The organism is Shewanella inventionis (assembly GCF_014641855.1).
GTDB classification, from domain to species: Bacteria; Pseudomonadota; Gammaproteobacteria; order Enterobacterales; family Shewanellaceae; genus Shewanella; species Shewanella inventionis.
Window position 1 is genome coordinate 1 of record NZ_BMII01000032.1, and the last position, 56,817, is coordinate 56,817.

At 42.5% G+C, this 56,817-nt stretch carries 48 protein-coding genes; 26 read left to right on the plus strand and 22 right to left on the minus strand.

Translation table 11 applies throughout. The features are described 5' to 3' along the window. Positions 1 to 169 precede the first annotated feature (169 nt). A complete protein-coding gene (locus tag IEW93_RS16950) occupies positions 170 to 682 on the plus strand; it encodes a hypothetical protein (RefSeq protein WP_188740464.1) in 513 nt (170 codons plus the stop codon). A gap of 1,119 nt (positions 683 to 1,801) precedes the next feature. Here the strand turns inward: IEW93_RS16950 and IEW93_RS16955 are convergent. Continuing rightward, positions 1,802 to 2,449: a HEPN domain-containing protein gene (locus IEW93_RS16955; RefSeq protein ID WP_188740465.1), complete on the minus strand. Its 648-nt coding sequence runs from the start codon at positions 2,447 to 2,449 to the stop codon at positions 1,802 to 1,804. Positions 2,450 to 2,949: 500 nt separating this feature from the next. Here IEW93_RS16955 and IEW93_RS16960 point away from each other — a divergent pair, with 500 nt between their 5' ends. The 3 genes from IEW93_RS16960 (at position 2,950) to IEW93_RS16970 (ending at position 7,493) form a co-directional block, all read left to right on the plus strand. Then, positions 2,950 to 3,921, plus strand: a complete 972-nt coding sequence (locus IEW93_RS16960) for a DUF4268 domain-containing protein (protein WP_188740466.1) — start codon at positions 2,950 to 2,952, stop codon at positions 3,919 to 3,921. Positions 3,922 to 4,000: 79 nt separating this feature from the next. Next, positions 4,001 to 4,582 carry a class I SAM-dependent methyltransferase gene (locus tag IEW93_RS16965; RefSeq protein WP_188740467.1) on the plus strand — a complete coding sequence of 194 codons (582 nt, stop codon included), beginning with the start codon at positions 4,001 to 4,003 and terminating at the stop codon, positions 4,580 to 4,582. Positions 4,583 to 4,598: 16 nt separating this feature from the next. Further along, positions 4,599 to 7,493, plus strand: a complete 2,895-nt coding sequence (locus IEW93_RS16970) for a DEAD/DEAH box helicase family protein (protein WP_188740468.1) — start codon at positions 4,599 to 4,601, stop codon at positions 7,491 to 7,493. Between the two features lie 73 nt (positions 7,494 to 7,566). On the opposite strand, the gene IEW93_RS16975 is transcribed toward IEW93_RS16970, so the two are convergent. The 3 genes from IEW93_RS16975 to IEW93_RS16985 form a co-directional block, all read right to left on the minus strand. Next, positions 7,567 to 8,406: a CLCA_X family protein gene (locus IEW93_RS16975; RefSeq protein WP_188740469.1), complete on the minus strand. Its 840-nt coding sequence runs from the start codon at positions 8,404 to 8,406 to the stop codon at positions 7,567 to 7,569. Between the two features lie 488 nt (positions 8,407 to 8,894). Further along, a complete protein-coding gene (locus IEW93_RS16980; protein ID WP_188740470.1) occupies positions 8,895 to 11,273 on the minus strand; it encodes a PAS domain-containing protein in 2,379 nt (792 codons plus the stop codon). A gap of 3 nt (positions 11,274 to 11,276) precedes the next feature. After that, positions 11,277 to 11,684 carry a response regulator gene (locus IEW93_RS16985; RefSeq protein ID WP_188740471.1) on the minus strand — a complete coding sequence of 136 codons (408 nt, stop codon included), beginning with the start codon at positions 11,682 to 11,684 and terminating at the stop codon, positions 11,277 to 11,279. Positions 11,685 to 11,939: 255 nt separating this feature from the next. Between IEW93_RS16985 and IEW93_RS16990 the strand changes: the two genes are divergently transcribed. Together IEW93_RS16990 and IEW93_RS16995 are read left to right on the plus strand one after the other, a co-directional pair. After that, a complete protein-coding gene (locus IEW93_RS16990; protein ID WP_188740472.1) occupies positions 11,940 to 12,629 on the plus strand; it encodes an Hpt domain-containing protein in 690 nt (229 codons plus the stop codon). Between the two features lie 87 nt (positions 12,630 to 12,716). Next, positions 12,717 to 13,535 (plus strand): RecX family transcriptional regulator, encoded by an 819-nt coding sequence (locus IEW93_RS16995; RefSeq protein ID WP_188740473.1) that lies wholly within the window; start codon positions 12,717 to 12,719, stop codon positions 13,533 to 13,535. Here IEW93_RS16995 and IEW93_RS17000 read toward each other — a convergent pair. Beyond that, a complete protein-coding gene (locus IEW93_RS17000) occupies positions 13,532 to 14,374 on the minus strand; it encodes a mechanosensitive ion channel family protein (protein WP_188740474.1) in 843 nt (280 codons plus the stop codon). The two genes, IEW93_RS16995 and IEW93_RS17000, sit on opposite strands and share 4 nt — an antisense overlap. 364 nt (positions 14,375 to 14,738) lie before the next feature. Between IEW93_RS17000 and hyaA the strand changes: the two genes are divergently transcribed. The 12 genes from hyaA to IEW93_RS17060 all read left to right on the plus strand — a co-directional run bounded on the left by hyaA (position 14,739) and on the right by IEW93_RS17060 (position 27,078). Then, complete coding sequence (hyaA, locus tag IEW93_RS17005; protein WP_188740475.1) at positions 14,739 to 15,875, plus strand: nickel-dependent hydrogenase small subunit; 1,137 nt, start codon at positions 14,739 to 14,741, stop codon at positions 15,873 to 15,875. Positions 15,876 to 15,877: 2 nt separating this feature from the next. After that, the gene (hyaB, locus tag IEW93_RS17010; protein ID WP_188740476.1) at positions 15,878 to 17,581 is read left to right on the plus strand and encodes a nickel-dependent hydrogenase large subunit; all 1,704 of its coding nucleotides are present in this window, start codon (positions 15,878 to 15,880) and stop codon (positions 17,579 to 17,581) included. Between the two features lie 30 nt (positions 17,582 to 17,611). Then, on the plus strand, positions 17,612 to 18,277 hold the full coding sequence (gene cybH, locus IEW93_RS17015) for a Ni/Fe-hydrogenase, b-type cytochrome subunit (protein WP_188740477.1): 666 nt from the start codon (positions 17,612 to 17,614) through the stop codon (positions 18,275 to 18,277). Positions 18,278 to 18,282: 5 nt separating this feature from the next. Then, a complete protein-coding gene (locus tag IEW93_RS17020; protein ID WP_188740478.1) occupies positions 18,283 to 18,837 on the plus strand; it encodes a HyaD/HybD family hydrogenase maturation endopeptidase in 555 nt (184 codons plus the stop codon). Then, complete coding sequence (locus tag IEW93_RS17025; protein ID WP_188740479.1) at positions 18,824 to 20,719, plus strand: Kae1-like domain-containing protein; 1,896 nt, start codon at positions 18,824 to 18,826, stop codon at positions 20,717 to 20,719. The genes IEW93_RS17020 and IEW93_RS17025 overlap by 14 nt, the downstream gene beginning before the upstream one ends. 40 nt (positions 20,720 to 20,759) lie before the next feature. Then, positions 20,760 to 23,237 (plus strand): carbamoyltransferase HypF, encoded by a 2,478-nt coding sequence (gene hypF, locus IEW93_RS17030; RefSeq protein WP_188740480.1) that lies wholly within the window; start codon positions 20,760 to 20,762, stop codon positions 23,235 to 23,237. 140 nt (positions 23,238 to 23,377) lie between these two features. Continuing rightward, on the plus strand, positions 23,378 to 24,112 hold the full coding sequence (gene hypB / locus IEW93_RS17035) for a hydrogenase nickel incorporation protein HypB (protein WP_188740481.1): 735 nt from the start codon (positions 23,378 to 23,380) through the stop codon (positions 24,110 to 24,112). 2 nt (positions 24,113 to 24,114) lie between these two features. After that, the gene (locus IEW93_RS17040; RefSeq protein WP_188740482.1) at positions 24,115 to 24,354 is read left to right on the plus strand and encodes a HypC/HybG/HupF family hydrogenase formation chaperone; all 240 of its coding nucleotides are present in this window, start codon (positions 24,115 to 24,117) and stop codon (positions 24,352 to 24,354) included. Next, the gene (gene hypD / locus IEW93_RS17045) at positions 24,354 to 25,481 is read left to right on the plus strand and encodes a hydrogenase formation protein HypD (protein ID WP_188740483.1); all 1,128 of its coding nucleotides are present in this window, start codon (positions 24,354 to 24,356) and stop codon (positions 25,479 to 25,481) included. Before IEW93_RS17040 ends, hypD begins: the two co-directional genes overlap by 1 nt. Next, on the plus strand, positions 25,471 to 26,478 hold the full coding sequence (gene hypE / locus IEW93_RS17050) for a hydrogenase expression/formation protein HypE (RefSeq protein ID WP_188740484.1): 1,008 nt from the start codon (positions 25,471 to 25,473) through the stop codon (positions 26,476 to 26,478). Before hypD ends, hypE begins: the two co-directional genes overlap by 11 nt. After that, positions 26,478 to 26,822, plus strand: coding sequence for a hydrogenase maturation nickel metallochaperone HypA/HybF (locus tag IEW93_RS17055; RefSeq protein WP_188740485.1), 345 nt, complete (start codon positions 26,478 to 26,480; stop codon positions 26,820 to 26,822). Before hypE ends, IEW93_RS17055 begins: the two co-directional genes overlap by 1 nt. Before the next feature lie 91 nt (positions 26,823 to 26,913). Continuing rightward, the gene (locus tag IEW93_RS17060) at positions 26,914 to 27,078 is read left to right on the plus strand and encodes a hypothetical protein (protein ID WP_188740486.1); all 165 of its coding nucleotides are present in this window, start codon (positions 26,914 to 26,916) and stop codon (positions 27,076 to 27,078) included. A gap of 112 nt (positions 27,079 to 27,190) precedes the next feature. Here IEW93_RS17060 and IEW93_RS17065 read toward each other — a convergent pair whose 3' ends face one another. After that, complete coding sequence (locus tag IEW93_RS17065; protein WP_188740487.1) at positions 27,191 to 28,948, minus strand: acyl-CoA dehydrogenase C-terminal domain-containing protein; 1,758 nt, start codon at positions 28,946 to 28,948, stop codon at positions 27,191 to 27,193. A 547-nt stretch (positions 28,949 to 29,495) separates the two neighbouring features. Between IEW93_RS17065 and IEW93_RS17070 the strand changes: the two genes are divergently transcribed. After that, positions 29,496 to 30,440, plus strand: a complete 945-nt coding sequence (locus IEW93_RS17070) for a hypothetical protein (RefSeq protein ID WP_188740488.1) — start codon at positions 29,496 to 29,498, stop codon at positions 30,438 to 30,440. Between the two features lie 73 nt (positions 30,441 to 30,513). Here the strand turns inward: IEW93_RS17070 and IEW93_RS17075 are convergent, their stop codons facing one another. From IEW93_RS17075 to aroA, 9 genes are all read right to left on the minus strand, one after another. After that, positions 30,514 to 31,065 (minus strand): DUF2058 domain-containing protein, encoded by a 552-nt coding sequence (locus IEW93_RS17075; protein ID WP_188740489.1) that lies wholly within the window; start codon positions 31,063 to 31,065, stop codon positions 30,514 to 30,516. A gap of 25 nt (positions 31,066 to 31,090) precedes the next feature. Continuing rightward, a complete protein-coding gene (locus tag IEW93_RS17080) occupies positions 31,091 to 31,918 on the minus strand; it encodes an SDR family oxidoreductase (protein ID WP_188740490.1) in 828 nt (275 codons plus the stop codon). Positions 31,919 to 31,966: 48 nt separating this feature from the next. Beyond that, positions 31,967 to 32,665 carry an orotidine-5'-phosphate decarboxylase gene (gene pyrF, locus IEW93_RS17085; protein WP_188740491.1) on the minus strand — a complete coding sequence of 233 codons (699 nt, stop codon included), beginning with the start codon at positions 32,663 to 32,665 and terminating at the stop codon, positions 31,967 to 31,969. 54 nt (positions 32,666 to 32,719) lie between these two features. Further along, a complete protein-coding gene (gene lapB / locus IEW93_RS17090) occupies positions 32,720 to 33,880 on the minus strand; it encodes a lipopolysaccharide assembly protein LapB (RefSeq protein ID WP_188740492.1) in 1,161 nt (386 codons plus the stop codon). A gap of 1 nt (position 33,881) precedes the next feature. Next, on the minus strand, positions 33,882 to 34,178 hold the full coding sequence (locus IEW93_RS17095; RefSeq protein ID WP_188740493.1) for a LapA family protein: 297 nt from the start codon (positions 34,176 to 34,178) through the stop codon (positions 33,882 to 33,884). A 121-nt stretch (positions 34,179 to 34,299) separates the two neighbouring features. Then, positions 34,300 to 34,587, minus strand: a complete 288-nt coding sequence (ihfB, locus tag IEW93_RS17100) for an integration host factor subunit beta (RefSeq protein ID WP_188740494.1) — start codon at positions 34,585 to 34,587, stop codon at positions 34,300 to 34,302. Positions 34,588 to 34,663: 76 nt separating this feature from the next. Further along, positions 34,664 to 36,331: a 30S ribosomal protein S1 gene (gene rpsA, locus IEW93_RS17105; protein ID WP_188740495.1), complete on the minus strand. Its 1,668-nt coding sequence runs from the start codon at positions 36,329 to 36,331 to the stop codon at positions 34,664 to 34,666. Positions 36,332 to 36,445: 114 nt separating this feature from the next. Next, complete coding sequence (gene cmk / locus IEW93_RS17110) at positions 36,446 to 37,135, minus strand: (d)CMP kinase (protein WP_188740496.1); 690 nt, start codon at positions 37,133 to 37,135, stop codon at positions 36,446 to 36,448. 178 nt (positions 37,136 to 37,313) lie between these two features. Continuing rightward, complete coding sequence (aroA, locus tag IEW93_RS17115; RefSeq protein ID WP_188740497.1) at positions 37,314 to 38,594, minus strand: 3-phosphoshikimate 1-carboxyvinyltransferase; 1,281 nt, start codon at positions 38,592 to 38,594, stop codon at positions 37,314 to 37,316. 415 nt (positions 38,595 to 39,009) lie between these two features. Between aroA and IEW93_RS17120 the strand changes: the two genes are divergently transcribed. After that, positions 39,010 to 40,203, plus strand: coding sequence for an amino acid aminotransferase (locus IEW93_RS17120; RefSeq protein WP_188740498.1), 1,194 nt, complete (start codon positions 39,010 to 39,012; stop codon positions 40,201 to 40,203). A gap of 85 nt (positions 40,204 to 40,288) precedes the next feature. Here IEW93_RS17120 and IEW93_RS17125 read toward each other — a convergent pair whose 3' ends face one another. The 5 genes from IEW93_RS17125 to gyrA form a co-directional block, all read right to left on the minus strand. Further along, entirely contained in the window at positions 40,289 to 42,073 is a 1,785-nt protein-coding gene (locus IEW93_RS17125) for an FAD-dependent oxidoreductase (protein ID WP_188740499.1), read from the minus strand. A gap of 2 nt (positions 42,074 to 42,075) precedes the next feature. Further along, positions 42,076 to 42,291 carry a 4Fe-4S dicluster domain-containing protein gene (locus tag IEW93_RS17130; protein ID WP_188740500.1) on the minus strand — a complete coding sequence of 72 codons (216 nt, stop codon included), beginning with the start codon at positions 42,289 to 42,291 and terminating at the stop codon, positions 42,076 to 42,078. Positions 42,292 to 42,304: 13 nt separating this feature from the next. Beyond that, positions 42,305 to 43,705 (minus strand): ferredoxin reductase family protein, encoded by a 1,401-nt coding sequence (locus IEW93_RS17135; protein ID WP_188740501.1) that lies wholly within the window; start codon positions 43,703 to 43,705, stop codon positions 42,305 to 42,307. Between the two features lie 186 nt (positions 43,706 to 43,891). Next, positions 43,892 to 44,983: a 3-phosphoserine/phosphohydroxythreonine transaminase gene (gene serC, locus IEW93_RS17140; protein ID WP_188740502.1), complete on the minus strand. Its 1,092-nt coding sequence runs from the start codon at positions 44,981 to 44,983 to the stop codon at positions 43,892 to 43,894. Between the two features lie 223 nt (positions 44,984 to 45,206). Then, positions 45,207 to 47,927, minus strand: coding sequence for a DNA gyrase subunit A (gene gyrA / locus IEW93_RS17145; RefSeq protein WP_188740503.1), 2,721 nt, complete (start codon positions 47,925 to 47,927; stop codon positions 45,207 to 45,209). 387 nt (positions 47,928 to 48,314) lie between these two features. Here gyrA and ubiG point away from each other — a divergent pair, with 387 nt between their 5' ends. The 5 genes from ubiG (at position 48,315) to yfaE (ending at position 54,191) form a co-directional block, all read left to right on the plus strand. Next, positions 48,315 to 49,037: a bifunctional 2-polyprenyl-6-hydroxyphenol methylase/3-demethylubiquinol 3-O-methyltransferase UbiG gene (gene ubiG, locus IEW93_RS17150; protein WP_188740504.1), complete on the plus strand. Its 723-nt coding sequence runs from the start codon at positions 48,315 to 48,317 to the stop codon at positions 49,035 to 49,037. Positions 49,038 to 49,125: 88 nt separating this feature from the next. Next, positions 49,126 to 49,788 (plus strand): HAD family hydrolase, encoded by a 663-nt coding sequence (locus tag IEW93_RS17155; protein ID WP_188740505.1) that lies wholly within the window; start codon positions 49,126 to 49,128, stop codon positions 49,786 to 49,788. 562 nt (positions 49,789 to 50,350) lie between these two features. Next, the gene (nrdA, locus tag IEW93_RS17160) at positions 50,351 to 52,639 is read left to right on the plus strand and encodes a class 1a ribonucleoside-diphosphate reductase subunit alpha (RefSeq protein ID WP_188740506.1); all 2,289 of its coding nucleotides are present in this window, start codon (positions 50,351 to 50,353) and stop codon (positions 52,637 to 52,639) included. Positions 52,640 to 52,705: 66 nt separating this feature from the next. After that, complete coding sequence (gene nrdB / locus IEW93_RS17165; protein WP_188740507.1) at positions 52,706 to 53,836, plus strand: class Ia ribonucleoside-diphosphate reductase subunit beta; 1,131 nt, start codon at positions 52,706 to 52,708, stop codon at positions 53,834 to 53,836. Next, positions 53,826 to 54,191 carry a class I ribonucleotide reductase maintenance protein YfaE gene (gene yfaE, locus IEW93_RS17170; protein ID WP_188740508.1) on the plus strand — a complete coding sequence of 122 codons (366 nt, stop codon included), beginning with the start codon at positions 53,826 to 53,828 and terminating at the stop codon, positions 54,189 to 54,191. Before nrdB ends, yfaE begins: the two co-directional genes overlap by 11 nt. A gap of 62 nt (positions 54,192 to 54,253) precedes the next feature. On the opposite strand, the gene IEW93_RS17175 is transcribed toward yfaE, so the two are convergent. Further along, positions 54,254 to 54,550: a 2OG-Fe(II) oxygenase gene (locus tag IEW93_RS17175; protein ID WP_283104464.1), complete on the minus strand. Its 297-nt coding sequence runs from the start codon at positions 54,548 to 54,550 to the stop codon at positions 54,254 to 54,256. A 166-nt stretch (positions 54,551 to 54,716) separates the two neighbouring features. Further along, complete coding sequence (locus IEW93_RS17180; RefSeq protein WP_188740509.1) at positions 54,717 to 55,190, minus strand: YciI family protein; 474 nt, start codon at positions 55,188 to 55,190, stop codon at positions 54,717 to 54,719. 257 nt (positions 55,191 to 55,447) lie between these two features. Between IEW93_RS17180 and IEW93_RS17185 the strand changes: the two genes are divergently transcribed. Beyond that, entirely contained in the window at positions 55,448 to 56,314 is an 867-nt protein-coding gene (locus IEW93_RS17185) for a PA4780 family RIO1-like protein kinase (protein WP_188740510.1), read from the plus strand. Positions 56,315 to 56,817 lie beyond the last annotated feature (503 nt).

The following is a 56,817-nucleotide window of genomic DNA, read 5'->3' on the forward strand; positions in this document are numbered from 1 at the left end:
TGAGTTCTATTCGCTCCCTCAAGAAAGTGTGCTACGGCCAATAATCGCAAACGCATTCGGGCATCTGCTGTTTGCTTGGATAGCCTGATTAATTCGAAACTGGTGTGTTGTTTCATTGCTAAAAAAGATGAGTAACGGATATAGCAATTAGATCACATTTTTTCGCGGAATGGTATTACCTAAACAGCCCGACACCTGGCGCGCACTCAGTGCATTGGCAACAAGACTGCTTGATCCCATAGTTGACCAATTTGGACCGATAACATTAACCTACGGATTTTGCTCACCAGAACTGGCAAGGCTAATTGCTAAAAACCCCAACCCACACATCGCCCCGCAGCTTGACCAACATTGTGCCCACGAACTGAACAACAAACAGGCACTTATTTGCACACGACTTGGCGCCGCATGTGACTTTATTCTGCCCGCCATTGCCCAACAACCGCAATTGAAAACACATGCCATTACTATGCAACACGTAGCACTGTGGATATGCGAAAACCTAAAGTTTGATCGCCTGTACTACTACGGCAAACACCGCCCACTCCACCTAAGTTTTGGTCCACAACAAAACCAGTTTTTACAAACCATGAAAACCAACCCAGACACCGGCCACCGAGTCCCCTCAAAAAAAGGCCGCGGCCCAAGCGCAATCAGCGTCATAAAACAAGTAGATTATTAACAGAAAAATCAACACCTGGATCCCCAATACAAGCACTTGAGGATGACGGCATAGGGCAAAAGCAATCACACCCTCTCTGAAATTCCTGCAATGCGGCCGACTTCACCCAGCAACGCCCCAACTCTGTCATTCCTGCAATGCTTTTGAGCAGGAATCTAGGTGTTCGCTCTTGGCTGTTAAACAAAAACCCACAAACCCAATCAACACCTGGATCCCCAATACAAGCATTTGAGGATGACGGCATAGGGCGAAGAAAATGCATAAGTGATGACGGTATGTGCCAACCCGCGCTGTCATTCCTGCAACGCCGTCAACTACATCCAACCCAACGCTGTCTTTCCTGAAATGCCCTCAATTCCGTCATTCCTGCAATGCCCTTAATTCCGTTATTCCTGCAATGCTTTTGAGCAGGAATCCAGGTGTTCGTTCTTGGCTGTTAAACAAAAACCCACAAACCAAAGCAACACCTGGCTCCCCAATACAAGCACTTGGGGATGACGGCATAAGGCAACACCTGGATCCCCAATACAAGCACTTGAGGATGACGGCATAGGGCGAAGAAAATGCATAAGTGATGAAGGCATGAGCCAACCTGCTCAGTCATTCCTGCAACGCCGTCAACTACATCCAACCCAACGCTGTCTTTCCTGAAATGCCTTCAATTCCGTCATTCCTGCAATGCCCTTAATTCCGTCATTCCTGCAATGCTTTTGAGCAGGAATCCAGGTGTTCGCTCTTGGCTGTTAAACAAAAGCTCAAATACCCAATCAACACCTGGATCCCCAATACAATCACTTGGGGATGACCGCATAAATCAAATGCAACGCCACCTGCTCCGTCATTCCTGCAATGCTGTTGAGCAGGAATCCAGGTGTTCGCTCTTGGCTGTTAAACAAAAGCTCAAATACCCAATCAACACCTGGATCCCCAATACAATCACTTGGGGATGACCGAATAAATCAAAAGCAACGCCACCTGCTCCGTCATTCCTGCAATGCCCTTAATTCCGTCATTCGTGCAACGACCTCAATTCTGTCATTCCTGCAATGCTTTTGAGCAGGAATCCAGGTGTTCGCTCTTCTGCCGTTAAACAACAGCAAAGCTCACTTTACTAAAGCGTTAAATCGGCACCACGGGGTAATTGGCATCACCCCACAACTCTTTTGGGTGATCCATCATTATCGTGATAATTATCGGTACCAACTGAGATAAAAACATCACGCCGTCTCTAATTTGGTCGCGATTAGCCGAACTTTGCCAGGTTGCACCGCCGTGCACGAGTTGATTTCTTAAGGTGTATAAGCGCTGTAAAATAATTGAGGCTAGTGCATCAGTCGACTTGTTAGCCAGTGCATGATTTGCCGCCACTTTAGCTTTAGTAAACCGGGTTTGCCATTCCACCTCAGTGATTTTACCGTTATGAAAATCCCAAAAAGGTTGAAACACAAATTTATTGGCTAACAACACCCTAATGCTGGATGAAAACTCACTCCAAAGCAGATTATAAATCTGGTTGTGAGTATCAAGATTGACTAATTTATTGATAAACTTAGAAAACGCTTCAGACTCTGTATGCCTTAATACTTCTGTGTCTTGTGCATAAGCGGCATTAAACGCGATCCAAAGAAATATAAACTGGCTGTCTTTGTCTTCACATTTTTCAGACTTATCTAACCAACTTAACGCCCGGTGCACCCTTAACGCCAAACCTTCACAAAACTCACCACGAACCTGCCGCTGTTGTTGTTTTAATGTGTGATACTTCATTCCAATATCCTTATCCGAAATCATATACTGCATAAATAGCAAAAAACCAAATAGGCTTATAAGCAACATTACAGCATCTTAACAATTAAGCTATCAATTTTTATCTTGTATCACCCTGTTAATTATACAAAATAACCGTTATCGTTAAGACATCACAAAATGAGTAAATCGCGTTATTCATTAAAACAAGCCTTAGTTTTATCGGCTACATAATGCTGTTAAACCAAACACGTTTAATATTGCGAAACAACCGCTTACACTGGCCATCGAGTTAACCACAAAAGGCTATGTCCGACTTTAATCAGCGTCATAGAACAAGTTGTTTATTCACAAATTAATACAGAAGTATGTATTAGGTATTTCTTGATTATTGCTAACTATGAAAAACAAGGCTAATCACATCAAAAATATTGTTAAAAAACATATACATTTTCGACTTTTATGAGTATAAACATCCTTGTTGTTTTACTAGTTAACAGCATTTTAATAAAGGAATATTTATGATGTTTGGTTCATTAAAAAAAGTCCCCCTTCGCAATGTATGGTCACATGAAGCGCTAGACTTTACACCTTGGCTTGCAGCAAATATCGATTCATTAGGCCAAGCATTAGGTCTAGAATTGGAGCTTATAAAGGAAGAAGCATGTGTTGGAGATTTTTCGCTGGATTTGCTAGCAAAAGATCTAAGTACATCAAAAGTTGCGATTATTGAAAACCAACTGACACAAACAAACCATGACCATTTAGGAAAATTGTTAACATATGCAGCAGGTTTTGATGCTTCATTTGTTATCTGGGTTGCTGAATATATCCGAGAAGAACATCGCCAAGCCCTAGAATGGTTGAATAATAGAACCGATACAGAAACACAGTTCTTTGCTGTGGTGGTTGAGGTTTTAAAAATTGATGACTCAAAACCTGCTTATAATTTCAAACCGATTGTTTTCCCAAATGAATGGCATAAAAGTAGAACAAAGCGCTCAGCCTCAAATCAAGCTAGTCCTAAAGGTGAAAAATATCGTAATTATTTTCAATCTTTAATTGATGAATTGCGTGAAAAATATCATTTTACTTCAGCTCGAGCTGGTCAACCGCAAAATTGGTATGCATTTTCTTCCGGTATCAGCGGTTCATCATTTGGTGCTAATTTTTGCCAAGGCAGTAAAGTAAGGACTGAATTGTATATTGATAGAGGTGATGCAGATCAGAATATGCAGTTGCTTCAATATTTGGAAAAAAACAAAACAACTATTGAAAATGAATTCGGTTGTGCTCTTTCATGGGAAAGTATCGAAGGAAAAAGAGCAACAAGAGTAGCGATTTATAAAGATGGTTCAATTGAAAAGAGTTCAGCTGCTGAACTAGAACTAATCACCCAATGGCATATAAAAAATCTATTAAAATTCAAGTCTGTCTTTACTAAACATTTAAAGACATTTGATCATCTGAATATTAATACGTTGATAGACTAATTACCTTTTTGCGATATCATAACAATATGAGTTTTCGAGCGCATTGAAAGACTTAAAACAACAAATCATAGGCTTAGTTATGTCTACCATCGAATTCTACGATACAAATTCACAGTTTTTTTTTGACTCTACTGTTAATGCTGACGTGAGCGAACTTTACCACCCTTTTATCCAACACCTACCGTTGGGAGCGCGTATATTAGATGCTGGTTGCGGGTCTGGGCGCGACAGTAAAGCATTTATTGAAATGGGATTTAAAGTCACCGCCATTGATGCCAGTCGCGAACTCGCTAAAGCTGCAGCTGAGTTAATTGGTCAACCCGTTTTGGTATGTCGTTTTGATGAAATAGACAAAACTGAGCAATTTGATGGTATCTGGGCTTGTGCCTCTTTACTTCATGTAGAGGCAAACACCCTGCCCGCTACTTTTTTACATTTAGCCAGTACCTTAGTAGCAAACGGCGTATTTTATTGTTCTTTCAAGTATGGCGATCAAGAGCGAGTCCATAATGGTCGTTTCTTTGCTGATGCTAATGAAACACTGTTACTGCAATGGATTGAACATACAGGTTTATCGATAAAACAAACATGGATAACAACAGATGTTCGCCCTGGTCGTGAAAATGAAAAATGGCTAAATGCCATTCTTATTAAAGCTTAATAAACAGAGATAATATATGAAGTTAGCAGAAGGACCTGTATTAACCAGCGGTGGTATGGATGACCCGCTTTTACCTAAGTTATTAAAAGCGATTAATCGCGCGACCTCAATTGAAATATCTGTTTCATTTATCCAGCAATCAGGGCTAAATCTACTATTTGACAGCCTATGCGATGCGTTAGAACGTAATGCCTCTATTGCTATTATCACCTCAGATTATCTGCATATCACAGATCCCGTTGCACTACGTCATTTAATGATTTTGCAATCTCGTGGAGCGCAAACCAAGATATTTACTTGCCAAGCCCAACAAAGTTTTCACATGAAAACCTATATTTTTGTGAAACAAGAGTTGGATTCAACACAAACTGGCAGTGCATATATTGGTTCTAATAACATTAGTAAGACTGCATTAACCTATGCCTTTGAATGGTGCTTACGCCATGATTTGGTCGAAAATCAGCACCCAAATGAATTCGATTACATTCGTGAGCAGTTTTCAGCGATATTTAATCATCCTCAGGCTATTGATTTAAATATTCAATTCATCAACGATTATGCAGAGCAACGAAAAAAGGTAAAACCGCCTTTAGTGATTGTTAATGAAGTTGAACCTGAAGATATCGCCCCTAACTTTGCCCAACAAGAAGCCTTAAATGCATTAACACAAACACGTGTAGAGCAACTATCTAAGGGCCTAGTTGTTTTAGCAACAGGTATGGGCAAAACATGGTTAGCCGCATTTGATGTACAACAATTTAATGCCAAAAAAGTGCTCTTTGTAGCACATCGAGAAGAGATTTTATTGCAAGCTGAACGCACCTTTAAGTCGTTACTACCTATGCTTGTCAGTGGCCATTTTAATGCCAGCTCAAAGGTTCTGGATGCAGATGTTGTGTTTGCCTCAATACAAACTTTAGGCAAACAAAAATACTTAAACGAGGTCAAACCTGACTATTTTGATTATGTGATTGTCGATGAGTTTCACCATGCTGGAGCCTCTAGCTATCAGGCTTTATTGAACCATTTTACGCCCAAATTTTTACTTGGCTTGACCGCCACACCAGAGCGGACCGATCAAGCTGATATTTTATCCCTGTGCGATAACAATTTGGTGTACGAAAAGAACATCGTTGACGGTATTGAGTTAGGCATTTTGGTGCCATTTCGTTACCAAGGCATTAATGACGAAACCGTAGATTATCGTGATTTACCATGGCGAAATGGTAAGTTTGATCCTAAAGCGCTTGAATTCAAATTTGCCACACAAAAACGGGCAAAACACATTTTTGGTCATTGGCAATCATATAAACAACAACGCACCTTGGCATTTTGTGTGTCTAAAGCACATGCAGACTTCATGGCTACATGGTTTAAGACTCAAGGCATAAACGCAGTGTCTGTTCACAGTGACTCTCAAGTAAAACGTGGTGAGGCACTGAGTCTATTAGCCATGGGCAAAATTGAAGTTATTTTTTCGGTCGATTTATTCAATGAAGGTACGGATTTACCCTCAATTGACACGATTTTGATCTTGCGCCCTACTGAGTCAAAAATCTTATTTTTACAGCAGTTAGGCCGAGGTCTACGCACGTCACCCGACACTAATAAAACCTATGTATCAGTCATCGACTTCATTGGAAATCATATTAGCTTTTTAAATCGTCCAATGGCATTACTGCAAACAAGCGATGCCAAAAAGACATTAAAAGAGCTCGACGCGCCAAAGCTTCATCCAGACTGTGTTATTAACATCGATCCACAATTAATCGACTTTTGGCGACAACTGAAACTCGATTACACCAAAGCAGATGAACAATATCGATTACTCAGAGATAATTTAGGGCATAGACCAACAGCAACTGAGTTTTTTAGAAGTGATTATGCTTGGAATAAAATAACCAAGCAGTTTGGTAGCTGGTTTGAACTTGTGTTAAGCCAAGAACAAGATGAAAGCGAAAATAAGCAAATAGCTAACCTAGCACCTTATCTGTCATTTCTCAGTCAAGGCATAGAAAAAGCATCAATGAGCAAGTGTTTTAAAGCCATCTTACTAGAAGCATTTATAGAATTAGATGGTTTAAATCAGCCACCCACAATTGAAGCTGTCTGTGTTAAAAGTTGGCACATATTTAAGCGTTATCCCAAGCTATGGGTTCAAGATGTTAAAGCCGACTTGCAAACCATCGATGCAAACTCACCTAAATGGAAAACCTATTGGCTGAACAATCCAATTACGTTTTTATGCAAACAAGATAAGGCCGACCCACAGCCGTGGTTTGTTGTAAAAAATGGCCAATTACAAGCCAATATTGAAATAAATAGCTCAGATATCTCTCTGTTATCAATGGCAATCAGAGAACTAACTGAATTACTGTTAGCGCGTTACAGCGAGCGTCAAAAGTCCAAAAATCTTGCTATTAACAATGAACAAGACAATGTGGTTTCATTCACTAAAACAGCTAATACCAAAGACTCTGTTCAACTTAATTTTTACCCAGATTTAAAAATTGCCTGTGGCCATTTTAAAACGGGTACTGATGATAATCATGAGTTACTCAAACTAAGCAACACATACAGTAAACTTGATCCCACGATTTACTTTATAGCCCCAGCAAGCGGTAACTCGATGAATGGTGGCAAGAATCCCATTCACGATGGTGATTTATTATTACTTGAACGTGTTACCGCCATTAATGCAGGTTCAATAACAGGTAAAATCATGGCAATCGAAATACAGGATGACGCTGGCGACAATCAGTATTTACTGCGAAAAGTGAGTAAATTACCAAATGGTCAATATCAGCTTAATGCACATAATCTTGATTATGCGCCCATGATTGCCAATGAAAGCATGGTTACGTTTGCACGATTAAAGCAGGTATTAAGTGCTGACGATATTGTTAGATAACAAAAGATGATTAAAGAGGTTATTAAACATGTGTACGCCATGCGATAGGCAGTTATTTAATATAAAAAAATGCCTATCCATTCTCTTGCTTATCAAATGCCACTCCGAGCGGTTCAAAATATTCCATTAAGGCTGTGTAAATTTCACGACAATGCTCGGCGTCAGGATGTGCGCCTAGCTTTGATAGTGGTGAGTTTATAGTACTGTTTACCAGGTAAGGATTGCTGATTTGTGCGTATTGATGTGAATACATTTCAATGCAGGATTCAAAAGCGCGCGCCATCATTTCGGTGGGTTTAGCAAAATAATGACAGCGTTGTGATTTGTCTAATGCGATTGAGCGGCGTACATAATCGTGGGGTTCTTGGCCGTTGGCGCTTAACAAGGTAACTTTAAACACATTAGCCAATTGCTGATTAAGCGGGTGATTTACTATGGCTTTGTCTGCCAGCCAGTTGTCGCTGGCACAGGCTAAAGCACTTTGGTATGGGTCTAGCAGGTTGTGGCTCGTGAACATTTTACTGGCGATGTAGTGGTCGAATGCATGCCAAAACTCGTGGGCTAATGCCCCTGCTCCGGCATTTTTGGCTAACGCCAACTCTCGATGCATTGGTGCATAATGTGCTTGTACGCCTTTTTGCCCGCCTGAGCCAAAGGCAAATTTTAGGCTACCACGTAAGCCTATTAATGCAGGTGGAACCCGTAAAATATTGGCAAGATCGGCCAGTGAGTCAAAAATTAAGTTTGCGGCTAATGCCGACTCGGTTTTATTAACCCATTTACCCACACGAATGTGGCGTAAGGCAAAGGTGTGTTTGATGTCTAAAAAGCTCACCGAGCAGCCATTACGATAGTCTGGGCCGATACGCTCAAAGTAGCGCTGGTGATTTAATAACGAATGATGTGACGCCAAACAGTACCTCTGATCTACAAACTGAACTGACACTCTTTTAACGAGGTAGTTTACAACTTTAGTGCTTTTGAACGTAGCGAAATAAATGGATATGCCAATGAATTAGCCGTAAACACAGCCTGACCACCAGCATATTTATGCAGCCTTATGCTCTTTTATGCAAAGAAGAAAGGTATTACCCTCGGTAATTTTTTAACCCCTACGCGCAAAAGTGAATAAATAGTCAAAAAAAGCATTTTGTTTATTAAGTATTCAATGAGGTTGCCATTGATTTACCGCAAAAGGTGTTAATTACAGAAGATGCACACAATAAAGTGTTTGTTGTATAACAATCCGCAGTTTCTTAAACAACGCCATCACATTACAGGCTGTAATGTGCTTGAATTGTTGAGCAAAGCAGCCACAACACCCAATAAGTAATCACTCATCTATGCACTGGCCAATAAAAATCCCAGTGACAGGTTTGCGTTACTGGGATTATGTAGACTTTATTTCATTATGGGTAAGCGTACATAAAACCGGGCGCCTGAGCCGGGTTCAGATTGATACCCTATGCTGCCGTTCATCGCTTGTATGAGCTCTTTACACAGTGCTAACCCTAACCCTGTGCCGCCTTTTGCTTTTGAGCTACTGGCGTCAGCTTGAGAAAAACGTTCAAATATTTTGCCTTTAAAATCGTCAGGTATGCCACTGCCTTGATCTTGTACTGCAATTTCAATTTGTTCGTCCATCAGCGTAGCAGACAAGGTTACGCTTTCGCCTTGCGGTGAAAACTTAACCGCATTAGACAAAAAGTTGGTCAAAATTTGCAGCAATCTGTGTTCGTCGACAAACAATAACAGCTCATCCATTGGCTGATTAACTTGTAAGGTTAAGCTTATGTGGTGTAAATCGGCATAGGGTTGATGATCTTTTAAGGCGCGTTGAAGTAGCGGCATAATGTGAGATGGCTTCATTTCAAATGACATTTTGCCTGCTGCAAGTTTTTCAATATCGAGTAAATCGTTAATTAACCGACTCAGTTGTTGACAGTTACTGCTGGCGATGTCGATGAGTTTTTGGGCTTTTTCAGGCAATGCGGCTAACTTGCCAGACTGCAATAGGGTTAACGATCCAAAAATTGAGGTTAACGGGGTACGTAACTCATGACTGACGGTAGAAATAAAATCATCTTTTATTTTTTGTAATTTCATCCTGTCGGTAATGTCTTGTACCGAGCCAATCATAATTAACTCTGGGTTTTTGTCTTCAGACACGAGTTGGCCTAGTTCATGTACCCAACGTACCTCGCCGTTAGGGCGTATAATGCGATGGACGACATTGTGAATACCGGTGACTCTTGCTTGATCTTCGCTTTTTTCAACTTTTGCCACATCGTCGGGATGTATTGCGCGTTTAAATAAGCTGACACTTGGGCTAAAGTCTTGCTCATTTAAACCAAAAATTTGGTAAATGATTGGCGACCACCATAATGTGCCCTGTTTGAGCGACGCTTGCCAATAGCCGATTTGCGCCTGTTCGCTGGCTAGGTCGAGGCTTTGCTGTGCAATGCCAAGCTGTATATTTAGCTCTTCTAGTTTGAGGTAATGCTCTTTGGTTTGAGTAATATCTTGTATGTAACCATGCCACAAGGTGCTACCGTCTGGCATTCTTTCTGGTGTGGCACTGCCTGATAACCACTTTAGCGCATTGTCGTTACTGTGTACTCTGTACTCCAACTCCCAAACACTAAGGTTCTGGCTAGACAGCTCAATACTGTGAGCGATTGCTTCTAGGTCTTCTAAATAAATTCTGTTAAATGCTGTTGATGCGTCTAGGCGCACTTCTTCTGGCGTGACACCATAGATGGCCTCAATACCTGAGCTTGCAAATGGAAATGCTGAGCGACCATCTGGCCAAGACTGAAATTGATACACCACCCCAGGCAGCTCTTGTGTCAGTTTGTAGAGTTGATCTCGGCTTTGCTTTAAGGCTAACTCGTTCACTTTTTGTGTTGTGATATCGGCGTGGGTACCGCAAATCATTAGCGGCTTACCATCTTTGCTGTAGCTGACAACTTTGCCGCGAGCCCTCACCCACACATAATGGCCGTGTTTGTGTTTCATGCGGCATTCGATGTCATAAAAAGTAGTTGAGCCGCTAAAATGATCCTGTAATGATTGCTCAGACAGGGTTAAATCGTCGGGATGCACCTTGGTTAACCAGGTGTCTAGAGATATCGGGGTTAGCTCTTCAAGTTGGTAACCAATAATTTCGGCCCAACGTTCATTTAATACGGTTTCACCTGTTTGTACATTCCATTGCCATGTGCCTATTTGAGTGCCTTCGAGCACTAGCCGGTACATTTTGTCGCTTTCAAGTAGCTCCGAATGAGCCTGTTCTTGTAACCTGTCTACGATTTCTTGCTCAATACTCTTGGCAAACTGCTCTGCGATTTGGCGTTCTTTGTCGGTAAATTGGCGTGGTTTGCTGTCGATAAAGCAAAGCGTACCAATGTTTGCCCCATTAATTGACAAGGGCACACCGGCATAAAAGCGAATAAAGGGGGCATCAAGAACCAGCGGATTATCTGTAAATCTGTTGTCGACTACGGCGTCGGGTATTTCAAAAATCTCGTCACCTAAAATGGTATGGCCACAAAAAGAAATATCTCGGTGAGTTTCGCATGCATCAAGACCTTGCCTTGATTTAAACCATTGTCTATCGCTGTCGATTAATGACACTAGAACAATCTCAGTGCCTAAACAAAGCTGGGCTAAATGGGTTAAACGGTCAAAGCGCGGCTCTGGCTCGGTATCTAACAGGCCTGTGTTGAACAATGCGCTCAGTCGTTGTTGCTCTGTTTTGGGTTTAACAGGCTTTTGCATTAGTTACTCCGAAGAATGATTGTCTGCTGCGGTAATAAACGTTTGGTAGATGGTCGCTAATTGATTACCAAGGCTCATAGGATCAAATGGCTTTTCAATAACAGCGACGGCGCCCGCATCGAGATATTCTTGCTGTTCTGATTGTTGTATACGTGCGGTCATAAACACAACTGGGATCTGTTGATAAGATGACTTTTTACGTAATTCAATCAGCGTTTGTAAACCGTCCATACCTGGCATCATGGCGTCGAGCAAGATCAAGTTAGGCGTATATTGTTCTACCTGGTTAATTGCATCTTGCCCGCTTGCACAAGACACCAGGGTATAACCTGAAATATCCACTAACGCCATATCAACAATAACTCGTATCGATTCATCGTCTTCTATGTGTAAAATTTTCTCTAACGGCATGTTAACTCCAATTAGTTGAGGCCCTGAGCGACATCTAAAAATGACAACATTACACTCACAAAAGCATAACAGACCTTAATATTGTATTATTATTGCTAATGTAGCAAACTAAGCTATTGAAAAAATGGATTGAATAAAAAGATTGAATCATTCATTTAATATGAATAATTTGGCTTATGTACCTATGTTGCACAACAGACGGTGTGGACAAAGCAATTACCCACCGTTGTTATTAATGCACAAAGAGGCGCTGTTATGAATGCAGATAAAAAGCACGTTAACCCGCCCAAGGTTGACAGCGCTTGTGCACAAAGCTCAGATGATAATGGTTCAACAAATACCAGCATGACGCTAGACTCTTTGCTAAAGCCCTTTGCTGGTAATGTGCAATTTTATCGGCGTTTGCTCACGATTTTTCAAGCTAATCTTACCGAGCAGCTACTCACCATTGATACGTTGATGTCACTAGGCGACAGTAAGGCGCTTTTGGTTACTGTGCATACGCTTAAAGGCACCTCAGGTACGGCGGGGTTTGCTAGTCTTCATCACGCCTTGTATGACTTTGAGCTTGCATTAAAGCAGCTTAGTGACTATGACAGCCTTAATGCTCCGCACATTGTCAATTTAGCCAAACACGTCGCCGCTGTCGCGCATACTGAACTTAATGACATTAACGCATTATTGGCCACCAGTAATGAACAAACCGCTACTCACACATCATCGGCATCAACGTTAGGCATTCAGCCCTTACTCAAAACGCTGAAACAACAGTTAATTGATAATAATCTTGATGCCATTGAGCTTTGCCAACAATTACAAGCCAATACCGCTAATAATAGTGCCATTAAGCCTGAGTTATCCGCCCTTATTGACGCTGTTGAGCAATTAGACTTTAGCCAGGCATTACATATTTTAGCGACGATAGATCTCGCGGATTATGATTAGCCGTGTTGTTTTATGGTGAGGCTTTAAAATAAGCCAGTCCAGTTTCTGCTAGATTATTTTTTATTTACTATTAAAGATCAGTCCATTATGCCACGTACTACACTTCGTCAAGCTCAAACTATTGAACATGTATTGAGTCATGCTTATTGGCACCTTGGCCAGCAAGATTATACCGTGAATGAAATGCAGCAAAAATTGGCGCGCAAAACAGATAATCCACAATGGATTGCCACCGTGATTGCGAGATTGATTGACGCTGGATATTTAAAAAATGATGCTGATTTTACAAAGCGCTATTGTGAGTTAGCCTTTAGCCATGACATTGGCCCAGGCGCGATTAAACGTAAGCTGCAACAACGCGGTATTGCGATGGCAGATATTGAAAGCGCCATCGAGCACGTTATGCATGCACTACAGGTTGATCCGTTAACAATGGCGAGCACAAGACTACAAAATAAATTTGAACAGTTTACCGGCACCAGTAAAGAAAAAGTTTATGCTCACATGACCACCAAAGGCTTTACTCACGCTGAGATAGACCACGCGATATCTCAGCACCCTGAGCGCGATTCACTTCGTTCTACCTTAGCCATTAAAGCAGACAAAGCGGATTTGCGTCAGGAGATCATTAAGCTGTTCAATAAAGGCAAAGGTAAAACCCTCATTTTGCAAGAACTCAAGCAACGCTTAATTGATGTAACCGACTTTGAAGACACGGTTTATCAACTAAGCCTGGCTGATGACATCGATTTTTATCAAAGCTGTAAAAACCAGTTAGCAAAAAAGCGTTATGATTTAACCGATTATAAGGATAAGTCTAAAGCCTATGCGTATTTGTCTCGCAAAGGCTTTAGCAGTGATGAAATTAAACACGCAATGTCGCTTGATGACGATGAACGAGATTAAGCCTGCTTAAAGCGTTGTTCAAACGCCTCCATAAAATCTTGTCTTATTTTGTGTTCTAATGCGATCGCCCGCTCTGTAGGGCAAAAAATCATAATGTTGACGTTTTGTTCACCCGTTGCGCCGCTGCTGATATGAATGTGCGGCTCGCTACCCGGCAAATCAACACCTGCATGTTTTTCAATCACGCTGTTATAGCGTTTAGCGACCTCGATAAAATCTTCGCAATAAGATTCAATTTTGTTTGTGAGCTCAGGCAATAATGGATACAAATTCACAAATTGCGCTACGGTAATGGTCATGTGGTGGTACACATACCGTTTCATAAAGTTATGGTTTTTTACGGCATAAGTAAAAAACATGCTGTTAGGTAATGTGGCTGTTTTACCGGTGAAATGGTACTGACCATTGACCAGATCGATTTCTTGGATCACGGTTGCCATTAAGTTGTGTTCAATTACCTGGCCGTAAATATTGCCCACTTCTATCCAGTCTCCAATCACAAACGAGCGCGAACTCGCCCGCTGTATCGAGCCGGTAAAACATAAAATAATTTCTTTAGAGGCAACAACAAAGGCAATAGCTATTGCGGTTACCGACAAGGCAAATTTACTGACTTCGGTTTGCCAAAGCATAAATAACATTGTGATTGTTAATAGAAAAATGCCATTTTTGCTGCGTGAAATCCATTTACGCTGCCTGTCGGTTAAAAAAGACACATTGCCACGAATAATAGCGACTAGCCATTGCTTGAACAGTGATATCAATACAATTAACAGTGCGGTTAATAATAATTTGTTTTCGAGAAGAAAATCGGTGACTAACGTTAATGTTTCTACCAAACCTGCTACCTATTTTTATTTGTTTTTTTAGTGATTAGACACTAGCCGACACTTTATGGCGATTGGGGGCAGAAAACAAGGTTATACCGGTAATAGGTTTCAATTCCACTATGTGTTCACCCACCACCCATAACTCGATGTGGGTAGACAGGATCTCGCGATGGAAACTGAGACATTTTGTCTATTGTCATTTTTGTTAACTTGATCAACATCATGTATTTGACCAAATTACCGCACTTAGAGTAAGGGGAAGTATGATAATTTGATTTACATCAAAGTGGATAATTAACCGAGTTTTAATATTGATACTGATGGAATGCAACTATTTATTAGCACCACGCTAAATTAAGCAGAAGGTATCAACATGGACACACATGCAGCCCTTTATAAGCAAGGCCAAGAGCGTCTTGATTATTTACGCCAATTTGCCCAGCGTCAGCCCAAGTCATTACAACAAAAAATGGCCGACATAGGCATATCTCGTCGAGACTTCATTAAATGGACCGCATCGGTCACCGCAATGTTTGCTCTACCCTTACCCTTTAGTAATTTGGTCGCCGAAGCGGCTGAGTTAGCTGATAGGGTGCCGTTAATTTGGCTGCACATGGCCGAATGTACAGGGTGTTCTGAGTCGCTCATTCGGACTGATTCGCCCAATTTAGACAGTCTTATTTTCGACCATATCTCGCTTGAATATCACGAAACCTTAATGGCGGCTTCGGGATGGCAAGCAGAAGAAAACCTAGAGCATGCCTTAGAAACCTACAAAGGCCGTTATTTACTGGCGGTTGAAGGTGCAGTGCCTACGGCCAATAACGGCGCGTTTTTAACCGTGGGTTGTAAAGGTCACACTGGGCTGCACATAGTTAAAGAGGCTGCGGCCAATGCTGCGGCGATTGTGTCTGTCGGTACCTGTGCAGCCTTTGGTGGTGTACAAGCGGCGGCGCCAAACCCAACCGGTGCTAAAGGCGTGCACGAAGTGGTGAATAAAACCGTTATCAATTTAGGCGGTTGTCCACCGAGTGAAAAGAACATTGTTGGCACGTTAATGTACTTCATTATGTTCGGCAAATTACCTGCGCTTGACATGTTTAACCGACCCAAATGGGCTTATGGCGCACGGGTACATGATAACTGTGAACGCCGCGGCCGTTTTGATGCAGGTGAGTTTGTTGAAGAGTTTGGCGATGAAGGCGCTAAAGAAGGTTACTGCTTATACAAAGTGGGTTGTAAAGGCCCTTATACCTACAACAACTGCCCAACAGAACGCTTTAACCACCACACCAGTTGGCCTGTGTTAGCCGGTCATGGCTGTATGGGCTGCTCTGAACCGAATTTTTGGGATGACATGGCGGATTTTGAAAAACCGTTAGGACGTCAACTTTTACATGGCATTGATGCCACCGCTGACACAATTGGAGCGGTAATTTTAGGTGCGACCGTTGTTGGTATTGGCGCCCATGCTGTTGCTAGCGTATTTGCTAAGCCTTTGGAGGAATAATCATGAGTAAACGTGTCGTAATCGACCCTATCACCCGTATCGAAGGCCATTTACGCGTAGAGGTAGAAGTTGATGACAATAATGTCATTACTAAAGCCTGGTCATCATCTACCTTGTGGCGTGGCATTGAAGTGATTTTAAAGGGCCGTACTCCAATGGATGTGGGCTTAATTGTGCAGCGTATTTGTGGTGTTTGTACTTATTCCCACTATCGCTGCGGTACTGAAGCGGTTGAAGATGCATTAGGGGTAAAAATTCCGCTCAATGCAAAGTATTTACGTAGTTTGATGCAGTCGTCGTTATACATGCACGACCATATTGTGCATTTTTATCACTTACACGGTTTAGATTGGGTTGATGTGGTCTCGGCATTAAGCGCCGACCCAGCTTTAGCAGCCAAAGTGGCCATGCAATATTCTGATGCGCCCATCGCTGCAGGTGAAGGTGAATTAAAAGCAGTACAAGCACGAGTAAAAGGGTTGGTTGAAACTGGCAAGCTTGGCCCCTTTGCTAATGCGTACTGGGGCAATGGTACTTATCGCTTTAGCCCTGAACAAAACCTTATTGCGTTATCGCACTACTTAAAAGCGTTAGAAGTTCAGCGTGTGGCAGCCGAAATGCTTGCCATTTTTGGCGGTAAATCACCTCACCCACAATCGATTGTGGTGGGTGGTGTTACCTCTGTACGCGACATGCTAAGCCCTGCACGTTTACAAGAGTGGAAACAAAAACACGCTATTGTACAAGACTTTATTGAGCGTGCTTATCAAGCTGATATTGTTATGGCAGCAGAGGCTTTTGGCACTGAGGCCAGTGTGCTTGGCGGCGTTAATGTAAACAGTTTCTTGTGTGGCGATGATTTTATTATGGCCGACGGCGAATACTTGTTTAACCAGGGGGTGATCATTAAAGGCGATTTAGCCAATGTAATGGATATTAATCCTGATTTAATCCGCGAAGATGTTACCCACGCCTGGTACAAAGCCGATGGTCCACAGCACCCTTATGAAGGCACAACGGTGCCAGATTACACAGGGTTTGTTGAACGCGACACAGTGTATGGCAAATTGCCCACGTTAGATGGCGATGGTAAATACTCATGGGTGAAATCACCGCGCTATCAAGATGAGCCCGTTGAGGTAGGCCCACTCGCCTGCTTATTAGTCAACTACGCCCGTGGTAATCAAACCGTGGTTAATGCCGTTGATGGTCTGTTGGCTCGCACTGGTTTACCTATCGATGCGCTATTTACCACCTTAGGTAGAACCGCTGCTCGTATGTTGCAAACCGTGCTCGTGGGCCAGGCCAGTTTAGCCACGTTTGATGCGCTATTAACCAATATGCAGTCAGACGAATCAACCTATGTAAAACCTGAAATTGACCCTAATAAAGTTTATGAAGGTTACTCCATGATTGAGGCGCCACGCGGCATGTTAAGCCATTGGATCCGCATTAAAGATGCCAAGGTAGAAAACTATCAAGCTGTGGTGCCCACCACCTGGAATGCTGGGCCTGTAGATGCTAATGGCAAAATGGGGCCATATGAAGCATCACTTATTGGCTTAAAACTTGAAGATCCAACTAAGCCATTGGAGGTCATTCGTATTATCCATTCGTTTGATCCTTGTATGGCGTGTTCTGTCCATGTGATGGATTACAACAAGCAAACGCTTGGCCAATTTAAAATTGATCCTAACGGATTTTAATTAGGCTGTTGGATTAGGAGGGATAAAAGTATGGAACATATCGCAACCCACCACAGGAAGCTGATATTTACTCCGGCCATTCGCATATTTCACTGGCTGAGGGCCTTGGCCATTTTGGTGTTGGTGATCACGGGATTTTATCTCTCGTGGCCATTTTTAGTGGCACCAGAAAGCTCTGATGTACTGGTGCAAGGCTGGATCCGCTTTGCACATATCGTGTTTGGCTTTTTACTCACAAGTATCACCCTAGTGCGGTTTTATTTGTATTTTTTTAGCCGCAATAACATTGAGCGAAAATCGTTTAAGGATGTACTGAGTATTAACAGCTGGATTGTTCAGCTTAAATCTTACATTTGGATGGGGCATTTGCATAAAGCTGGGGTTTACGGCCCATTGCAATTTGTCACCTATGTAGCGATTTCGTTTGTGGCATTAATCATTTGTGTAACTGGTTTGGTGCTGTATGCCAATGTGTATCACTTGGGTGTAGGTGGTTTACTCGCAGACGTATCGGCCTGGTTAACAGCCTGGTGTGGCGGATTAGCTAACTTACGGATTATTCATCACTATTTAACATGGGCATTTATCATCTTTGTGGTGATCCATGTGTATATGGCGGTGTGGTCTGGTATTCGCTTTAAACATAACTCTGTCGACTCTATCGTGTCAGGTTACGACTACCATAAGGATCACTAATAAGCGTGAAAAAAATATTGCTGTTAGGTATAGGCAATGTATTGTACGCCGACGAAGGTGTCGGCGTACATTTTGTCAATTATATCAAAGATAAATATCAATTTAACCACGCACATGATCAACTGGATATTATTGATGGCGGCACCTTAGCCCAGGGGCTTATTCCCATCATTTGTCAGTATGATCATTTAATTGTGGTTGATACCGTAAACAGTGTGGGCGTCGGCCCAGGCGAAGTGTATTTTTTTGATTTTGACCACGCCCCAGCTGAAATTGACTGGCAAGGCAGTGCCCACGAAGTCGAAATGCTGCAAACCCTCAACATGATGGACATCGTTGGCGATAGACCGCATACCTTTGTGTTAGGTGTAACCCCAACCGTTATTGAACCCATGGTTTTAGGCTTAACTAATCACCTGCTTGATGCAATACCCACAATGGAAAAGGCACTGCTTAGGCATATGTCATCCATTGGTTTTACCTATGACTGCGTGGCAGATATTGCCATTAGTCATGTGATCCCTGATGCCTATAAGCGAGGTTGCTATGTCGATGCATAACATTCGATTTGATTTTGTTTGCCAGCGCCCGGTGCCATTGTACGAGCATTTATGTAATCACTATTTAACACGTACGGCGTTAGCCATTAGTATTGGTTGTGAGCCACAAGAAATAGATGGGGCCGTCTGTTATTTTATTGAGGCTTATGCTCAACAAGCACAGCTTGAGTCGTTAGCCGATGACATTGCCAGTGACTTTTTGCTGTCGGTTTGGCTGCAAAAAACTGAAATTAAACGCATTGAATCTAAAACAGGTAAAAACACACCGTTTGCGGTTATTAAGCACCAAGGCCTACCCTTGTATTTTTGTCAGCATTGTCAGCCGCAATTTGGCGACAATCAACACCCCAACTTTGGTGACATCAACTTAGCTTGTGAACACTGTAAAGGCCATTTCAAATTAAGCCGTGAGCAAAAATCGTTAACTCGGCTAGACATTGCAGCAATGGCAGGTCAATTACTCAGTGAACAAACCCTTGCTTTACCTATGCTTGGGATCGCCCTGGCAATATCGCCAATCACGGCAAATAACACGGCAAATAGTACATATCAAAGACCACGGATATTAGTGTGTAATCCTAACTCGCTAAACAGCCAATTTTGTGTAAATGACAATCAGGTATTGGCGTTGTCGAGCATAGAAAAGCCCATTTTAAGGGTAAGGCCAAGTAGCGATCACCCAAGCCTTCATGCCCCTTTGTATGATATTCAATTTGCAGAAAATCGCTTACTGGTAATATTAACTGAAATGCTTCGCCAAAAAGGCGTGCATTGGGTGTATGTTTATCAAGATGAAGTAGATAAAGCCAAAATGGATCCGCCTTTGTACCTGGCCAGTATTGCCAAGGGCTGGTTGCCGATAACCAGTTATGCTGACGGCCATATCCCGTTGCCAACAAACCTAACCTGTTTACACGATGAAAGCAGTTATAAAACAGATACCCACAAATATGTGGTAAAAAGCCATCACAACGAATTGGCATGGCATGTTATATCGCTTTGTACGGCTCAACATCAGGCGGCTACTTACACAATAAACCAAAGTGTAACCTCTGCTGATGGTGCCAATATTAACAAAAGCCTGCGAGCCTTATCTGCTGGCCATTTACGCCATAATAACAACGAGCATTATGGTAAACCCCAGTTTGTAAAACATGCTGCGGTGCTGTATTTCAGTCAACATCACCCATGCCAAATTGTGACCATGGATGATAACAGCCAAGCTGAGCTATTTTTTGAACTGCCTGAGCTTCCTCATAATGGATATGAGTTGTGTCACGCCCTACAGGACTCGGCGCAAAAAAGTTTATTCGACAAATTTAAACAACTGCATCCCAAAGAGTACAACCAGTTACTGGATTTACACTTTAGTGCAAACGATGGCCGGCTCAACCAGTTAATGGCCGCTTGTGCCGTCGTGATTGGCGCTGGGCAAAGCCACAAACGAGACAATAAACAGATCAGTGTCATGGCTTTAGCAGACAGATTTATCTCGTTAGCCATGTCTTACCAGGGTAATAGCGCACCGCGGATTGACTTTCCGTTAACAAAAGGGATGGCACACAGAAGCCTAAATTGGTGTAAAACCCTTGGGGCGTTAATGAGTTTTAAACTGGCTGGCGATGCCAATTTGGCAAAACTTGCGTTTGCGTTTCATGACTCGTTTGCCGATTATTTAAGCCATTGGATTGAGCATGTAGATCAAAATATTGGCATTAAACAACTGGTGCTTGCAGGCAGTGATTTTGCAAACCCAGTATTGACCGAACGCATTCAACTTCGCCTAGGTAAAAATTATCCGCTGGTGGTTAACCCTTTACTCGATCTTGATGGCGTTAATATCGCAATTGGTGGGCTATATCTCAAACAGCGCCGTGGATAAACGTTAAAATAGCACTGTCTAATTTAACGGCAGATTGAGTATGGCATCAGTACAACAAGTGATTATTGTAGTAAAAGGAATTGTACAAGGGGTTGGGTTTCGCCCCTTTGTATATCGCTTAGCTAAACAACTTAATATACTTGGCACTGTGCTCAATAATCACCATGGTGTAACCATCGAACTCCAGGGTGAGTCAAATGTTATCAGCCAATTTATTAATACATTAACCACATCGCCGCCCCCATTGGCCAGAATAGACAGTATTGATAAAACCTACATTGAACCATTATCTCCTTTTAACGCGTTTACCATTATTGAAAGCCAGGCTGTTGATGGCGAGCATGCAAATGTAGCCGTTTCTGCAGACAAAAGTGTCTGTGAGGATTGTATTAACGAGATAAACGATCCGTTTAATCGCCATTATTTATACCCCTTTACAAATTGCACTAATTGCGGCCCACGTTACAGCATTATTAAGGCCTTGCCATACGACCGCTGCAATACTGCTATGGCCGATTTTGTTATGTGTAACCAATGCCACAATGCATACACAGATCCACTCAACCGCCGCTATCATGCACAGCCAGTTAGTTGCCCAACGTGCGGGCCACAATTGCAGTTAACCCTATTAAATGATCGATTTGCACCATTGCTACATAACGACCCTCTCATTGATACCGCTGAACTCATTAAACGTGGCGCCATTGTGGCCATTAAAGGTTTAGGTGGGTTTCATCTTGTGTGTGATGCCGCTAACGACACCGCCGTAAACCAATTACGCTTGCGTAAGCAGCGCCCAGCAAAACCTCTGGCAATTATGGTAAAAGACTTGGCCCAAGCAAAGCTGTGCGTTACGGGTAATGACACAGAATGGCAGGTATTAACTAGCGCAGAGAAGCCCATCACCTTATTAACTAAACAGGTCAACAATCCGCTTAAACTGAGCGAGCAACTTGCCCCTGGAATTGACCGTCTTGGGGTGTTTTTACCCTATACACCATTGCATTACTTATTGATGCAAGCACTCGACAACCCCATAGTGGCAACGAGTGCTAACCGAAGCGGTGAGCCCATTATTGGTAGCAAAGCAGAAATTGAGCGTCATCTTGGGCACGTTGTAGACGCTATTGTTGACCATAACAGGCCCATTATTAATGCTTGTGATGACAGTGTAGTGCAAGTGATCAACCATCAATTACAAGTGATCCGTCTGGCCCGTGGCTATGCGCCATTGACCATAAACCGTCAGGTAGCGACAACCGCTGAGAATGAAAACCAAGCTGCAATTCATGAGTCACTTGGCTGCAATATTTTAGCGGTAGGGGCACAACAAAAAAATGCTGTCGCATTCGGTTTTGACCATTGCATGATGTTATCGCCGCACATTGGTGATTTGTTTAGTCTTGAGGCACAAACGTATTTTCACCAAAGCTTAGCCACATTTAACCGCTTGTATGACTTTACTCCCAGCCATATCGTACATGACAAGCATCCACAATATGCACCAAGCCAATGGGTATGTAATTACCAACAGCAACATGCATTACCCGCAGCGCATTGCATTGGCGTACAGCATCATTATGCACATGTGTTGTCTGTAATGGCGGTCAATCAACACACGGATAGTGTATTGGGGATAAGCTTTGATGGCACAGGCCTTGGTGACGATGGCGTGTTATGGGGCAGCGAAGTGATGCTTGCCGATATTCATGGGTATCGTACCCTCGCCCATTTTAGTGAGTTTTCACTTATCGGTGGTGAGCAGGCCATTAAGCAACCTGTGCGTATTTTATTAGCTCTGCTGTTTGAGCATTTATCCGTTGAGCACATCCTTACATTACCGATAAACGCCATTCAACACTTAGGTGAGAATACCGTAAGAAACTTATACACATTGTGGCGTAATAACCGTCACTGTATTCCATGTCGCTCTGTTGGTCGTTTATTTGATGCTTTGGCGGTGGGTCTTAATTTACTTGAACAAAATCAATATGAAGGCCAGGCCGGAATGATGATAGAAACGGCTGCTAATCTCTATCTTAAGCGTAAAACTCACCCAAATACTGGCCACGAAATAAATAACAATGGCGCACAAACCATAACTTTACAGCGCAAAACCACAGCGCAGAGTGGATCTTCAACAATAACATGGAACAGCAGCGCCTTGATCACCGAGCTAGTAACTGCAGCGCATCACACAAACAACCCGCTCGCTGTATCAACACCTGAAAATGTGCATATTCAACAAGCGTGCTGGCATTTTATGGCGCAAATTGCTGAGCAAATCGATGTGATATCGAGAGATTATCGCCATATTCCCATGGTTTTTTGCGGTGGCGTATTTCAAAACAAAACCTTATTAAACCATTGCTTAACAAACGCTCAGCTTAACCAGCATCCGGTATTAGCAAGTCAATATGTACCCATTAATGACGGCGGTATTGCACTTGGCCAGTTATGGTATGGATTACAAAGATTTATACCAAAAACATCACAGACTACCCCTGTAACGACTTAGCGCTTGTGGGGCCGATCACATTTTTACACTAGATGCTGCATAAGGACGCGTTGTTTTGATTAAAAGCTGATATACGTCAAAGAATCCATGTGTAAGTTATCTGACACTAGAAATAAGAAAAGTCAGGTTAGGGAAATATTATGTGCAAAGATTGCGGCTGCTCTATCACACAGGATCATACGGGTCATCATCATGGCGACCATCTCCACAGCAATCCTCAATTAAACGACAAAAAAACCTTAGCGGTTATTCATAAAATTTTGGATAAAAACGATGTTGAGGCCCAGCATAACCGAGATCATTTTGCCTCTCACCATGTGACAGCGTTTAATTTAATGAGCAGCCCTGGCAGTGGCAAAACCACGCTTCTTGAATGCTTACAAGAGTACCTTGAGCAAAAATATGCGGTGATCGAAGGTGATTTAGAAACCTCACGCGATGCCGACCGTCTGCTAGCTAAAGGGATTAATGCATATCAAATACAAACTGGCTCAGCCTGTCACCTCGATGCCTTTATGGTGCATGGCGCATTGCATCATATGGATTTAAATCCCATCGACATTTGCTTTGTAGAGAACGTTGGCAATTTGGTTTGCCCTGCCAGTTACGATGTGGGTACCCACAAAAATATTGTATTGCTGTCGGTCCCAGAAGGCGATGACAAAATTGAAAAGTATCCGGTGATGTTTCGCCGTGCTGATGTGGTGGTAATTACTAAATCGGACCTTCTGCCTTACTTTGATTTTGATATTGAACAGGCAAAACAGCAACTGCACAAACTTAACCCGAACGTTGAACTTTTTGTGTTATCTGTGAAAAATTCTGATTCAATGAATGCCTTTGCGCAATGGATCAGCGCCAATCTGGAGCGATAATCATGTGTTTATCAGTACCCTCTAAAATTGTTGAAATACATGATGATGCAAGTGTAACTGTTGACACATTAGGCGTTAAGCGCCGTGTAAGTAGTCATTTAATGACCGAGCCATTAAGCCCAGGTGACTATGTATTAATACATATTGGTTTTGTAATGAATAAAATCGATGAGAAAGATGCCCAGCAAAGTCTCGATTTATACCAAGAGATTGTTGAAAAAATGCAACTGGAGTCTGAGTAATGATTACCCTTAATGATTTCTATCAAGGGTTTCGAGATCCAAAAACCATTGCACATTTAGCGGCACTCATACGTGAGCAAGCAGCACAGACAACAGCGCAAATTAATATAATGGAAGTGTGCGGCGGCCATACTCACACCATTATGAAATACGGGTTATTGCAACTGCTGCCAAATAACATTCGGTTTATTCACGGGCCAGGCTGCCCTGTTTGCGTGATGCCAAAAGAGCGCATTGACCATGCTGCAGTGCTAGCCAGCCAAGAAAATGTCATTTTAGTGACCTTAGGCGATATGATCCGTGTGCCCGGCTCAATGGGCAGTTTGGCGCAATTTCGTTCTCAAGGCTGCGATATCCGCCCTCTTTACGATCCACTCGATGCATTAACCATTGCCCGTGATAACCCAGATAAAACAGTAATATTTTTTGCCATCGGCTTTGAAACCTCAACCCCAATGACAGCAGCATTACTGGCACAGGCAGAAGCGCAAAATATCGCTAATTTGTTGTTTCATATTAATCATGTGCTTGTACCACCTGCAATTGATGCGGTAATGGCAGACAGTCGTGCTCAGGTTAATGCTTTTATTGGCCCAGCCCATGTAAGCGTAATTAGTGGCGCCAAAATTTATCAGCCAGCTGTCGACACCTACAACACGCCTGTGGTGGTGTCTGGCTTTGAGCCTGTTGACGTGATGGAGTCGATTTTACGCATTGTTAAACAAAAAGTGGTACATGAAGCAAAACTCGATATTCAGTACAGCCGCTCTGTGACCTATGAAGGTAATGTCGCTGCACAGCAACTGGTGAACAAATACTTTATGGTGCGAGACAGTTTTCGTTGGCGCGGACTTGGTCCCATTGCGCGCTCAGCACTAGCCTTAAAGCCCGAATATCAACACCGAGACGCCGAACGTATCTTCGTTAAGGTGCTGCCAACAGCCGAAATCGATGACCATAAAGCCTGCCAGTGTGGCGACATTTTACGTGGATTAGCTAATCCTAAAGACTGCAAGGTATTTGGTCGTGGCTGTACCCCACAAACGCCATTAGGCAGCTGTATGGTGAGCTCAGAAGGGGCTTGTAACGCTTATTATCGCTATGGAGAGGTGCAAAATGGCAACTAAAAAAACAGTTCAACTGAGCCATGGTGGTGGTGGCAAAGAAATGAATCAGTTAATTACTGAGATGTTTTTTAAGGCGTTTAATAACCCTATTTTAGCCTCACAAGAAGATGCCGCCAAATTAAACATGTGTGGCCATATTGCCTTTACCACTGACTCTTTTACCGTTTCACCACTTTTTTTTGCTGGTGGCGATATTGGCAAATTAGCCGTCGCAGGTACTGTCAATGATCTTGCCATGATGGCAGCACAACCAGAATATTTAAGTTGCAGCTTTATTATTGAAGAAGGTTTTGCGCTTGATGACTTAAACACCATAGTGAACAGCATGGCTGAAGAGTTACATAAATCTGGCGCCAGAATTGTCTGCGGAGACACAAAAGTAGTGCCTAAAGGCTGTGCCGATGGGCTATTTATTAATACCTCTGGTGTTGGGCGCATTTTAAACCCCGATATTTCAGTACGTAACCTACAGTTAGGCGATGCGATTATTGTCTCTAGAGACATAGGCCGTCATGGCGCTGCAATTTTAATGGCTCGTGATGGGTTAACCCTTGAGTCATCGCTATACAGTGATTGCGATACGCTGTGGCCTATTGTTGAGCAATTACTGGCAGCAAACGTCAAAATCCATGCGATGCGCGATGCCACTCGTGGGGGAATATCTGCAGTATTAAATGAATGGGCTGTAGCCTCTAATGTTGGCATTAGTGTAGATGAAACCGCCATCCCAGTATGCGATGAAGTCAAAGGCTTATGCGAATTATTTGGATTTGAGCCTTTTGATTTAGCTAATGAAGGCACCTTTTTAGTATCTGTGCCGCAAGAGATTGCCTTGGGCGTGATTGAAATAATGCAACGTTATGGTCATTGCGAGCACGCAGCGATTATCGGCCATGTCACCGATAAACAAGTAGGCAAAGTGATACTCAACACGCCTTGGGGTAGCAGCCGCTATTTAGATTTACCCCAAGGAGAATTATTACCAAGGATCTGTTAATGCACGAATACTCGATTGTGATGTCATTAATGGAGCAATGTGAAGAACTTGCATTAGCTAACTCAGCAAAATCCATTGATCAGGTTGAGCTTAAAATAGGCATATTAAGTGGTGTAGAGCCAGCATTGTTAGCTCAAGCATTTGACACCTTTAAACTTGAAACACGTTGCCATAACGCAAAACTGGTGATGAACATTCAGCCATTAGTGTTGCAGTGTCGTACCTGTGATAAGCAATCAGAAGTACAAGAGAGAACCATTATTTGCCCGGTTTGTAATAGCCATCATACACAGGTGATAGACGGCGAAGACATGATGTTAATGCAACTGGTATTAGATACTTGAAATTGTTTATTGGCTTATTAACAACACATTACACAACACATTACACAACAAAAAGCGCTACAACAGGTGCAAAACAAAAGGACCACACACCATGAAATATTTATCACTCGCCTTCATCCTGGCCACTATTCCGTCTCTTGCTATGGCGCATGAGGGACATGGTGGTGTTGGGCTGTTTCATCATTTATTAGAACTAACACCAGCCATTGCTTTGGTTGCTATAGCTGCATTTATTTATTGGAAACGCAGTAAGTAACCAATACTAAAAAAAAGCTTACAGACATTAAAAAGCCTTCCAGTGGAAGGCTTTACTGCTGTTTGTCACCTAATGACTAATATAATGTGACTATCATCGATGCCATCGATGCTTAGAACATCTCAGCTGGCATCGCCATAATAGACTTATCACCTTGATTAACTTGTGATAAATGGTATTGCGACTTGCTTAGCAACTTGTCCATATAAAAATCGGCTACATACTGCTTTTGCGCGGCAAAGGTGTTGTCTTCATGGTTTGAGGCTTTATCTGCCATCAATAACCAGAAGTAACCGTAAAGCGCATAACCAAAGGCATCTAAGAAATCGACCGCGCAAGCGTTAACCAGTGCAGGTTGGGTTTTCTTATTATCGTTAATGTAATTGGCTGTGACTAATAACTCAGCAAATACCTGACTGACAGTGGCTTTATGTGCTGGGTTAGCCTGAGTTAACTCAGCAAGGCTTGCATTAACTTCAGCAACAAACTCAGTTAACGTCGCTACATTATCGTAGGTAATTTTACGCCCTAAAAAGTCAATGGCTTGTATACCGTTTGTACCTTCATAAATTTGGGCAATGCGAGTATCACGAACAAACTGCTCAATACCGGTTTCGCGGATATAACCATGGCCGCCAAAAACTTGCTGCCCCATGATGGTTGCGTCTAAACCACGATCGGTTAAAAATGCTTTTGATACTGGGGTTAATAAACCTACGTATCTTGCTGCTTTAGCTTGCACATCACCGCTGGCGTATTTTGCTAAATCTAATTGCTTACCTGTATACACAGACAATGCACGACCGGCTTCTGTCATGGCGCGAATGGTTAATAGCATACGACGCACATCACCGTGCACAATAATAGGGTCAGATGTTGCACCAGTTGCAGAACCTGCAGCCGCAACACCTTGTAGGCGTTCTTTGGCGTAATCGCTGGCCAATTGGTATGCCGCTTGGCTATTACCAAGGCCCTGTAAGCCAATGGCTAACCGCTCGTAGTTCATCATGGTAAACATGCATACTAAACCGCGATCGGGCTCGCCTATCAAAAAGCCTTTTGCGTTGTCGTAATTCATTACACACGTTGCTGAGGCTTTAAGGCCCATTTTGTGCTCAATTGAGCCTACAGTAACCCCGTTTGGCTCACCTAAACTGCCATCTGAGTTAACACTGATTTTAGGTACAAGAAATAACGAAATACCTTTTGAGTTAGGTAATTTAGCCAACACGAGATGAATCACGTTTTCTGTTAGATCTTGATCGCCACCGGTAATAAAAATCTTGTTACCTGTTATGGCATAGCTGCCATCATCTAATGGTTCAGCCTTGGTGCGGATCCCTTTAAGATCAGAGCCAGCATGCGGCTCTGTCATGTCCATTGCGCCAGCCCAGTGGCCAGAATATAAATTAGGTAAATAGGTTTGTTTTAAGTCATCACTTGCGTGGGCATGGATACACAAAGCCGCGCCCGCTGTAAGAGAATTATATAAGGTAAAAGCGTTACAGGTGCTGTAGCCCATTTCGTCAACTAATACCCCAAGCATTTTCGGCATGCCCATGCCGCCAAAATCAGCTTCGCCGCACAACCCTACCCAGCCGCCTTCAGCAAACTGGTTATAGGCCTCTTTAAAACCGTCTGGGGTAATAATGTCGTTGCCAGAGTGAACAACACCTTGCTCATCGCCATTGCGGTTTAAAGGTTGCAGTAGATCACGGCTAATTTTGGCTGATTCATCTAAGATGGCTAACGCAGTATCCATGTCTACCGTTTCTGCCATTGCTGGAAGTTGCTGCCAGGTTGTTGGCGCATCAAAAACGTTTTCTAGCAAGAATTGCATGTCTTTTAATGGGGCTTGATATGGATACATAGGGCTCTCTTAAAACGAATAATTAAAACAGTTGTTTTAATTTATACTAAAGCGTAACAAAAAGAAAAGGGTTTTTAATCTATAACCTTTATAAATGTGACCTTTTAACGTTTCGCTGAGATTATCGACATAATACCATTTCCATTAATTATGTGACCAATCAGAGTCGCTCAGACTGTTCAGTTTGAGGCGCATTGTTGAAATAATGGTTATTCCCTTCTAAGGCAATGCAACAAAGAAATGGACTGTCTGAGCGTCTCCTGCAAGGCGGGTTTCTGTGCCTTCTATGCTGCTTAATAGTATTTTGACGTACGACTGCATGGATGCAGGAGGTAGAGCAACGCAGGAGCAGTTGCCGAGAGCAACTATGCCTACAATCCTATTACTTGCCTAGAAGGCACAGAATTCCCGCTGAATGACCAGATAATTAGTGGAATTGGTATAATACAAGATCAATGAGTTACAATTGCTTACTCAGTAGTGTCATTCGCTTTAAGTGATGATGAATACCCAATGATGTCGATATGTCAAAAGTGAACTTGAAATAATGCCGTTTTCAGATAACCCCATCGCAGCTAAACCCAATAATATTCAGCCTTACCAAAAAGTTACCATTATTGGTAATGGCCAAGGAGAGTGGCAACCTGCTGAGATCGGCCATACGTTTGTGTTTAATGCGACCCAACATCAAGCAGACAATGTCATCAATATTTGTAATGGGCCTTATGCAGAATCAAGCCATGCTTTTGCGGTAAGCAACAGCCCTGATAATAGCCAATTAGTGGCGTTACTCACTCAAGTCGCAGACACGCTTAACCGGCAACTTAATTGTTGGCCTTCATCAGGGCTCGTCACCAGTTTTTTAATGACGATTGTGGCATCACAAGTCTCCGTACAACGTATGTCGCTAATGCCGACATTAAGCCGCGCATCATCTTTAGCTGCCAATGAGTATTTGCCTTGCATGGTTCATAATTGGCTAGGGGAGCGAAGACTTGCACTGGGATTACAGCTTACAAACCCGCATATTTATTGGCCGGAGTTATTCATTGATCAAGCATCTATTCCTGCTGAACTTGATACTCAATCTGAACAACCTGACATTAACCCATTTGAAGTGTTATTGAGTGATTATATTCGCCGCAAAAATAGCGATGTTAAGCCGACATATTATGTAGGCACATCTCAGGCTTTGGCTTTACAAGTGACTTGTGAGCGCCCTGCGCAGCCCGATTTACAATATGCATTGTTAGCGGCGTTAAGTAATTTACCCAGCGTGCATTGGTTGTCGTATGCGACACAAGATGACCTCATTACTGCTGAAGCGCTGTTTTATAATGAGCACCCGCAAACACAAGCCAGTTATTGGTATTTAGTGGATTACCAGGCATCGCAGTTTTTAGATAACATTCGCCATCACTTGGCATACTGCCAGCAAGTGTTAGCGTTAACGGCAAAATCAACTACAGAAAACGATTCAAAATTATCGTAAGCAAATACGGTGAGCGGGTATCAATATTTTTACATAAAAAAGCCTCTGTAAAGAGGCTATTTTAGGATATTCATTACCACATTAAGTCATCTGGGATGGCGTAATCAGCATATGGATCGTCGGCATCACTGACCTGCTCTACAGAATCTTTAGCGGCTTTATCCCATAAGTATCCACACCATTGTGGCACCAGTAATTTAACTCGTTCAGCCAATTTATGAGGCACTAAATAGCTTTTATCTTCATGACGCACGATACCTAATGTGCCGTTAAGCAATTCAGCTTGAATTTTATCGGTAATGTACAAAGAGTAAATTTTGTTTTCTAAGGTGTAGTTAAACTTAATTTCCGCATCTTTAGGGATGTTAATGGCAAATTTAGAAAATTCAGTAATTAACCCACGAACTTGGCCCTTTTCTGATGCTTGTGCAAAGCGCTCTTCATTTAACGCTTTATCTTTTTTAGCCTGCTGTAATTTTTGCTCTGCAATTTGTTTTTTAAGCTCGCCGCTGCCGTCATCGACCTTGGCTTTTTTATCGCGACGTTTTTGAGTTTTCACGTCTCGTACTTTTTGTTTGCTGGCAAGACCGGCCTTTAATAATTGATCTTGTAATGCATTTGCCATGATTGTTACCTTTCAAAATGAATATCTATAAGCCTTGTTTGGCACCTAAATCGCCTAACTCAGTCATTGCAATACTGGCTCCACCTAATGACCAGCCGCCATCTACTGGCAAAACCACACCCGTAATATATGATGCCATATCAGATGCTAAAAATAAGGCTGCATTGGCGATATCTTGCCCTTGACCATTACGTTTTAAGGGCACGCTGTTAGCCACCCGTTGTTGTAATTCATCGCTTGGCGCTAAACGATTAAACCCTTCGGTGTCGGCAATAGGCCCTGGCACAATGGAGTTAATTCTAACACCTTCAATGCCCCATTCTAACGCTAATGTGCGCGTTAACATATCGACACCCGCTTTTGCCGCGCACACATGAGCTTGCAGTGGCATGGCGATAAACGCTTGTGGAGCTGAAATTTGGATAATACTGGCAGTAGGCCTTTTTAACAAAGGATAGGCTTGTTTTAACACCTGAAAACTGCCAATTAAATCGATATCGATGACTGATTTAAAGCCATTAGTTGATAGTTTAGCTGCGCTGGCAGGGAAATTACCGGCTGCGCCACTAATCAGTACATCAATATGGCCATAGTGTTTGGCTATTTCTGCAAAGCCCAATGTTAATGCGTCATTGTCACGCACATCAAAACTGACACCTAAATGTGTACCATTGGCATTGGCTTGATTTAACAAATCAACGGCATTGTTTACTTTATCAATGTTTCGACTGGCCACAGCAACATTAGCCCCTGCCTTTGCAAAGGCTATTGCGACGTTGAGGTTAATACCCGAAGTACCACCGACCACCACAACATTTTTGTTGGTATAGTTAAACGCAGATCCATTCGACATAGTTTTCATTCCTGTTGTTTGTTCTTTTAATTCAACCTCATGGCAGTATTAAGCTTGCAGCGATTGGTGTATTGCAGTTAATGCCGCTAAAGGATCTGCCGCTTGAGTAATAGGACGGCCAATCACTAGGTAATCAGAGCCTGCTGCAATGGCTTGTGGCGGTGTCATTACACGATGTTGATCGCCTGCATCGCTTCCTGCTGGGCGAATGCCTGGGGTAACTAAAGTAAAGTCTTGCCCAAATGTTGATTTAAGTAATTTAGCTTCTTGGGCCGAGCACACCACGCCATCAAGCCCTGCCAGGTGAGTCAGTTTAGCTAAACGTAACACATGCTCAAAAGCTGGTACATTAATGCCAAGTAAGGCTAAGTCTTCATCAGACATAGAGGTTAATACAGTTACGGCGATTAATAATGGCGCATCTTTACCAAAAGGAGCTAACGCATTTTTAGCCGCTTGCATCATAGCTAAACCGCCACTGGCGTGCACATTGGTCATCCACACACCTAAATCAGCTGCGGCAGCAACCGCTTTGGCTACGGTATTGGGGATGTCGTGAAATTTTAAATCCAGAAATAAGTCAAAATCACGGCTATGAATGTCTTTCACTAATTGTGGGCCAAACAGGGTAAACATTTCTTTGCCGATTTTTAAGCGGCACATGGTGGGATCGAGTTTATCAATAAACGTCAGAGCGTCGGTTTTATTGTCATAGTCTAGGGCAACTACAATGGGTTTATTAGTCATTCGGACTCCAGCGGCAATACATGTGTTAATTATTATAGAGTGTGTTAAGCAGCGTTATTCACCGTCCAGGCCTTTAATGCGTTTTATGCTGCCCCATTGTTTACAAGATGGACAATGCCAATATAAACCGTGAGATGGGAAACCGCAGGCAGTACAGCGATAGCTAGGACGGAATTTAATTTGTTGTTCAACAAGCTGTTCAAGCATTGATAGGCTTTGTTTTGCCTGGCCATCTTCTGCTTGTTTAATGTGTAATTTCATTAAGTGCTGAAAGCCTTTCATGGTGGGATGACGATATAAATTATCGAGCATCAATGATTCAGCACTCTGATGTTGGTTTAAGCTGATTTTATGTTCGGCAAGTGCAACCACAACACTGGCGCCGGCACCGTCGGCAATCGCTTTAGCAAGTAGCTCTTGAAACCCTTGTGGATCTTGAGTATCTCGATACACCTGCTTTGCGGTTGGCACCACGTCGGCAAATAAATCAATATCTGCTGTGATGAGTTCTGATATGGCTTGCTTACATAAATCAAATTGGCCTGCATCTAGGTAGATTTTGGCAAGTGTTAACCAGGCTCGGCCGCATTTATTATCTTGTTTGATGGCTTGTTGCAGCTTTTTAATTTTATCGTTATCACTTTTTGCCTCATCGGCTAGCTGACAATAAAAATGTGCGGTGGTGCCTTTAAGTGCCTGTTGGCGTTTACGCGGTAATCGTTTGGTAATATCAATAGCGTTTTGCCATTCTTTGGTGACCTGGTAAATCAGGATAAGTTGCGTTTCGGCTTCTTCACTGTGTTCATCTTGGCTAACTAGGTTAATAAAGATCTCTTCTGCGCGGTCGTAAAAACCGGCCGCCATGTAATCTTTACCCAACTCCATCATCGCGATATCGCGCTGTTCATTGGTTAGGCTTGGACGTGCAATTAAATTTTGATGAATGCGAATGGAGCGGTCAACTTCGCCGCGTTTACGAAACAATGAGCCAAGTGATAAGTGAGTATCTATGGTTTCATCATCAACATCTAACATACTGATAAAAAGATCGACGGCTTTATCAGACTCATTAGACAGTAAAAAATTAAGCCCAGTAAAATAATCTCGGCTTAACTTTTTACTTTGCTGGCTATCGCTATGGCGAATACTGCGTCGCCCCATGTACCAACCGTATCCGGCGGCAATGGGCAATAGCAAGAACAAGATTTCTAGCATACTAGGCTGCTTTATCCTTAGCAGGTACTTCGATGTTTATTGCATCCACTTCTGTGAATTTTTTTAATGCTTTATTACTTTTACGTAATGCCAGTTTAAGTTTAATGATGTGATAACTTGCAAATACCCAGCTAATTAAAAACCCACTAAAAAAGACCGTAGCAAGTACAACAGGTAAACGATATTCACCCTCAGCAACAAAGTAACTCAACGTAACCAGCTGTTCGTTTTTTGCGCCAAATAATAAAGCTAAAACAAACAGTAATCCTATTAGTATTACAACAATAAAAGATTTCACGCTATTCTCCATGTTTACGCATCAATATAATGATTATCCAAGAAATTTACCAAACTGACCAGCATTGACTTTGATTAGATACAAAAAAGCCTCCAAAAGGAGGCTTTTTTAAGAGCGTTAATTAAGCATTAACAGCATCGACACGTTCGCGCAGTTCTTTGCCTGGCTTAAAGTGCGGTACATACTTGCCTTCCAATTCAACGGAAGTACCTGTTTTTGGGTTACGGCCCGTACGAGGTGCACGATAGTGAAGAGAAAAACTACCAAATCCACGGATTTCAATACGATCACCGGTTTCTAATGTTGTCGCCATTTGCTCTAACATTTCTTTGATTGCACTTTCCACTTCTTTTGCAGACAATTGCGACTGCCTAGTGGCGAGTTTTTCGATCAGTTCAGATTTTGTCATCTTAGCTATCCTATATTATCAAGCCAAACACAGTCGCCTAATGGGGAACAAGTCCCCATACAACAGACGATCTCGATTACTTACGAGCTGCTTTGAAAGCTTCTGCCATCGCGCTGCTCATTACAACGTCATCTTGCTTGTTCAGAGTAGCAATCGCTTCTTTCTGTTCAGCTTCATCTTTCGCTTTGATAGATAAGCTGATAGAACGGTTCTTACGATCTACGCCCATGAACTTAGCTTCGATTGCATCACCTACTGAGTATACAGTAGATGCATCTTCGATGCGTTCTGCAGAGATGTCAGCTACACGGATGTAACCTTCAACAGTTTCTGCTAGTTCAACTGTAACACCTTTTGCGTCAACAGCAGAAACAGTACCGTTAACTACGGTGCCTTTCTTCTTGTCAGCTAGGTATGCGTTGAATGGATCATCTTCAGTTTGCTTAACACCTAAGCTGATGCGCTCACGCTCTGGGTCTACTGAAAGAACTACAGCGTGGATTTCGTCGCCTTTCTTGTATTCAGACACTGCATCTTCGCCAGTACCGTTCCAAGAAATGTCAGATAAGTGAACAAGACCATCGATTCCACCGTCAAGACCGATAAAGATACCGAAGTCAGTGATTGACTTGATCTTACCAGATACTTTGTCGCCTTTGTTAAACTTAGTTGCGAAGTCATCCCATGGGTTAACTTTACATTGTTTTAGGCCTAGAGAAATACGACGACGTTCTTCATCGATGTCTAGTACTAACACTTCAACTTCATCACCTAAGTTAACAACTTTAGATGGGTGAATGTTTTTGTTAGTCCAATCCATTTCAGAAACGTGTACTAAACCTTCAACGCCTTCTTCGATTTCTACGAAGCAGCCGTAGTCAGTTAGGTTAGTAACGCGACCAGTTAGCTTAGTGCTTTCTGGGTAACGTTTGCTGATTTCTAACCATGGATCTTCGCCAAGTTGCTTAAGACCTAGTGATACGCGAGTACGCTCACGGTCATACTTAAGAACTTTAACGTTGATTTCGTCACCAACATTAACGATTTCAGATGGGTGCTTAACACGTTTCCACGCCATATCAGTGATATGTAGTAGACCGTCAACGCCACCTAAATCTACGAATGCACCGTAGTCAGTAAGGTTCTTAACGATACCCTTAACTGCTTGGCCTTCTTGTAGATTTTCAAGAAGTGCATCACGCTCTGCACTGCTTTCAGATTCGATAACTGCACGACGAGAAACAACAACGTTGTTGCGCTTCTGGTCTAGCTTGATAACTTTGAATTCTAATTCTTTGTACTCTAAGTGAGCGGTGTCGCGAACTGGGCGCACGTCAACTAGAGAACCTGGTAAGAAGGCACGGATACCGTTTAATTCAACAGTGAAACCACCTTTAACTTTACCATTGATGATACCGATTACAGTTTCAGCATCTTCGTACGCTTTTTCTAGAACGATCCAAGCTTCATGACGCTTAGCTTTTTCGCGAGACAATTGAGTCTCACCAAAGCCATCTTCAACAGAGTCAAGCGCTACGTCAACTTCATCGCCTACTTGAATTTCTAAAACGCCTTGAGCGTTTTTGAATTCGTCAGCAGAGATTGGGCTTTCAGACTTAAGGCCTGCGTCAACAAGTACCATACCGTTTTCGATGGCAACAACTGTACCACGAACGATAGAACCTGGACGGAACTCTAGGGTTTGAAGGGATTGTTCAAATAGATCAGCAAAAGATTCAGTCATGTTTTAGGTTACTTTCATTAAATAAACCACCATCCATCCTAGATGTGGAGTCTAGTAATATTATTTGTGTCGTCCTTAACACAAATACCTACTGCGTAATAATCGACGATTCGACTAGGCGACAGTAATTTTTTGTTCGACGTATTCAAGCACGCGCTTTAATACATCTTCAATGCCTATACCGCTTGTATCAATAACAAGTGCATCTTCAGCGGGAACCAACGGCGAGGCGGCGCGATTGATGTCGCGGTCGTCACGTTCAATAATTTCAGCTAAAAGGCGATCGATTTTAACATCGAAGCCCTTGTCCTGCAACTGATTATAGCGTCTTTGAGCTCGTTCTTCAGCGGAGGCCGTTAAAAAGATTTTTACCGGCGCTTTGGAGAAAACCACCGTGCCCATATCTCGACCGTCGGCGACTAATCCTGGTGCGGTACTAAACGCACGTTGACGACGTAGTAATGCCTCACGCACTCGAGGTAATGCTGCAACTTTTGAGGCTGCATTTGAGCATTCTTGGGTACGAATGGTGGTTGTAACGTCTTCACCTTCTAAAATCACCTTAATGGCATCGTTTTCAGTACCCGTTAAAAATTGTACGTCAAGATGGGCTGCTAACAGCGTTAAGGCTTCTTCGTTTTCTAGTTCTACATCATGGTGAATAGCGGCTAACGCTAGCACACGATAAATTGCACCGCTGTCTAATAAATGCCAGCCTAAATGCTGCGCCAATAATTGACAGATTGTCCCTTTCCCTGCACCGCTAGGGCCATCAACTGTGATCACTGGAGATCGCTCTGACATAATTTCCTCCGAAAATAATCTATCGTCCCTGAAAAAGATAAAGGGTCATCAAAATAAGCGCGCGCATTGTATAACAAAAATGTGTTAATTACTGATCAATTTTTGGATATTAAAACTAAGATCGCCCTTTTACGTTGTAAGCGAACGTAAAAGGGCGACAGTTAATCTGAAATATTGGCTATTTTGCTAATCTCGCAAATTGTTCAAAATAGTTAGGAAATGTTTTTGATGTGCAATCAGGATCATTAATTGTAATACCACAATCAGCAAAAGCCATCATTGAAAAACACATCGCCATGCGGTGATCATTATAGGTGTCAATGTCGGCAGTATTGAGGGTTTCTGGTGGTGTGATGGTAATGTAGTCATGACCTTCTTCAACCGTTGCACCTACTTTGCGCAGCTCTGTGGCCATTGCGGCTAATCGGTCGGTTTCTTTAATGCGCCAGTTGTAAATATTAGTCAGTTTAGTGGTGCCTTTAGCAAATAGCGCTGCGGTAGCAATGGTCATGGCTGCATCGGGAATGTGATTCATGTCCATTTCGATGGCGGTTAATGGCGATTTACGAGCAATGATGTAATCGTCGCCCCACTCTATTTGAGCGCCCATTTGTGCTAACGCATCGGCAAATTTTACATCGCCTTGAATACTTAAACGCCCAACGCCAGTGACTTTGACTTCACCGCCTTGAATCGCGCCCGCCGCTAAAAAGTACGATGCTGACGAGGCGTCACCTTCAACTAATACTTTACCAGGTGATACATATTGCTGGCCGGCTTTAATCTCAAAGCGCTGATATTGATGATTGATCACGTCAACGCCAAACTGTTTCATTAAGGCAATGGTGATGTCGATATATGGCTTAGACACCAACTCGCCTTTAATTTTTATGTTTACGCTGTCTTTGGTGAGCGGCGCAACCATTAATAAGGCGGTTAAAAACTGGCTTGATAAATCGCCTGCAATTTCAACATCACCGCCACTAAGGCCGGTAGCGTTAATCGTTAATGGCGGAAATCCTTCATTTTTAAGGTACGTTACATCAGCCCCTAATTGACGCAAGGCATCCACTAAGTCGCCAATTGGGCGCTCTTCCATGCGCGGCTCGCCTGTAAGGGTAAACTCTCCCTCGCCTAATGTCAGTGCGGCACATAATGGACGCATTGCAGTACCGGCATTACCTAAAAATAAGCTTTGTGCAGTAGTTGACGAAATTGGCCCACCATTACCTTCAACCACACACACGGTTTTATCGTCACTTAAGCTGTATTGAATACCCAACTGTTTGAGTGATGCCAACATATAACGAATGTCGTCTGAGTCGAGCAAGTTGGTGAGTGTAGTTGAGCCTTTGGCTAGAGTGGCTAACAATAATGCCCGATTGGAAATACTCTTAGAGCCAGGAATATTAATTTCGCCGTTTATGCAGGTAATTGGATCAAGACGCAGTTGCTTCATTCGCTTTCTTCTTTTTTGCTACAGATTAAGTTCAGGTTAATCTTGGTGGTAAACATCACTCAGTTATGGCCAAACAGCGTAAATCAAGTGGCATAAATTCATTACAGTGTTCATTCAGTGTAAGCGACGCAATCATGCTTATAAAATACGGATCGCCACCGTGATATCAAGCTTAACATTGATTATTTATGTCGTTAACACCGTGATTACGCGTTAATGTCGAATAAACACTGTAATGGAGCACCATTACAGCAGATAATCTACCGAGATAACAGCATTATTTGCCCGTTCAATTAACTTTCCAATTGAAATAATCTCAACTGGCGATTAATTATCTTATCAGACAAGAATGACTTTAACTCTGAGTTTAAAGCGCGTTATGCTTAGACCAAATAGTAAATATAAGGCTCTACTCATGTTTGATACCCTCAAAGCACTACCTGCTGATCCTATTTTGGGTCTGCTGACACAATACCGAGAAGACAGTCACCCTAACAAGGTGGACCTGGGTGTTGGGGTTTATAAAGATCCTGCTGGCCATACTCCGATTTTGGATTGCGTTAAAGCGGCTGAAAAAATCCGTCTAGACACAGAAACAACCAAGGTCTACATCGGCCCAACGGGCTCTGTGCCCTTTAATCAATTAATGGGTGAATTAGCCTTTGGCGCTTCTCACTCTGCATTAATCGCCAATCGTGTAAGAACGGTATCAACCCCTGGCGGAACTGGGGCGTTAAGAGTGGCAGCTGATTTTATCAAGCGCTGTAACCCTAACGCAGTATTGTGGGTGAGTGACCCTACCTGGGCCAACCATACCGGGCTTTTTGAAGCGGCGGGTATTAGGGTAAAAACCTACCCATATTACGATTACGACACCAAAAGCCTTAAATTTGAGCAAATGATGGCCACGTTAAATACCATTGGTAAAGACGACGTGGTGCTACTGCACGCATGTTGTCATAACCCAAGTGGTATGGATTTAACCACAGCGCAGTGGGATGAAGTGGTTAAGGTGACCGTTAAGCAAGGATTTACACCGCTAATCGACATGGCTTATCAAGGCTTTGGCGATGGTGTTGATGAAGATGCTTACGGTGTGCGCCAAATGGCTGCGGCAGTTGAAAGCATGATTTTATGCAGCTCTTGCTCTAAAAACTTTGGCTTATACCGTGAACGTATTGGCGCATGTTCAATTGTGGCTAAAGACAGCGCAAAAGCCGATATTGCTCAATCTGTATTGTTGTATGTTGTTCGTTGTATCTATTCAATGCCACCAGCCCATGGCGCTGCCATTGTTGAAACCATTTTAGGCACACCTGCACTTAAACAACAATGGCTTGAAGAGCTTAAAGTGATGCGCGACCGCATTAACGGTAACCGTGAAATGCTGGTTAAGCAGTTAATTGCTAACGGTGTTGACCGTGATTTTAGCTTTATTGCTCAGCAAAAAGGCATGTTTTCATTTTTAGGGGTAAGCCCTGAGCAAGTAGCCACTTTAAAGCAAGATTTTAGTGTGTATATGGTGGGTTCAAGCCGAATTAGTATTGCCGGTATTAGCGAAACTAACGTTGATTATTTGGCCAAATCAATCGCAGCAGTCATTAAATAACCTCTGGTTATATTGACTCAAATAATAAAGCCGACTCCTTGCACAGTCGGCTTTATTTTGTCTGATTAGCAATGTCCAAAAGCAGTTAAAAATTGGGCCAGCTTTTAAAAGGTTGTTTTTCTAACACCATGTTGCCTGCGTCATCTTTATAAATATTGATCCACGCTTGCCAATTTTCATAATCAATGTCTGGACAATCTAAACGATAATGGCTGCAACGGCTTTCTTTGCGCATAATGGATGCTTTGAGTTTCATCTCTGCGGTGATGATCATGTTTTCCGTTTCGTGAGCTAGCCTAAGTGCATGTAAATCATCTGCCATTAACATAGGCACATGGTGCTCATAGAGCTCCTCAACATAGGCTAACGCGGCTTGCATCATGCGTTCTTTTTTAATGTATAACACAAAGTTGGGGATCATCACGCCTTGTAACACTTGAGTCACCCAGGCTGGGCTATAACCCCGCTTACGAGTTAATGGTGCCAGAATTTGCTGATTAACAAAGGTTAAGTATTGCTCTGACACATCTTGTTTTCCTTGTATTGCTAAGCTGTCATTTGCCGCGGCTGCGCCTGCAATAGCACCTTGTACAGCCGAACCCGCTAACGACGAACCTATTTGAGTATAAATACCACCGGACATGTAAGATCCTAAGGCATCACCCGCGGCATACAAACCCGGTATAGTAGATAAACCTTGATCATTTATCGGTACTAATCCTTCTGACTTATGAATAGCCATACCTGCACTCGAACCGCCAACCTGCTCGCCGCCCATGCCCGGTGGGCCTGAATGGCCTTTACTTGACACTAAACTGCGTAAAAAACCTTGTTCTGGTGGTTTGGGTGGCGGGCCTGATTGTCTAAATGCCGGTGGCACATAGGGACCAGCAGGATAATTCTGCCCTTGCTGTGCAGCCATGACATTATTATCTCGTTGCATACCCGGAACTTCAGGTCTTGGCGGCCTCATGACCACTGGTGAGCCCTGGGTATAAGCAAGGTAGTTGAGATCGACCCCCAAATGATGATTAATGGTCACCGAGGTGACTGATGGCTTTTGTTCCACTTGGCCGTGCCAATTATCATAACTTGAGCCTGAGTTTTTAGCTGAACCTGGATGGCCATCGTTCCATTCTTTACCGGTCACTTTAGCCCCAATTTTATAAGCCATAATGGTGCCGTCGTGGGTTAAATCACTCACGGGGAACCCATTGGGTTTAAAACCACCCGCTCCTGTACATAGCACCACGCTTTTAGCGTGATAATGAACAATTTTCAGTTCATCTAAACTAAAACCCGACGCCCCCACCACTCTGCCATCCTGTTTTAATAAATGGGTGATCATGATACGTTCATTTACAGGAATATTTCGCTCGTTAATCGGCTTCATAAAACTGTGATGATACAGCGCTGAATCGAAAAATCCCCATGAGGTTAACTCCTGCACTCTAGCATAAGAATGCTCGGCTAATTGCCTTGTAAACACAGGATTATTTGTCTCAATTGCAGACTCCGTAACTTGAGCTACAAATTCGTCAATGGTCACGCTTGCATTGGCTTTATCGTAACTAAAAATCCCTTTTGCAAAAGGGGTGAGTCCCGAACTGCCAACACGTCCTTTTGATACCATCATGACGTTGGCTCCTGCATCGTGGGCTTTAACCGCCGCAAATAATCCGGCCATGCCACCGCCAATCACCAATACATCAGTATGATGGTGTTCAACAGTAAAATTGTTGCTGTCAATTTTGGGCTTATTTTCTTGAGCCGGTGCGTCAAACCCCATATTGGCAAATGCTGCAGCCCCTGCAATACCGCCCGCAATACCGATAAACTGACGACGAGATAAGTGAGCATTAAATGACATAGTTACCTCCACGAAACCATAACTGGAATACTTTTCTCAGGCGTGATTGTGATAACCCCTACAGGGCAATACAGTCTGCATAAATGACAAATTTGACAATCTTCTGGGTAACGTATTTCAGCTTTATTGGTTTGTTTATTCATGTGGATCACATCGGTTGGACAACTTTTAACGCAAGCCTCACAACCGATGCAGCCAGATATTTGCTTGATTGGCATATTGTTTTCCTTATTAAAACGTCAGTTGTTCATAATGGATTTGATTATTGCTGACTCCCAAACGATGCAAAGTGTCTCTCATGTTGCTTATCATGGGTGCGGGGCCACAAAGGTAATATGCCCATTGGCTTTCTTGTCCTTTAGTGACGGTGTCGACAATATCCTGCCCCTGGATTAGTCCATGGGTTATATTAGGCTGTTCATAGGTTTGATAAAGTTCAATGTATTCACACACTAGTTGCACTTTAAAGTTGGCCATAGTGCGTTGTAACTCGGCTAATGTTTCTAAGTAGATCATCCGCGACATATTGTGGTTGGCGTAAAGTAACCGGATGGGGCGTTGATCTTGCTGTTTTGCAAGCAGAGTTAGTAAGCTCAACATAGGTGAAATACCCGCACCACCTGCAATAAGGGTAATACCGCTGGCAAATTGACTAGGGGCAAGGGTCATGTTGCCATAGGGCCCATCAATAAATACAACTTGCTCAGGCTTAAGTTTGCCTAATGAAGAGGTGTAATCTCCCAGCGCTCTAATGGCAAAATTGACTTGACCATCTGCAGTTGCTGATACGATTGAAAATGGGTGCTGCTCAAGACTGTAAGGGTTGCCACTGGTGTTAATCCAAACAAACTGGCCTGCCTGATATACAAGAGGGGTTTGGTTGTTATTTTGAATACTCAATTGCCAGTCACTGTCGGTGATTTTTTCAATTGAGCTAATAGAATAAGCCTGATTTATGCTTAGTTTGGGCTTGATAACATAGTTATAAATTAGCAATGTCATTGACAGCCCATAAAGCAACCACCACAGGGTATTAAACCTTGGGTTAAATTGGCCGTGGCTACCTATAGTAGTGATATGCAATGTCGCGAGTGTGGCGATGATTGCAAAGCCAGTTACATGCATTAATCGCCATGTTTCATACCGTAAATTGAGTCTGTCTTTATATATCGACATTAATACCCATATGGCCATTGCACACCAAGCTATAAGAGCAGTAAGCAAATGCGGCGATGTAACAATACTCCATACGCTGACACTAAGATCATCAGCTGACATCAGTGCTTTAGGTAGTACAATGAATATTGGATGAAGAAAGAAAAATATCCCTAGGTATTTACCCAGTTTTTTATGTTGAGTTATTCCCCAATCTATATTGGAAAATAACGGCACTTTTTTAAGCCTTCCCGCCAGCGGAAATTGAATAAAAAATACCATCATCGCAAGTAAGTTAACTGCACTGAGCACACTAGTGTACAACCCAGTAAACTCCATCCCTAATAACTGTGCTAGCACAAAAGGCAACACTGCTACTGAAAGGTATGCTAGCGCTAATTTATGATTTTGAGTGAGCTCAAATCCCTTTTTTGGCTGCTTAATAGCCTGAGATTTAACAGTAATAAGAGTATTCATTTTGTCTCTATAAGTAGTGCGACACCATAATGAGACTATAAATTGATTGGGGTTAAAAAGGGGTTAACGAGGCAGTATTTAAGCGTAAAGTTAAGCAAAGATAAGTGAAGACTCCTCCACAATTTACACGACACGAGCTTTTATTGATTTAACGCCTCAGCTGAGGCGTTAACAATGGCAAAACCGTTAAGCATGTTGCTGGGCAAATTGGTTCATAAAATCAACCAGTTTTTGCACACCTGCTAATGGCATCGCATTATAAATGCTGGCGCGCATACCGCCGACAATACGATGACCTTTTAATGCCACTAAACCGGCCTGCTCTGCTTGTTTTAAAAATTCACCATCAAGAGTGTCATTAACCAATTGGAATGTCACGTTCATGCGTGAGCGATTGTGTGGCGCAACACCATTTTTATAAAATGGATTTGAATCAATACAATCGTACAATAATGCTGCTTTTTGCTGATTAACGTCAGCCATTGCGCTTACACCACCATTGGCCGTTAACCATGCAAACACTTCTGAGGCTAAATACCAGGCAAACGTGGGCGGTGTATTAAACATCGAGCCATGCTCAACTGCCACGCGATAATCCATCACTGACGATTGAGGCAATGAAGGTAACTTAAGCATGTCGTCGCGTACTATCACAATTGATAACCCAGATGGGCCAATGTTCTTTTGTGCGCCTGCATATATAAGCCCATATTTACTGACATCAATCTCATGAGACATAATGGTTGATGACAGATCTGCAACCACTGGCCATGGGCTGTCTAGCTCTTCAAATATCTCAATACCATCTACGGTTTCGTTTGAGCAGTAATGCACGTAGCGGTAGTCTTTGTCGATAGCATGCAGATCTGGCAAGTTGACTTGATTGAGTCCGTTAACGTTTTCAACAATATTTAGGCTGTCAATTTGAGCTTCACCCGCCAGTTTGATGGCCTCACTCACCGCAGCAGATGACCACTGCCCGCTCACGAGATATAGGGCTCTGCCGTTATCACCTAAAAAGTTGTTGACTACATTCGAAAACTGCGCGCGCCCACCACCGTGCATAAATAACACATGGTAGTTTTGAGGAATATTCATTAGCTGGCGCAAAGTCACTTCAGCTTGTTCAGTTAACGCAATAAATTCTTTACTGCGGTGGCTGATTTCCATCACGGAGACGCCAAGACCATTCCAATCAATCAATTCCTGTTGTGCTTTTTGCATCACAGCTTGAGGTAACATGGCAGGACCCGCACAGAAATTATAAATCGCGCTCACAGACAACTCCTTGACTCAGTTTGTATTTATATCAATCATTTTCACGCTCTGAACGAATCAGTGAATTGATAAGATTGATAACATCATATGTAGCTGTTAATACTAAGGTCTTTAGTTACCGTTGAATAGGCCTTTATTTGCCTATTTTGATGAATAATTTTCCGCAAAATAAAACGAGCGCCCTTAGGCGCTCGTTTTCGGTGGTTTAGGTAGCTCGTTCAGCTTATTGCTGATCGTCACCTTGTTCATCAGCTGGTGCATCGCTATCGATTTGTGCATCAACCTCTGTAGCTTCTTCGCCTTCGATAATGTCAGCAGGTGGGATCACATTGCCTTCTTCATCTAATAGCTCTTCAGTTTGAATTTCATCAATTCGCTGTAAGCCAACCACTTTTTCGTCGTCTGCGGTGCGAATAATGGTCACACCTTGAGTGTTACGACCAATGATTGATACGCCTTCAGCAGGTGTACGAACCAATGTGCCTTTGTCGCTAATGAGCATGATTTCATCAAACTCACCCACTTGTACAGCACCGACAACGGCGCCATTACGCTCACTCACTTTAATAGACACAACACCTTTAGTGCCGCGGCTCTTCGCTGGGTATTCGCTTAGTTCAGTACGCTTACCATAACCGTTTTCGGTTACGGTTAAGATTGCGCCGTCACCTTTTGGCACAATGAGCGATACCACTTTTTGGCCTGCTTCAAGCTTGATACCACGAACACCGGTTGCTGTACGCCCCATTGGACGCAATGCAATGATCTCTTCACCGGTTTCTGCGTCAATTTTCACTTCACCAGTTTCAGAATCGCGAGCTTTTTCGTTAAAGCGAACCACTTTACCTTCGTTAGAGAACAACATGATGTCGTCACTACCTTCAGTAATATCAACGCCAATTAATTGGTCGCCATCTTTTAGGTTCACCGCAATAATACCGTTTGCACGAGGATTACTGTAAGCGGTTAAGGCTGTTTTCTTCACTGTGCCGTCTGCAGTTGCCATGATAATGTATTTATCATCAGCGTATTCGCGTACTGGTAGAATCGCAGTAATGCGCTCACCGTCAGCCAGTGGTAATAAGTTAACAATTGGGCGACCGCGTGCTGTGCGACTTGCCAATGGTAATTGGTAGACTTTTAACCAGTACATTTTACCAAAGTCTGAGAAGCACAAAATAGTGTCATGGGTATTAGCAACCAGCAGTTTTTCAACGAAATCTTCGTCTTTTACTTTAGTTGCAGCTTTACCTTTACCACCACGGCGCTGAGCTTGGTAGTCAGACAATGGTTGGTACTTGGCGTAACCTAAATGCGACAATGTAACCACAACGTCTTCTTCATTGATTAAGTCTTCAAGACTCATGTCAATTTCGTTGGCGTTAATCACAGTACGGCGGGCATCACCATATTGCTCTAGAATTTCTTCTAGTTCTTCTTTGATCACTTCCATCAAACGCTCTGGACTACGAAGGATCAACAATAAACCGGCAATCAGTACTAATAGTTCTTCGTATTCAGCTAAAATCTTGTCATGCTCTAAACCGGTTAAACGGTGTAAACGCAATTCAAGAATCGCCTGTGCTTGTTGCTCAGTTAAATAGTATTTGCCATCACGAATACCAAACTCAGGCTCTAACCATTCAGGGCGAGCAGCATCATCACCGGCTTTTTCAAGCATGCCTTGAACATGGCCAAGTGCCCAACCCTGCTCAACTAATTTCACTTTTGCTTCAGCAGGCGTTGGCGATGCTTTAATTAACGCAATAATTGGGTCAATGTTAGCAAGGGCAATGGCTAATGCTTCAAGAATGTGAGCACGTTCGCGCGCTTTACGCAGTTCAAACACGGTACGGCGAGTAACCACTTCACGACGGTGAAGAATAAAGCACTCAAGCATTTCTTTAAGGTTAAACAATTTAGGCTGACCATTGGTCAATGCCACCATGTTAATACCAAAAGAACACTGCATTTGTGTTTGAGCGTATAAGTTGTTAAGTACAACTTCGCCCACTTCGCCGCGCTTGATTTCAATTACGATACGCATACCGTCTTTATCAGACTCGTCACGTAAACCGCTAATGCCTTCAATTTTCTTATCTTTAACAAGCTCTGCGATTTTTTCAATCAACTTAGCTTTGTTCACCTGATAAGGAATTTCATGAACGATGATACGCTCACGGCCATTCTCATCAGTTTCCACTTCCGCTTTTGAGCGCATCACAGCACGGCCGCGGCCCGTTTTATAGGCATCAATAATGCCTTTACGACCATTAATAGACGCAGCAGTTGGGAAATCTGGACCAGGAATGTATTCCATTAGCTGTTCAATCGACAAGCTTGGCTCTGCAATTAACGCTAAGCAGCCTTTAACCACTTCGGTTAAGTTGTGTGGCGGAATATTGGTTGCCATACCTACCGCAATACCAGATGAACCGTTAATTAACAGGTTAGGTACACGTGTTGGTAATACAGCAGGAATAAATTCAGTACCATCGTAGTTAGGTACAAAATCAACGGTTTCTTTTTCAAGGTCGGCAAGCAGTGAGTGCGCCAACTTTTGCATACGGATTTCGGTATAACGCATTGCCGCTGCTGAGTCACCGTCAACCGAACCAAAGTTTCCTTGTCCGTCAACTAAGGTGTAGCGTAGCGAGAAAGGTTGTGCCATACGTACAATTGTATCGTATACAGCAGTATCACCATGTGGGTGATATTTACCAATTACGTCACCAACGACACGAGCGGATTTTTTATATGGTTTGTTCCAATCGTTTTTTAATTCGCTCATTGCAAACAATACGCGACGGTGAACTGGTTTTAAACCGTCACGTACGTCAGGTAATGCACGACCCACAATTACGCTCATTGCGTAATCAAGGTAAGAATTCTTAAGTTCGTCTTCGATATTAATTGGCGAAATAGATGATGCCAGATCAGTCATAAACTGCGCGTTCCCCTAAAGTTAGCTGACAATAAATCTTCCATATTATTATCTAGCTTAAAAACGTGATTTGGCATTCTAACACAGATATTTATTGTCGCCAGAGCAAACACCAGCCAAATCCCATCTACGAGACAAAATTAATAAAAAAGCTAATATTTTCAGCAAATTTAGTTTAAGCGAACACTAATATGTTGGTGAAATTTGATGACTTAAAAGCCAAACTGCTGATGGTTTAAGCGCTTTATTTTGTAAAAATAATCAACGCACGTGCTAAATGGCGATTTTATAAGCAAGCATTGACCGCAAAAGCACAATGTTGACTACTATTCGTAAAGGTTATCGTTATAATAACCGCCATACATTATTAGACAGTTAGGTTAACTTATGTCAGACGCCGAACAATCAACAGCCAATGTTGATCCCCATGAGATCGCAAAATTTGAAGCCATGGCGCAAACCTGGTGGGATCTTAATGGCGAGTTCAAGCCATTGCATTTACTTAATCCACTGCGATTAAATTACATTGATCAAACTGCTGGCGGTGTATTTGGTAAAAAAGTACTGGATGTCGGCTGCGGCGGCGGTATTTTATCGGAAAGCATGGCGCGTATTGGTGCAAATGTTGATGGTATAGACATGGGCACTGAGCCGTTAGAAGTGGCAAAATTGCACGCATTAGACGCTGGGGTCAGTGTAAATTACCTTAAAACCACTGCAGAAAACCACCGGGACAGCCACCGCGAATATTATGACGTGGTCACCTGCATGGAAATGTTAGAACATGTGCCCGACCCACAATCAGTTATTCAAGCATGTTGTGACATGGTTAAACCCAATGGGTTTGTATTTTTCTCAACCATTAACCGCAATATCATGTCTTATGTACAAACCATCATTGGAGCTGAATACCTACTTAAAATGCTTCCTGTTGGTACCCACGATCACAGCAAATTTATCCGCCCATCAGAGTTAATGGCATTGGTCGATAACACTGACTTATTATGTAAAGACGCATTAGGTATCACGTATAACCCGCTTTCTGGTGTGTTTAAATACACAGAAAGTGTGGATGTAAACTACATGATAGCCACACAAAAAGTAGATTAATCGTCATGCCGGTAACCTCAAGGTTATCGGTAATGCACTTTTTCAATTGAACCTCGCAATACCTAACGCTTATATAAGGAATAATTAAGTGCATAAACACGATGTGAAAGGCGTTTTATTTGACCTTGACGGTACATTAGCAGACACCGCACCAGATTTAGTTTACGCACTTAATCTTAGCTTAGAAGATGCAGGTTTTACCGCTCAACCCCTTGAAAAAATGCGCCATGCAGCCTCTCACGGTAGTTTATATTTAGTTAAAACAGCGATACCTGATGCCGACGAAGCATTGCAACTTAAAATACAACAGGGATTACTGCAGCATTATGGCCAAATTAATGGCGAGCTTAGCCGTTTATTTGATGGATTACCTGAGCTACTCAACTTATTTGATCAACACAGTATTCCTTATGGCATCGTCACCAATAAACCCGCCCGCTTTGCCCGCCCTTTAGTTGATAAATTAGGCTTAACAGGCCGAGTTAACGCTATGATCAGCGGTGACAGTACCCGCCATGCAAAACCACATACTGCACCAATGTTGTTAGCCGCCCAGCAAATTGCAACGTCGCCTCAGCAGATCCTGTATTTAGGTGACGCAGAGCGTGATCTCGTTGCCGCCCATAACGCCAACATGCTTGGAGGTGTGGCACTTTGGGGGTATTTATCTGCTTCAGACAAACCAGAACTATGGCCATCAAAACGACATTTTGTAGATGGTTCATCTTTAACACAGTTTTTTACTGAATAAGCCATTAATGGCTTGTGTTTTATTAAGCGAGTCGTTTTTGAACGGCATTTGTTATCTAGCTTACAACCAGATGGCTGTTTAGATCTGCAGATCAAAAGCCATAAAAGATCAATCTAAAAATGGTCGTAAATTTTTGATCGCTGCTTATTTTAGCGATCAAATTTTTCTAATCTATTGCATAAAAAAACATCAAGCGTTAAAAACACTATATAAATTTGGGCTCTAGGGTTAGCCATTACTAACCCTGCCGTTTATCCTCAACTTATCCACAAGAAGTTAATGTAATTGTGACTTGCAAATCAGCTCAAACCTCACTATCTTGTATCTCAGTTTATAAATAACACCATATCTTGTGTGTGGGTAACAATCGAAACACTACTCACCTTGTGCATTTACAAGGTAGTGTCTTAATGAATGTACTGTAGATCCACCTTGCCGTAAGTACATTCTGGACGATTGTTTTAACATGGAACTGTTTTGTGATTTGTTCTGATCGAATCAAAGTAGCACAGCATCCTGAACATGATCACATGACCGGATATAGAACCAAGGCCTCTCTTCAATGAATAGCAATATGACAGTCACTAAACGCAGTGGCGAACGTGAAAGTATCGATTTAGATAAAATTCACCGCGTGATCACTTGGGCAGCCAAGGGATTAAAAAACGTCTCAGTATCTGAAGTTGAACTTCGATCTCACCTGCAGTTTTTTGACGGCATTCCAACTGAAGCCATTCATGAAACCATCATTAAAGCAGCTGCTGACTTAATCTCGCCAGACTCGCCAGATTACCAATTTTTAGCAGCGCGCTTAGCGGTGTTTCACCTACGCAAAAAAGCCTTTGGTCAATTTGAACCACCTAAGTTATACGACCATGTGACTCGCTTAGTGGAAATGGGCAAATATGATATGCATATTTTGGCCGACTACACTCGTGAAGAGATTGAAACCTTAGACAGCTATATCGATCACTGGCGCGATATGAACTTCTCTTATGCCGCCGTTAAGCAGCTTGAAGGTAAGTATTTAGTGCAAAACCGTGTCACCCATGAAGTGTATGAGAGCGCGCAGTTTTTATACATTTTAGTGGCAGCATGTTTATTTGCTCGTTATCCAAAAGACACGCGTTTGGACTACATCAAGCGTTTTTATGATGCGACGTCTTTATTCAAAATTTCATTACCGACACCGATTATGTCTGGCGTTCGTACTCCTACGCGTCAGTTCAGCTCTTGTGTATTAATCGAATGCGATGACAGCCTTGATTCAATCAATGCAACGGCATCTTCTATCGTTAAATACGTTAGTCAACGTGCTGGTATTGGTATTAACGCAGGTCGTATCCGCGCCTTAGGTAGCCCTATTCGTGGCGGCGAAGCATTCCATACAGGTTGCTTACCTTTTTACAAATATTTCCAAACTGCGGTTAAGTCGTGCTCTCAAGGCGGCGTTCGTGGCGGTGCTGCCACCCTGTTCTACCCGTTATGGCATTTAGAAGTTGAGTCATTACTGGTCCTTAAAAACAACCGCGGCGTAGAAGATAACCGTGTGCGTCATCTTGACTATGGCGTGCAGTTAAACAAATTAATGTACCAACGTTTGATCAAAGGCGAATACATCAGCTTATTCAGCCCATCAGATGTGCCCGGCCTTTACGATGCATTCTTCGAAGATCAGGCAGAGTTTGAACGTTTATACCTACAGTATGAACAGGACAGCAACGTACGTAAAAAACAAATTAAAGCGGTCGAACTGTTTTCACTCATGATGCAAGAGCGTGCTTCAACTGGCCGTATCTATATTCAAAACGTGGATCACTGTAATACACACAGCCCGTTTGACTCTAAAGTCGCGCCAATTAAGCAATCTAACCTTTGTTTAGAAATTGCTTTACCGACTAAACCTCTGACAAACATCGACGATCCAAATGGTGAAATCGCATTGTGTACATTGTCAGCTTTAAACTTGGGCGCGATCCAGGATTTATCTGAACTTGAGCCTCTAGCAGATCTTGCTGTGCGTGCCCTTGATAACTTACTTGATTATCAGGATTACCCAATCAAGTCGGCAAAGCTTGGTTCAATGAACCGCCGTACTTTAGGTATTGGTGTGATTAACTTTGCTAACTACCTTGCTAAAAATGGCAAGAAGTATTCAGACGGTTCAGCAAACAATTTGACCCACAAAACCTTTGAAGCGATTCAGTTTTATTTATTGAAAGCCTCAATGAACCTCGCGAAAGAACAAGGCGCATGCCCTTTGTTCCATGAAACAACCTATTCGCAAGGTATTTTACCGATTGACACTTACAAACGTGATTTAGATAAAATTTGTGACGAGCCATTACACATGGATTGGGAAGGATTACGCAGCGACATTAAGCAGTATGGTTTACGCAACTCAACCTTGTCAGCCTTAATGCCGTCTGAAACCTCATCGCAAATATCTAACGCGACTAACGGTATTGAGCCTCCACGCGGCTTAATCAGCGTTAAAGCGAGTAAAGACGGACAATTAAAGCAAGTAGTACCTGACTTTGATCAACTTAAAGACAAGTACGAATTGTTATGGAACATGCCAAACAATGACGGTTACATCCAACTTGTGGGCATTATGCAGAAGTTCGTTGACCAAGCGATTTCAGCTAACACTAACTACGACCCAAGCCGTTTTGAAGGCGGCCGTGTACCCATGCAAACCTTGCTTAAAGATTTGTTAAGTGTGTACAAGTTAGGGGTTAAAACTTTGTATTACCATAACACTCGTGACGGCGCCAAAGATCAGTTTGACGACCTAGTTGCCGTAGAGGAAGAAGATGATGGTTGCGCAGGCGGTGCGTGCAAAATTTAATCATCTAATGGAATTATTAGCGGGGACTTCCCCGCTTTTTGAAATGCGTTATCAGGACACTTAATAATGGCTTATTCAACATTTTGTCAAACACCTAACGACTCAACCAAAGAACCAATGTTTTTTGGTCAACCCGTTAATGTGGCTCGCTACGATCAACAAAAATACGAAGTCTTCGAAAAGCTCATTGAAAAACAACTTTCGTTTTTCTGGCGACCTGAAGAAGTTGATGTCAGCCGTGACAAAATCGACTTTGCTAGTTTACCAGAGCACGAAAAGCATATTTTTATTTCAAATCTTAAATATCAAACCTTGCTCGACTCAATTCAAGGGCGCTCACCAAACGTTGCATTTTTACCGTTAGTGTCTTTACCAGAGCTAGAAACCTGGATTGAAACCTGGTCGTTTTCAGAAACCATTCATTCTCGTTCATACACGCACATTATCAGAAATATTGTTAATAACCCTTCTGTGGTGTTTGATGATATCGTTGAAAACGAACAAATTTTAAAACGTGCAGGTGACATTGCCCGTTATTACGATGACTTAATCAAGCTGACTCAAGTTTACAACCTATTTGGAGCAGGAACGCACCAAGTTAACGGCGAAAAAATTACTGTTAACTTACGCATTCTTAAAAAGTCACTGTACTTGTGCATGATGTCTGTTAACGCATTAGAAGCGATTCGTTTCTATGTGAGCTTTGCCTGTTCATTTGCCTTTGCAGAGCGCCGCTTAATGGAAGGTAACGCCAAAATCATTCGCTTAATCGCCCGTGATGAAGCTCTACATCTTAACAGCACTCAGCACATACTGAGCTTAATGCAGGGCGGTAAAGACGACCCAGAAATGGCCGAAATTGCCATTGAATGCCAACAAGAAGCTTACGATTTGTTTGTTAAAGCCGCTGAGCAAGAAAAAGAATGGGCTAAATACTTATTTAAAGACGGTTCAATGATTGGTTTAAACGAACAGATTTTATGCCAATACGTTGAGTTTATTACTAACCAACGCATGAAGTCAGTGCATTTACCACAACCGTACGAAGAATCCTCAAACCCACTACCGTGGATGAAAAACTGGCTAGAAAGTGATGCGGTACAAGTGGCCCCGCAAGAAGTTGAAGTGTCTTCCTACCTTGTAGGTCAAATTGATTCTGCTGTCGATGGCGATGAGTTTTTAGATTTTGACTTATAAGACATTTTTTAAAAAAGCCCCTATAGTAAGCTTGAAAGGTCAGCCCGTTATTCTGTTTGACGGTAAACATTCAAGCTTATTAGAAGCGCTTGAGTCGAAAAAGGTAAACATTTTTTCAGAGTGCCGCAATGGGTTTTGCGGCGCCTGTAAAACCACTGTCATTTCAGGTGACGTCAGTTATATCACAACACCACTTGCTGAACTAAAAGCCAACGAGTGCCTCCCCTGCTGCTGCGTGCCCGAAACAGATCTCAACCTTAAGCTATCTTGCAAAGGTGTTGAGGTTGTCGCTAAACGTCAATACAACACTCATCAACCTGCGCCGCTCCTTACCAAGCTCGCACACGAAAGCTAATCACCCACGTTTTTACTGCACCGGCTTGCATAAGTGTCACGCGTGATGCATAAGAGAGCCTTTTAAATATTCACAGCAATACTTAATAAAACCCGTTTACCAGATTCTATTTTAGTCACGCTGTGTTCATATAGATCAGGGCGAAACAAATACACGCGATTAAACAGATTTATAATGTATTTTTCACAGGTAAATACGCCGCCAATAAGAGGCTGTTTAATCACTACATTTAACTTGTAGTATCGCCCTTGCTGCACAGGATCAACATGTTTCATCACACGATGATTTTGTTGATAAGTAACTAAATTATTAGAAAATATCCTGCTGCTAAAAATTGCTCTATTCACCACGTTGCCCATAATGGCTCCAATCAACTCACTTGACTGTATTGTACCGTTTAATCATCGCCAAATGATGCCACTACACCATTCAATTATGCATAAGTTATTAAGTTTATAACTGCGCTCAATATCTAATCCCAACAACGCTAAATGATCATGATAAAAACCATAAAGCATTGATAAATTACATCAGAGTTTTAGCCAGCGTATTGTGAATATCATTAACCTCCATTAACGCAGCACTGCCATACCAAGGTATTAACTCCATGACTAAACTACCAGCTTGAATTGCAGGATCCGTTTCGGTCAGCTGCTTTGCTTGCTCTATGGTTTCTACATCGAAAATATATATACCGCGTAACTCACCATTGTCCAAAAATGGACCTGCTAAAACCAATTTACCCGCCTCGGCAAGACGTCCAATATTTGCCATATGCAAACGTTGTAATTCATCGGCCTCTGCTTTAGTGCGATCACGATTAGGTCCACGCTTAAGAAATGCCATCACATAACGTTTCATTCCATATTCATCAGCCCCCGCCTTTGCAGCGCGAGCCTGATCGTACTGAGGGTTAATCTCAGATTGAGCCATTAAAGGCGCTGATACCATCGCACTCATCATTAACAAGCTTGTTAATGTATTGGTATACAATTTCATCGGTATTCCTCTTTGTCTCTCAAATTTTGGTGTGCTTGAGCAAGTGTACAATAGCCATTTTTTATCTTACGCTACAATAAACTAATATCAAATTAATGACATATTTTCAATGTGATACCGACATGGTGTCTGTAAAACTATGACATTAGATAATTTACAGACACAAACTGTACAAAAAAATACCTATTATCTGCACTGCATAAAAATAGTCAGCCAAGATATATCATCATAGACACAACTAAGGTATAACGGGCGCTATGAAAACCCCAATACGATTACAACCACTGGTTGACGATGGTCTCGTTGATGAAGTGATAAGCCAACTGATGAGTGGCAAAGAAGCTACCGTCTACATGATCCGGTGTGGCGCTGATATTCGCTGCGCCAAAGTCTATAAAGAAGCGACTAAACGCAGTTTTAAAAAGGCTGCACAATATCAAGAAGGACGCAAAACCAAAAATAGCCGTCGTGGCCGCGCGATGGAAAAAGGCTCTAAATACGGCCGTGAAGAACAAGAGAAAGCCTGGCAAAACGCTGAGGTTGATGCATTGTATCAATGCGCAGCAGCCCAAATTCGAGTGCCTGTACCTTACGGTTGTTTCGACGGCGTATTATTGATGGAGCTGATCACCGACGCAAACGGTGATGTCGCACCGCGTTTAAACGACGTTAACTTAACCCATGCACAAGCCATGTCGCAACATCACACCATGATGGGTTATATCGTTCGTATGTTATGTGCCGGTATTGTGCACGGTGACTTATCAGAATTTAATGTACTGGTAGATAGTCATGGCCCAGTAATCATCGACTTACCACAAGCCGTCGATGCATCGGCTAACAACAATGCCAGAGCTATGTTGTATCGTGATGTGAATAATATGACCGAATACTACGGCCAATTTGCACCAGAGCTGCTACAAACCAAATACGCCAAAGAAATGTGGGCCCTTTACGAGCAAGGCGAACTTGAGCCAGACACTGTGCTGACCGGACAATTTGAAGATGATACAGATTTAGCCGATATTGACTCTGTTCTTGATGAAATTAACGCCGCCTATGAAGACGCTCAGTTTAAAAAACAACGTCAACAGGCGATAGATAATGATCATTATGATGATTAGGCCGATATAACGAGGCGAAAAAAACAACCATCAACATGAAATACTAAGGCAACCACTAGGTTGCCTTAGTATTTGCAAGCCCACGTTTTTTTATAAGGATTCTTCAACGATTTTAAGTTCAGCGTTAAATGTTGGCATTTTAAACTGAGGCAGCTAACTCATTTCTGCACAGAAATGGGTTAGATTATTTGTACTAATTCGGATGGTTCAGATGAGAAAAATATAGGGCTAACGTCCCCGATGCGAATTAAACAGTCCTTTGTGCAATATCAAAGAATAAAAAATTCTACATGACTAAATTCAACGTCATAAGGGCTGTAGCTACCACATTCGAGACATTAATACATTTGGGGCATTTTAATTCTGCTGCAATAGATGATATTGCAGCTCCATTTAAAATTCTCGTTATTAAAAAATGACGATCTTCATAAGTTAACTTCATAAATTTAACTCTGAATCTATACTTTTAATTCTTTCAAGGTGTTTTTCAGGAGCCATTTGAT

Excerpts from the sequence above, each read along its gene's own strand:
- IEW93_RS17060 (WP_188740486.1), top strand. The coding sequence starts at position 26,914 with ATGAAATATTTATCACTCGCCTTCATCCTGGCCACTATTCCGTCTCTT.
- rpsA (WP_188740495.1), bottom strand. The coding sequence starts at position 36,331 with ATGACTGAATCTTTTGCTGATCTATTTGAACAATCCCTTCAAACCCTA.
- hypB (WP_188740481.1), top strand. The coding sequence starts at position 23,378 with ATGTGCAAAGATTGCGGCTGCTCTATCACACAGGATCATACGGGTCAT.
- lapB (WP_188740492.1), bottom strand. The coding sequence starts at position 33,880 with ATGCTAGAAATCTTGTTCTTGCTATTGCCCATTGCCGCCGGATACGGT.
- IEW93_RS16970 (WP_188740468.1), top strand. The coding sequence starts at position 4,599 with ATGAAGTTAGCAGAAGGACCTGTATTAACCAGCGGTGGTATGGATGAC.
- IEW93_RS17075 (WP_188740489.1), bottom strand. The coding sequence starts at position 31,065 with ATGGCAAATGCATTACAAGATCAATTATTAAAGGCCGGTCTTGCCAGC.
- IEW93_RS16990 (WP_188740472.1), top strand. The coding sequence starts at position 11,940 with ATGAATGCAGATAAAAAGCACGTTAACCCGCCCAAGGTTGACAGCGCT.
- IEW93_RS17175 (WP_283104464.1), bottom strand. The coding sequence starts at position 54,550 with ATGGGCAACGTGGTGAATAGAGCAATTTTTAGCAGCAGGATATTTTCT.
- ihfB (WP_188740494.1), bottom strand. The coding sequence starts at position 34,587 with ATGACAAAATCTGAACTGATCGAAAAACTCGCCACTAGGCAGTCGCAA.
- IEW93_RS17065 (WP_188740487.1), bottom strand. The coding sequence starts at position 28,948 with ATGTATCCATATCAAGCCCCATTAAAAGACATGCAATTCTTGCTAGAA.
- hypD (WP_188740483.1), top strand. The coding sequence starts at position 24,354 with ATGATTACCCTTAATGATTTCTATCAAGGGTTTCGAGATCCAAAAACC.
- aroA (WP_188740497.1), bottom strand. The coding sequence starts at position 38,594 with ATGAAGCAACTGCGTCTTGATCCAATTACCTGCATAAACGGCGAAATT.
- IEW93_RS17055 (WP_188740485.1), top strand. The coding sequence starts at position 26,478 with ATGCACGAATACTCGATTGTGATGTCATTAATGGAGCAATGTGAAGAA.
- IEW93_RS17120 (WP_188740498.1), top strand. The coding sequence starts at position 39,010 with ATGTTTGATACCCTCAAAGCACTACCTGCTGATCCTATTTTGGGTCTG.
- IEW93_RS16960 (WP_188740466.1), top strand. The coding sequence starts at position 2,950 with ATGATGTTTGGTTCATTAAAAAAAGTCCCCCTTCGCAATGTATGGTCA.
- nrdA (WP_188740506.1), top strand. The coding sequence starts at position 50,351 with ATGAATAGCAATATGACAGTCACTAAACGCAGTGGCGAACGTGAAAGT.
- IEW93_RS16980 (WP_188740470.1), bottom strand. The coding sequence starts at position 11,273 with ATGCAAAAGCCTGTTAAACCCAAAACAGAGCAACAACGACTGAGCGCA.
- IEW93_RS17180 (WP_188740509.1), bottom strand. The coding sequence starts at position 55,190 with ATGAAATTGTATACCAATACATTAACAAGCTTGTTAATGATGAGTGCG.
- cmk (WP_188740496.1), bottom strand. The coding sequence starts at position 37,135 with ATGTCAGAGCGATCTCCAGTGATCACAGTTGATGGCCCTAGCGGTGCA.
- IEW93_RS17185 (WP_188740510.1), top strand. The coding sequence starts at position 55,448 with ATGAAAACCCCAATACGATTACAACCACTGGTTGACGATGGTCTCGTT.
- hyaA (WP_188740475.1), top strand. The coding sequence starts at position 14,739 with ATGGACACACATGCAGCCCTTTATAAGCAAGGCCAAGAGCGTCTTGAT.
- IEW93_RS17125 (WP_188740499.1), bottom strand. The coding sequence starts at position 42,073 with ATGTCATTTAATGCTCACTTATCTCGTCGTCAGTTTATCGGTATTGCG.
- IEW93_RS16955 (WP_188740465.1), bottom strand. The coding sequence starts at position 2,449 with ATGAAGTATCACACATTAAAACAACAACAGCGGCAGGTTCGTGGTGAG.
- IEW93_RS17040 (WP_188740482.1), top strand. The coding sequence starts at position 24,115 with ATGTGTTTATCAGTACCCTCTAAAATTGTTGAAATACATGATGATGCA.
- ubiG (WP_188740504.1), top strand. The coding sequence starts at position 48,315 with ATGTCAGACGCCGAACAATCAACAGCCAATGTTGATCCCCATGAGATC.
- IEW93_RS17135 (WP_188740501.1), bottom strand. The coding sequence starts at position 43,705 with ATGAATACTCTTATTACTGTTAAATCTCAGGCTATTAAGCAGCCAAAA.
- hypE (WP_188740484.1), top strand. The coding sequence starts at position 25,471 with ATGGCAACTAAAAAAACAGTTCAACTGAGCCATGGTGGTGGTGGCAAA.
- IEW93_RS17130 (WP_188740500.1), bottom strand. The coding sequence starts at position 42,291 with ATGCCAATCAAGCAAATATCTGGCTGCATCGGTTGTGAGGCTTGCGTT.
- nrdB (WP_188740507.1), top strand. The coding sequence starts at position 52,706 with ATGGCTTATTCAACATTTTGTCAAACACCTAACGACTCAACCAAAGAA.
- gyrA (WP_188740503.1), bottom strand. The coding sequence starts at position 47,927 with ATGACTGATCTGGCATCATCTATTTCGCCAATTAATATCGAAGACGAA.
- hyaB (WP_188740476.1), top strand. The coding sequence starts at position 15,878 with ATGAGTAAACGTGTCGTAATCGACCCTATCACCCGTATCGAAGGCCAT.
- IEW93_RS17025 (WP_188740479.1), top strand. The coding sequence starts at position 18,824 with ATGTCGATGCATAACATTCGATTTGATTTTGTTTGCCAGCGCCCGGTG.
- IEW93_RS16965 (WP_188740467.1), top strand. The coding sequence starts at position 4,001 with ATGTCTACCATCGAATTCTACGATACAAATTCACAGTTTTTTTTTGAC.
- IEW93_RS17070 (WP_188740488.1), top strand. The coding sequence starts at position 29,496 with ATGCCGTTTTCAGATAACCCCATCGCAGCTAAACCCAATAATATTCAG.
- pyrF (WP_188740491.1), bottom strand. The coding sequence starts at position 32,665 with ATGACTAATAAACCCATTGTAGTTGCCCTAGACTATGACAATAAAACC.
- IEW93_RS16950 (WP_188740464.1), top strand. The coding sequence starts at position 170 with ATGGTATTACCTAAACAGCCCGACACCTGGCGCGCACTCAGTGCATTG.
- hypF (WP_188740480.1), top strand. The coding sequence starts at position 20,760 with ATGGCATCAGTACAACAAGTGATTATTGTAGTAAAAGGAATTGTACAA.
- IEW93_RS16995 (WP_188740473.1), top strand. The coding sequence starts at position 12,717 with ATGCCACGTACTACACTTCGTCAAGCTCAAACTATTGAACATGTATTG.
- IEW93_RS17080 (WP_188740490.1), bottom strand. The coding sequence starts at position 31,918 with ATGTCGAATGGATCTGCGTTTAACTATACCAACAAAAATGTTGTGGTG.
- cybH (WP_188740477.1), top strand. The coding sequence starts at position 17,612 with ATGGAACATATCGCAACCCACCACAGGAAGCTGATATTTACTCCGGCC.
- IEW93_RS16985 (WP_188740471.1), bottom strand. The coding sequence starts at position 11,684 with ATGCCGTTAGAGAAAATTTTACACATAGAAGACGATGAATCGATACGA.